This is a genomic window from Acetobacterium sp. K1/6, from assembly GCF_034438075.1.
Lineage (GTDB): Bacteria > Bacillota > Clostridia > Eubacteriales > Eubacteriaceae > Acetobacterium > Acetobacterium carbinolicum.
This window is the reverse complement of sequence record NZ_JAXQGA010000011.1, coordinates 57,672-115,342: the sequence shown is the minus strand read 5'-3', so window position 1 is coordinate 115,342 and position 57,671 is coordinate 57,672. Positions and strand designations below refer to the sequence as shown.

Sequence of the window (57,671 nt, the reverse complement as noted above, 5' to 3'; positions counted from 1 at the left end):
TCTTTTTTTGACAATAATTGTCGATCGATTTGACTGAGTTCAATCATACGATTCCTCCAGAATTTTTCTTTATTATAACATTTAAAATCAAAAATGCAATATAATTTTCAATAAATGCAGCATGAAAATAAATTAACATATTGTTAATTCGCATTTAACGGGTTGTTAATATAATTAAGATAGACTTGCTTTGAAATAGGAAAGGAGGTCGGTATGAAGAATCTCTATGTATCGTCGAATTTTTTCTTTAATACTGATTTAGAAACGATGATGAATAAGACGAAGCGCTATGGTTTTTCCGGCATTGAAGTTTGGGCCCAACAATTTGATTTGTCGCGATATTCACGAAAAGAATGCCGCACATTATCAGATCAATACGGATTAAAGAATTTTGTTCATGCCAAGAGTTGGGATCTTAACTTTGCTTCATTAAATCAGAACATCCGGAACACATCCATTGAAGAAATCAAACGATCGATTGATTTAGCGGATGCATTGGCGATATCAGAAGTCACGGTGCATCCGCCCCAAATGACCTTGGTGGGAGATCGTGATCGAAGTTTGCGATTGGGTAGAAATAGCTTGGCAGAAATTGTATCGTATGGTGAAAGCAAGAATATTGATGTTTCCATTGAGCTAATGGAAAAATTGCCCCATGAGCTGGTGACTTCTTATGAAGAATTTACTGAGCTTGCGGATGGTTTTATTGATCAGCTGAAAGTCACCATTGACATTGCACATTGTGACAGCCTGGAGGAGTTTGAGCACTACTTTGATGTATTTGATAATATCTCAAAAATTCATCTTAGCAATCGCAAAGGAAACGTCTTGCATACACCACTATATGAGGGTGATTATGATTTCAGTAGTTGCTTTGATACGATTTTAAAAAAGAACCTTCCAATTGTTCTGGAAGGGTTTGACGCTAGACCGGGTTTAATGCAGGTAAAGAAAGAAGTATCCTATATAAAAAAAATTATGGAGGAAAACAATGGTTTTTAAACGAAGAATAATGGTGATGGCACTGGTTTTAATTAGTTTGATGACTTTAACAGGGTGTCAGGAAAGTGTGGCAAAAACTGAGACGATCAAACAAGAGGGAAGCTTAACGATTTATACGTCGATGCCGGATGCCGATATTCAGGTATTATCCGAAGCCTTTAATAAAACGTATCCAGATGTCGAAGTCAGTGTTTTTAGAAGCGGAACGGAAGAAGTGGTCAGTAAAATAATGGCGGAAAAAGAAGTTGGTAACATCAGCGCCGATGTGCTTTTAATTGCCGATGCCGGAACCTTTGAAACCCTAAAAAATGAAGATCTTTTAATGAGCTATAAATCTAAAGAATTACAGGGCATCAGTAAGGAATACTATGATGAAGCGAACACCTACACCGGAACAAAGATTATTTCTACGGGTATTATTATCAATACGGATTTAGTTAAGCAAGAGGTGAAGGGATATCAGGATCTTTTAGCCCCATCATTTAAGGATCAGCTAATCATGCCGAGCCCATTGTATTCAGGCGCCGCGGCTAATAATCTGGGGGTTTTGACTCGGACAGATGGCATTGGCTGGGCATACTATGAAGGACTAAAAGATAATGGCGTGACTGTCGATAAAGGAAACGGAGCGGTTCAAAAGGCCGTCGTTGGGGGAGAGAAAAGTGCCGGTATTATTGTTGATTATATGGCCATTCGCTCCAAGGCTGATGGTGCACCGGTTGAATTTGTCTATCCCGAAGATGGATCACTTATTATTACCGAGCCAATCGGGATTTTAAAAGCGAGCAAAAATCCGGAAATAGCAAAGTTATTTGTCGACTATGCATTATCGGAGGCTGGCCAGGAAGTGGTATCACAAATTGGTTATACACCGATAAAAGAAGGTGTTTCAGCTCCGGAAGGATTTAAAACAGTGGGTGAATTGACCAATCTGACTTATGATTTGAGTGTGCTGGCAGAGAATCGAGATGCCGATAAAGAAAAATTTACAGCATTGTTTCAATAAAGCTTTTAACTTTAAAACTTCAACGTCGCGAATCCGGCGTTGAAGTTTTTATCAGAATGGAGTCAACATGCATACAAAAAAAATAACGTATCAAAGGATTGGGACGGCTCTTTTTTTTGGTGGGCTGGGCTTTTTATTGATACTACCCTTAATGCTGTTATTTTTACGCAGCTTTTCGACAGAAAGCAGTTCAATTTTTTTAAACTACGTGAGTCTGTTAGCTGAGCCGCGAACAGTAAGTGCGATCAAAAATACGATTATTATTGGGATCGGTGCCACGATTATTTCGGTAGGTTTAGGTGGTATACTCGCATTTTTGATGGCATATACAAATATTAAGCGTAAGAAATTGATCCAAACAATGATTATGGCCCAGTTTATCATTCCATCCTATGTGATTACTCTGGCTTGGAGCCAGCTCTTTCAAAAAACCGGAGTGATTAATCAATTTCTTGAAAAGATACGGCTTCCGATGGTTGATATTTATACCATTGGTGGAATTGTTTTTGTCTTGGGACTTTGCAATTTACCGCTTGTATATACTCTAACACTCAGTATGTTTCGAAAAGTACCAAGAGATTTGGAATGGGCCGGACGAATATCTGGATGTACCCAATGGCAGACAATGATAAAGATTAATCTGCCGCAGGTGTTGCCAGCATTAATTGGAGGAGGGATTTTAGCGTTTTTGGCCGCACTGGATAATTTTTCGGTGCCCGCTTTTCTGGGGATCTCCTCAGGAATTCCGGTTTTGAGTACCTATATTTATGAAAAAGCCATTAGCTTTGGTCCCAGTGCCTTTACACAAGCAGCAACCTTAGCCGTGATGCTGGCAATTATTTCAATGGTCGGCACCATTATTCAAGGAAGGTTGATTAAAAAAAGTTCAGGAATGGACAGCATTAAAGAAGATTTTAGTGAGCGAATCCTTTTTACTAAAACAAAGCGCCGCATTTTAGAATGGACAATTATTTCTGTTTTAGGGATGATCACAGTTATTCCGCTGGTTAGCATGATGATTTCGTCGGTGCAAAAATACTATGGGGCCAGTTTTGAAATCAAAAATTTTACCTTCAGCGCCTTTGAATTTGTGTTTACCAATGCGGCAGTGGCCTCAGCCGTAAAAAATAGTATTGTCTTTGCCGGTGTGGCCTGTTTGATCTGCGTTTTCCTGGGCACCGCCATCGGCTATTTAAAAGCCCGAAATAATGCTTTGTCAGTGAAACTAGTTGAGCTGGGAGCGACACTCAATTATGCGGTACCAGGTATCGTGTTGGCACTGGCTATGATCTTTTGCTTTGGTAAATTTCCAAATGTGTATAATACATCAAAAATTATTATTATTGCCTATGTATTTAGGTATCTGATTATCCAGATTAAAGGCAGTGCGACTGCTGTTCTGACAGTGGAGGCGTCCCTTGAGGAAGCGGCATTGATTTCCGGCACAGGAATTATAAGAAGATGGACGGACGTTTTGATCCCGCTGATTCGCCAACCGATTTTAATGAGTTCGTTTTTTATTTTTAACTCGGCTCTCACTGAATTGACGTTGTCCTCAATGCTGTCAGCAGCAGGGACGAAGACGATTGGCTTGACTATTTTTAATTTACAGCAGGCGGGGTCTTATAATCTGGCCGCAACAATGTCAACGGTTCTGGTTTTATTGATACTGGCAGGCTATTTATTGATTTGGATGATGCAGCGAGCCAGCCGTAAAAAGGCAGCAAAACAAGTCGCTGCTGAAAAAGTACTAACAAAGATAATTAACCCCTGTCTGGAGGAATAGAAGATGAGCTTGACTATACAAAATTTAAGTAAAACATACGGTAGAAATAAGGCCCTGGATAATATCAACCTTGACATCAATAAAGGCGAATTTATCGCCATACTCGGGCCATCAGGCTGTGGTAAAACCACATTACTTCGGATTATAGCCGGTTTTATTTCGCCGGATCAGGGAAAAATTTGCCTGGATCAAACCGTATTGACGGAAAATCAATGGAGTTTACCCGTTGAAAAAAGAAATTTGGGCATGGTGTTTCAGTCCTTTGCCTTATGGCCGCACTTGACGGTTCGGGAACATATTAAATTTCCCTTGCAAAGCCGGCGCAACAAGGCCCTTTCGGCGGACAAAAAAAAGGAATTATTCAAAAAAGCTGTACAGAGCACCGGGTTAGAGCCATATATTAATCGGCTTCCCGGCGAACTGTCAGGGGGACAGAAACAAAGAGTCGCGCTGGCCAGGGCGATTGTTGAATTACCGCCTGTATTACTGATGGATGAGCCGCTCAGTTCTTTAGATGCGGAATTAAAAATCAATATGCGCAGAGAAATAAAAGAAATCCATCAATTAACCGGTTCAACCATTGTCTATGTGACCCATGATCAAAACGAAGCCCTGGCGATGGCTGATCGGATTATTATTATGAAAGATGGAAAAATTGAGCAAATGGATACACCGGAAAAGATTTATAATCAGCCGAAAACAGAGTTTGTTGCGCGTTTTGTCAGTAAAAGCAATATCTTAAGTGGAAAATGGGATAGTGGTCGTTTTTATTGTACGGATCATGATTGTGAATTTGAAGGAGATGGGGTGGATCATTATTTTGTGACCCATAATATTTATCCGATTCGCCCTGAAGAAATGGAAATTAAACCCATCCATCAAAAAAACGAAGGCATCATCGGAACGATTCAGGATAAACAATATAATGGGCGCGAGATTCATTATATCGTAAAAAGCGTATCAGGATTTTTAAATGTTTACGCAAATAAGGATGAAGGTTTTAAAATAAATGATCAGGTATGTCTGATTAAGAAGGAAACGACTCAATGAAACTGCTAATGGATTTACATACCCATACAATTGCCAGCGGTCACGCTTACAGTACCTTAAAAGAAAATATTGATGAAGCGAAAAATAAAGGTCTAAAGATCCTTGGAACCAGTGATCATTCTTATACCATGCCGGGGGCTCCAGAACCTTTTTTTTTCGAAAATTATAAAACAATCAATCAAGAGATAAATGGTCTTCGAATTCTAAAAGGAGTTGAAGCGAATATCCTGGATTACGATGGAAAAATTGATGTCTCAGATAAAATGATACATAATGTGGATTATGTGATTGCCAGTCTTCACTCCCACTGTATAAAGTCAGGCTCAAAAGAAGAAAATACCGATGCGATAATTGGAGCAATGCATAATCCGGCGGTAAAAATCATTGGTCATCCTGATGATGGGCGGTTTCCGCTAAATTATTGGCGGCTAGTACAGGCGGCAAAAAAATCAGGTGTGATTCTGGAGCTGAACAATGCTTCGTTAATGAAAACGTCAGCTCGAACAAATACGGAGATCAATATGATAGCGTTAATAAAATTAATTAAAAAAAACAACATACCGGTGATTCTTGGTAGTGATAGTCATATTTATTATAATGTGGGACGTTTTAATGAAATAATAAAACTGATTCAGGAGCAGGGATTACCGGAAGAATTAATCATTAATTGCAGTATCAAACAACTCGAAGAAAAGCTGCAAAAATAACCGTTTGCAAAATAGAAAACCCGTAATAATGAAAGCCCGGCCGGATTTAACCCGGACCGGGCTTTCATTAAAAGGAGGGTGTGTTATCTACAGTGTCTTCCAAATATTTTTCTGATAGTCCAGAATCGCACGATCGCTGGAAAATAGACTGGAGTAGGCCACGTTGCTAAGGGACATTTCAAACCATTTGTTTTGGTCTTTAAATAGTTCATTGATACGGTCTTGTGCTTTTGTATACGCGTCAAAGTCTTTTAAGACGAAGTAGGTATCGTTATACAAAAGCAGCGCGTCATAGATACTTTGAAAATTGTCTAAATGGCCAAAGGTGCCATCGATGAGCTGACGCATTATTTTTTGTATGCGAGGATCGTTTTCATGAATCTGAACAGAACTGTAACCACCATATTTTTGGTAATGCGTGACCTCGTCAGCGGAGAGTCCAAAGGTAATAATATTGTGCTTGCCGACGGCTTCATGGATTTCAATGTTGGCGCCGTCCATGGTTCCCAAGGTAATGGCACCATTCATCATAAACTTCATATTACCAGTACCAGAAGCTTCTTTGCCGGCGGTTGAGATCTGCTCGGAAATATTGGCAGCAGGATAGATAATCTCACCCAGGGTTACGTTAAAGTTGGCCAGAAAGACCACTTTGATCTGATCACGGATACCGTTATCTTTATTGATGAGATCGGCAATATAATTAATCAGCTTAATAACTTCTTTGGCAAAATAGTATCCCGGAGCCGCTTTACCGGCAAAGATAAAGGTTCGCGGAACAATATCAATATGGGGGTTTGCTTTTAAGTAATTGTATAAGTGGAGAATCTGCAAGGCATTCAGGAGCTGCCGTTTGTATTCGTGGATTCGCTTAACTTGAATGTCGAAAATGGAATCCGGGTTGATCGTGATATGATTATGCTCCTTAATATAATTTGACAAATTGATTTTATTATCCAATTTGATTTGATTAAACTGATCGATAAACGGCGGATCATTCTGATAATCCATTAGCTTCTCAAGAGCAAAAAGGTTGTTGATCCAATCCGTGCCAATGGATTCAGTGATTAAGTCTCTTAAACCGGTGTTGTTATTAATCAGAAAGCGCCGGGGAGTGACCCCATTTGTGACGGAATGGAAACGTTCTGGGAATAATTGATAATAGCCATTGAAGGTTTCTTCTTTTAAAATTTTGCTATGGAGCTCGGCCACGCCATTAACCGAGTGGCTACAGATAATGGCCAGATTAGCCATGTTAACTTGGTTATCCTGAATGATTGATAAGGCATTTATTTGCAGTTCATTGAGTCCCGGTTCTAATCGCAAGTCTTCCTGAAATTGTCGGTTGATTTCTTCGATAATCATGTAGATTCGCGGCAACAGAAACTTCATCATATCCGCCGGCCATTTTTCCAGCGCTTCCGGAAGAACAGTATGGTTGGTAAAAGTCAGGGAGTTAATGGTGATTTTCCAGGCATCGCCCCAGCTTAAACCTTCTTCATCCATAAAAATACGCATCATCTCAGGGCCACACAGGGCGGGATGGGTATCGTTGATATGGATACATATCTTGTCGGCAAATTCATCCAGACAATCGTTGTTATAGCGCTTGAAGCGGGTAATCATTCGTTTTAAACCGGCACAGACAAAAAAATATTCCTGTTTCAGGCGCAGTTGCTTGCCATCGAATTGACTATCATTGGGATATAAAATCTGGGTAATCGCCTCGGCCTCGGATTTATGTCGAACGGCGTCGAGAAACTGGCCCTCATTGAAGCTGGGCAAATCAAATTCTTCGACGGGTTCGGCGCTCCATAGCCTTAGTGAATTCACGGTATTGTTGTGATAGCCTTTTACGGGAATATCATAGGGCACCGCTAAAATCGGTTCATAATCCTCAAGAACAAAGGTCAGTACGCCATCTATTCGCTCAGAACGAAGATGACCGTAAAACTTAACGACAACCGATTCGTGGGGTTTTTTAATTTCAAAGGGATAGCCATGGCGCAACCAGTTGTCGGCGACTTCAACCTGTTCGCCGTTAATAATTTTCTGTTCAAAAAGACCATGCTTATAATGGATACCATTGCCATGAAAGGGCAGTCCCAGGGTGGCAGAAGACTCTAAAAAACAGGCCATTAGCCGTCCCAAACCGCCATTGCCCAGGCCGGGATCAGCTTCCTGACTGAGAATAGTCTGATAATTCAAACCTAACTCAGCCATGGCAATTCTGACGGTTTCCTCCATCCCCAGACTATTGACATAGGATTTTAACAGCCGACCAATTAAAAATTCGATCGAGAACAGGTAGACCCGCTTGTGGGGAACCTCGTCGTATTGAGATCTTGTTTTAGCCCATTGGGAAGCTGTTTTATCCATAACGATTTCAGCGAGAGCCTGGTACTGATCGAGCACCGATGACTCAGCAAGATATTCACCAGAAACTTCCTGGATTTTTTTTATATATGAAGATTTGAAATCTTCAATTTCTTGTAGGCGTTGTGATGGTTTCATGAGGCTTCCTTTCAACAAACTTGTTTTAAAGAATCAGAAAATAAATTATAGTAGTGGTCACAACTTTTTTACCCCATATTTCCAAGATAAAACAAAAAAGATTGCGGATAACCGCAATCCTTTGAGATAGAGCGTCTAAACAGTTTGACAGGTGTCAGGAGTGATCATCACAATGGCGTAAGAAAGTGGTGGAAGAACAATGGGGTTTAGTGAGATCGCTTCCTCTGAGATTAAATCAAAACCCTTGCATCCGCTAAAATCCGGATGTTTAAACAGGTGAACCGCTCGGGCATTCCGGTTAAACAGGCAAAAACAGAGCGTGTCTTCATTCCGTCTTTCAAACACGAAAAGATCGTCACTGGCTTCGTAGGGTTGCCAGGAGCCGTTCTGAAAAACCGCATAATCAGCCCGAAGTTTTGTGATCTGGCGGTACCACGAAAGGAGATCCTGATCCTCATTGCCCCAGGGATAGGTACGTCGGTTGTAGGGATCTTCAAAACCCTGGACCCCAGCCTCATCGCCATAGTATAAGCAGGGGACACCTGGGAAGGTAAACTGAATCAGGCTGAGCAGTTTTAATCGTTTTACAGCGAGTGCGTAGTGGCTGTCATCCAGGCGATAGTTTTTTTGGCTATTCTTTCCCTGATGTTTATAGGCTTCCCCCAGGACGTTAAGAATCCGCCGCCGATCATGGCTGCCAATCAGGTTCATGTTTCCCATAAATTGGTCTTTGGGATAGTGCTCGTAAAGTGACATCATAATCCGGGCGGCCAGCCCGGAGCTTTTATCGCTAAGAACAAAATCGATAAAGGTTTCCCGGAACGGGTAGTTCATCACGGCATCCAGTTCATAACCGGAAAAATAGCTGCGCAGTTCCTCATAGGCTACTTTACGGGAGGCATCTTCCCAGACTTCGCCGATTAAGATACTGTCCGGGTTTTCTTCGATTATCGTCTCCTTAAGACCCATAATAAAAGGGTCTGGCAGTTCATCAGCGACATCCAGCCGCCAGCCGGAAGCCCCGGATTTCATCCAGTGACGAATGACACTATCCTTGCTTTTATAAATAAAGGCCTGAAAATTAGGATGCATTTCATTCGTGTTCGGCATGGCGTCAACCCCCCACCAACAGGTATAGGTTTTGGGATAGTCGGTGAAGGTGTACCAGGGATAGTATTTAGAATCTTTCGATTGATAGGCACCAACCTCCGGATAATTTCCATAACGATTAAAGTAAAGGCTATCGTCACCGGTATGGCTAAAAACCCCATCAAGTATAATCGAAATCCCTCGTTTTTGGCACTCTGAAGCCAGGGTTTCAAAACTTTCCTGGGTGCCCAGGGCCGGGTCGATGGTCATATAATCGCCAGTGTCATAGCGGTGGTTGCTTCGTGCCTTAAAAATAGGGTTCAGATAAAGAATGGTGACGTTTAAACTCTTCAGGTAGTCGAGCTTTTCGGTGATGCCTGCCAGGGTGCCGCCAAAAAAATCCCAGTATTTGATGCCACCATCCTTCTCACGGAAATAGTGGGGGTTATCATTCCAGTTGGGATGGAGGATGGCATTTTTATGAAAATTGGCAAGATCAAAGTCCGCACCCCGATTAAACCGGTCGGGAAAAATCTGGTACATAATTCCCTGGGAGTACCAGGCCGGTGACTGCCGTTTGGGATCATAAATTGTAATTTGGTAGGAGGGCGGTTTTGTTTCATAAATTCGGCCTTCGCCGCCCAAATGATCATGCCGGGTGCCATAGGCATAGGCGCGGCCCCGGGAGCAAAAACTAAAATCATACCAGAGGAGTCCAGGAATGACGGGCATCTCCAGGGTCACTTCCCAATAATCAGTTTCCCGGGATTTGATCATGGGATGCGAAGTTTCCTGGTTATTAAAATAAGTCCGCAACTTTAATTTGTCAATTTCAGTGGCATAAACGCGCAAGGTGACGGTACTGCCAATTGGTAATGCCCCAAAGGGCTTGCGATAGGCCAGCTCCCATGAATGATGACGAAATTTCATAATCTTATCACTCCATCAATTTATTATAATATGAAAGGTACGTATCAGCGGATTGCTTCCAGTCAAAATGGCTGTTGTAAGCATTTCTTACCAGCATTTTAAAAGATGCCGGCGCATCGTGGTAGAGGGCTACGGCATGCTGGATGGTAAAAAGCATATCGTGGGCATTGTAAGTTGCAAAACTTAAGCCATTGCCATTTTTGGTTTTGGGGTTAAAATAAGTGATGGTGTCTTTTAGGCCGCCGGTTTCCCGAACAATGGGGACCGCGCCGTAACGCATGGCAATCATCTGAGAAAGGCCACAGGGCTCAAATTTAGAAGGCATCAGGAAATAATCACTGGCCGCATAAATTTTTCTTGAGAGCGCTTCATCAAAATCGATGATGGCCACCATCTTATCCGGATAGTTGTAGGCAATGCTCCGGAAAAGATTTTCATAAACAGCATCGCCGGTCCCCAGAATAACGAGCTGCAGATTCTGCTGTAAAATCTCATGGATCACGTTGGACACCAGATCCAGACCTTTTTGTTCAACTAACCGGGTGATCATCGATACCATCGGAACATCCTCACGGACCGGCAGATCGAGATATTCCTGTAAGGCTTTTTTATTGTCGGCCTTCTTTTTTTCGGGACTGTCAAAGGGAACAAATAAGGCGGGGTCAGTCTCTGAATTATAAATGGACTCATCGATGCCATTGAGAATCCCCACTACCTGGTGACTGAGATGGCGGATTACCCCGTCCAGGCCTTCGCCATAGTAGGGGTCGGTTAGTTCATTTGCGTAGGTTGGACTGACCGTGGTGATTAGATCAGCCGTATAAAGAGCGCCTTTCATCAGATTAATCTTTCCGTAATACTCCAAGTCTGAGGGTAAGAAGCCCAGATGGAGGTAGGGGCTGATATCGTGAAAACCATAAACCCCCTGATAGCGGATATTATGAATGGTAAAAACCACCTTGGTGTCAGGAAAAGCCCGGCGATATTGATGCTTGATCAGATAGGGAACAGCGGCCGTCTGCCAGTCGTTGCAGTGAATAATGTCCGGAGAAAAATCCAGTAATGGTAGAGAATCCAATACGGCCCGGCAAAAAAAGCAAAACCGTTCGCCGTCATCGAAATAGCCATAAAGTGAGGGGCGCTTAAAAAAAGCTTCATTATCAATAAAATAAAAAGTGACACCTTCGTATTCACAGGTCAACAGGCCGCAATAATGCAGGGTATCCGACATCCATATCTGAAAGTGTTTGAGGGGTTTTATTTGTAGGCGTAATTCTTCTGGGATGGTGCTGTATAAGGGAAGGATAACCCGGGCATCGACATCTTCGGGAAATGATTTTGGCAGGGCGCCAAGGACGTCTCCCAAGCCACCACTTTTTGAAAAAGGGTAAGCTTCTGAAGCAACAAATAGGACATTCAACATTTAAATTACCGTGCCTTTCTTTAAAACAATGGGAGCGTGGGGTTTACCCACTAAGGTGGTATGGTCACTGATTTTAGTATCCTTATCCATGACCACATAGTTTAGATTAACATTTCTCCCAATTTCACACCGCTGCATAATGATACTGTTTTGGATGTGTGAGCCAACATTCATTTGGGTATCTCGAAAAATAATGCTGTGATTAATGGTTCCGTCAATGGTGCAGCCGCTACCGACAATGGAATTGTACACCTCGGCGGGATCGTTATAAAGGGTTGGGTGGTTGTCTTTTATTTTAGTATGAATGGAATTTTTACCCATAAAGAGTTCTTGCATAACGTCATATTCCAATAAATCCATACTGGTTTTCATATAGTTTTCCAGGCAGTTTACCCGTTTGATATAACCGCAATGCTGGGCACCGAAGACCCGGAGGGTGTCGATGTTGTATTTGATGATATCCATTAAGTCAAAGTCTCCGGTCCGCTCACTAAGATCCAGCAATTCCTCCAGAATGGATTTTTTAACAAAAAACATTTCAGCAAAAAAATGCCCAGTGGTATGTTCTCTTTTGTAGTGGAGACCGCTGACCCGATTTTTGGTAAACTCCAGGAAAAGATCATTGTCCCTGAGATGGTACAGGGGATCATCTTTTTTAAAGATCAAGGTAATATCACTGTCATTTTTTAAATGCAGATCATAAGCATTTTTAAAATCAAAGGTGGTAACCAGGTTAGGAGACGCAATCAACACATGTTCAGCAGTGGTGGCGTCCAAAAAGCCCCGGTTATTCTGAAGATTACGCAGATTAACCTTGATCAGACGCCCGATATGGTAATTATTAGAGCCTGAGAGAATCGAAAGATCCTGCGTTTTTCGACTTAGGGACCACTCCTTGCCGGTTCCCAGATGATCCACCAGGGAACTGTATTTATGGGAACCGATGACACCAATTTGAGATAAACCGGAATTAACCATATTGGAGAGGGTAAAGTCGATAAGACGATAACGTCCGCCGAAAGGCAGGGTGCTCAGGCTACGATGGGAAAGAAAATCTTTTAAGGAATCATCCTCACCATCCACATTTAAGATAAGTCCAACAGCATTTTTCATTTTTCCTTACTCCTTTTTAGTTATTGATGACATGTATTTCAGGAGTTGTATCGTCGGGGTCGGTAATGTAGCGGGCATCGCCTTTAATTCTGGCTCGGGCTCCAACGACACAATTTTCTAAAATGGCCCCATCTTCAATGATCGCTCCGGTGTGTACAATCACATTTTTCAAGCTGGTTTTTTTATGAATCACTACATCATGAGACAAAATGGAATTTTCGACGCGACCAAAGATAATGCATCCATCACAGATCAGACTGTTGATGATCCGGGCCTGGGGGCCGATGAATTGCGGATGTCGGCTGGTATTGTTCGAAAAGATGCGAAAGTTTCGATCACTGAGGTCAAAATCACAACTGGTGTCCAAAAGATCCATATTGGCATCATAGTAACTTTGAACCGTACCCACATCGCGCCAGTAGCCGGAGAAAGGATAGGCAAAAATTCGTTTGCCGCTTTCATGAAGCTCGGGAATCACATTATGTCCAAAGTCATGTTCAGATTCCCGGTTTCCGGCATCGTCTAGCAGGGCTTTTTTGAGTTCTTTCCAGGTAAAAATATAAATACCCATCGACGCCTTGTTACTTTTGGGATGTTCGGGTTTTTCCTGGAATTCTTTGATCGAGTGCTCTTCATCAGTGTTAACGATTCCAAACCGATGAGCATCTTCCCAAGGGACATCCATCACCGCAATGGTCAGATCAGCCTCTTTTTCTTTGTGAAAGGCCAACATTTGCGAATAATCCATCTTATAAATGTGATCCCCCGAAAGAATCAGCACATATTCGGGATCAAAACGGTCAATGAAGTCCAAGTTCTGATAAATGGCATCGGCAGTTCCCGAGTACCAGCGGCCCCCTTTTTGGCCCATATAGGGGGGCAGGATATGGACACCGCCCTGGACCTGATCCAGCGCCCAGGCCGATCCATCACCAATATAATTATTCAGGATATAGGGGCGGTATTGGGTCAGTACGCCCACCACATCAATATCCGAGTTCATACAATTGCTAAGCGGAAAATCAATGATCCGATATTTTCCCCCAAATAAAACCGCCGGTTTGGCGTTATTAAAGGTCAGGGAGCCCAAACGACTCCCCTGACCTCCCGCCAGGAGCATTGCGACACATTCAGTATTCAAAGTGATACCTCCTTAAATGATTTTCCAGATTTCCCGTTGATAGTCGGCAATCGAACGATCACTTGAGAAAATACCGGAATTTGCTACGTTGCTGATCGACATTTTGGTCCAAACGGTCGGATTGCGAAAGAGATGATCCACCTGATTTTGGGCATCGGTATAGGCATTAAAATCTTTTAAGACAAAATAGCCATCATTATACAAAAGCAGGGAATCATAGATGGCCTGGAAGCTGAGGCCATGTCCGAGGGTTCCATCAATCAGTTGGTGAAGGACCTGTTGTATTCGGGGGTCCTGCTCAAAAATATCGACCGATCGATAGCCGCCATATTTCTGATAGTGATGGACCTCGTCAGCAGACAGACCAAAGGTGACAATATTACTGGGACCAACGGCGTCCAGAATTTCGATATTGGCGCCGTCCATAGTGCCCAGGGTAATGGCCCCGTTCATCATAAATTTCATGTTTCCGGTTCCCGAAGCTTCTTTTCCGGCGGTTGAAATCTGTTCTGAGATATTGGCCGCCGGATAGATAATCTCGGCCAGTGAAACATTGAAATTGGCCAGAAAAACGACCTTTAGTTTGTCATGGAGGGACGGATCATTGTTAACCAGCTCAGCAATGGCGGTGATCAGCTTAATAACCTCTTTGGCATAGTAATACCCGGGTGCTGCTTTGCCGGCAAAGATAAAGGTACGAGGCGCCATTTCCAGATTGGGGTTTTCTTTAAGCCGATTATACAGATAAAGGACATGGAGAGCGTTTAGTAATTGTCGCTTATATTCATGGATTCGCTTGACCTGGATGTCAAAGATCGAGTCGGGATCAACCTTCACATTGTTATGGTGGGCCATATAATTGGCGAGTCGAACCTTATTGGATCGTTTGACCGCGTCAAACTTTTGATAAAAAACCGGATCATTGATGAAATTGAGCAGTTTTTTAAGATCAAACAGGTTGTGATCCCAATCCGGTCCGATCGACTCATTAATCAGTTCTTTCAGCTCGGGATTGCTGTTCATCAGAAAACGGCGTGGTGAAACCCCATTGGTTACCGAATAAAATCGCTTGGGGAAGACCTGGTAAAAACCATTAAAGGTTTCTTCCCGGAGGATTTTGCTGTGGAGGGTTGCCACACCATTGATGGAATGACTCGATATAATCGCCAGGCTGGCCATATGGACGTAGTTGTCTTTGATAATCGAAAGGCTGTGGTTGCGGTCCAGATCATGAGGAAATTCGTTATCCAGATCCAGTAGAAAACGGCGGTTGACTTCTTCGATGATCATATAAATCCGGGGCAGCAAATCCTTCATCATATCGACCGGCCACTTTTCCAGAGCTTCTGGTAGCACCGTGTGGTTGGTAAAGCTTAGCGCGGCAACGGTAATTTTCCAGGATTCCTCCCAACCCAAACCTTCTTCATCCATCAGCACCCGCATCAGTTCAGGGCCGCATAGGGCAGGATGGGTGTCATTAATATGAATACAAATTTTATCGCTGAAACCGTCCATGGAGTTATTGTTGGATCGTTTGTAATCCACAATGATCCGCTTAATGCCGGCACAGACAAAAAAGTACTCCTGTTTGAGACGCAAAAGTTTACCGTCAAAACCATTGTCATTGGGATAGAGGATCTGGCTAATCGCTTCGGCTTCGGATTTATGCCTTACCGCATTTAAGAAATGGCCCTGATTAAACGAGGGCAGATCAAAGGCTTCCAGCGGCTCGGCACTCCAAAGGCGCAAGGAATTAACGGTTTCGTTGTGATACCCCTTGATCGGAATATCGTAGGGAACGGCCATAATAGCTTCATAATTCTCGTGAACAAAGGTCAGATTGCCATTGATGTTCTCAGAATGAATCTGACCGTAGTATTTGATAATGACTGACTTATCGGGATTACAGATTTCAAAGGGATAGCCATTTTTAAGCCAGTTATCCGCGACTTCAATTTGTTCGCCATTGATAATCCGTTGTTCAAACAGGCCATATTTATAACGGATGCCGTTACCATGGGCAGGCATTCCCATCGCCGAAGAGGAATCCAGATAGCAGGCCATTAACCGACCCAGGCCGCCATTGCCCAAACCCGGGTCGGATTCCTGGGCGAGAATGGCCTCATAATCCAGCCCCATTTCGGCCGAACATTCCTGAACCAGATCTTCAACCCCCAGATTGCTGAGGTAGGACTTCATCAGGCGTCCGATTAGGAATTCAATGGAAAAAAAGTAGACCTGTTTCGATTCGTTTTTGTTATAGAGCGTGTTGGTTTTTGCCCATTGGGAGGTGATGCTTTCCATTACCATTTCGGCCAGGGCCTGGTATTGCTTAAGCAGTGAGGCATCCGCCAGGCAGTTTCCGGAGACCTCTTCAATTTTTTTGGTAAAGGTGGCCTTATAGGTGGCTTTTAATTTTTCTCGTTCTGAAGAATTCATCGTAGTTCCTTTCAACAAAGCTAGTTTTATAAAGCATTTTTATGGTTATTTAGCAGTGCAGGTTTTATTTTTTAGGTTTCTTAGTTGCCTCTACTTTGGTACTTGTCCGGGGAACAACGCCTTTTAAGACAATGACCGACGAGGGCGGAATATTGAGAGAAACCGAATAGTCCTGGCCATGGAGGGGGATTTTTTGAGCCTTCATGGTCTTTTTCATTTTAAAATCGCTACCGCCATAAAGAGGGGCATCTGAATTAAAGGCCAGACGGTAATTGCCGGGGGCAGGGACGCCAATCTGATAATCGTTATAGGTAAGCGGACAAAAGTTGATGATGGTAATCAGGGTATCCTTTTGTTCGGTACCCAGGCGTTTAAAAATGAGAATACTCTGTTTGCTGTTGTTTGGTTCCAGCCATTCAAAACCGCCCCAGCTATGGTCATCGACCCAGAGCGCTTTTTCTTTTAAATAAAACTTATTCAGGTCTTTAATATAGGTGTGAATCTCGCGATGCTTTTGGTAATCAAGCAAAAACCATTCCAGCGATTCATCTACCCGCCATTCTAGGAAGGGGGCAAATTCGTTGCCCATAAAGGACAGTTTCTTTCCCGGGTGAGTCATCAAATATCCGAAAAGGATGCGAAACTGGTCAAATTTTAGATTGTAATCGCCAAACATCTTGTCGAGGATGGTTCGTTTGCTGTGAACCACTTCGTCATGAGACAGGGGCAGGATGAAATTTTCATTAAAGGCATAGGCCATCGAAAAGGTTAAGAGATTGTGGAAGCGGTTTCGAAACATCGGATCGGTTTTCATATAATCCAGGGTATCGTGCATCCAGCCCATGTCCCATTTCAGATTAAAGCCAAGACCGCCCTTATCCACCGGCCAGGTGACCATCGGGTAGGAGGTGGAGTCTTCTGCTGACATGATCGCAAAGGGAAAATCTCTAAAAATAATGGTGTTCAGTTCCCGCAGGAATGACAGTGCTTCGAGTCGATCGGTACCGCCCTCAATATTTCGAAAGGGTTCACCGTCTAAACCATGGTTAAGTTCAATCATGCTGGCCACCCCATCGATGCGCAGGCCATCGATATGGTAGCGGTTAAACCAGAAGTGGGCATTGGAAATCAAAAAATCAAGGACTTCGGGTTTGCCGTAATCAAAGACCATTGTCCCCCATTGCTGGTGTTCTGAAAACTCGTATTGGCTGGTGCCGTCAAAATGCCGTAGGCCCGGATCGTCTTTACAGAAGTGACCAGGTACCCAATCCAGAATCACACCGATACCGGCCTGGTGGCAGCAATCGATCAGATACATCAGCCCCTGGGGATCGCCGTAGCGGCTGGTGGCAGCGTAATATCCGGTGAGCTGATATCCCCAGGAACCGTCAAAGGGATGTTCCATAATTGGCATCAGTTCAAGGTGGGTGTAATGCATCTCCGTCAGATAAGGAACGAGTTGATCAGCCAGTTCATGGTAGTTCAGATACTCGCCCTTTTCATTGCGCTTCCAACTACCCAGATGGGCTTCATAAATATTAATCGGCATTTTTAGCCAATTGGTGTCGTTTCTTTTTTTGCACCAGCTTTCATCCTGCCAGTCATAACCATCGAGTTCCCAGATAATGGAGGCGGTTTGAGGCTTAACCTCACTGTAAAAACCGTAAGGATCAGCCTTATACGCCAATTCGCCATCCTGTTGGCGAACGGCATACTTGTAAAGCTGGCCTTGGAACAGTTCCGGGATAAAGCGTTCCCAGACACCATGGGTGCCGGAAACGAGTTTCATGGGGTGAGCTTGAATGTTCCAGCCATTGAAATCGCCGACAACGGAAACACTTTGGGCATTGGGGGCCCAGACCCGAAAAGTGGTCCCTTTTTCATTAAGGTGGGCACCAAAATAGTGGTAACTGAGAAAACGCCTGTTACTGGCTAAATCTGCGTGGTCATCGATTTTATTCATGATAGTATACGTATCCTTTCAGTTTTGGTTGGAATCAAGTCGCCTTTGCATCTAACATTTTATCACAATCCCTTAATATTGATAGCGCATCTTTTTGAGCAAAGTAAAATCTTTTTAACAATTTCACTTAAAGTGCAACACCGGGCGCTTAAATAAAGAACGCTTTGTCCTGATATAAAGACCAGTACAGGTTGATCTTTCCGCCCAGATTCAGAATCACACAAATAAAGTAAATTGCTACCATCAGGGCAAAAAGTCCCCCCAGACTGCCATAGAGCGTGCTGTATTTGGTCGAATGATTGATAAACAAGGTGAAAATGCGAAAAGCAATATTAAGTCCCAGGGTTGCAAATAGGGCACCGGGAAGACCGCTTTTAAATTTTAGGTGCTGCGCTGGTGCCATGACGTAGATCATATTAAAAATAAAGGTTGATACAATCCATGAAAAAACAACAGCAAAAAAGCTCAGGACGGGATAATAATATGTATATAGCCCGATTTTCTCAAAAATAACAGCACCCACATCAGCACTAAAAAGATAAGCAAAAGCAATCAGTAAAATGGCCACAGTAAACAAAATGGTAAACAGAAATGAATAGAGCCAGATTACCTTTAGCGTCCGGGTTTCTTTCCGGCCATAGGTCTGATTGATACCAACCATGATGGCCCGGGCCGCCAGGGATGAAAAGAAAAAAGCGACCAGAATCAGGCTGTAATGAGAACCGGAAACTTGACTGATGATGCTGTCTAACAAGCTCGTCACGTAGTCATAAGAAAGATTGGGTAAAAAGGCTTCTAAAATTTCGTAAAGATAACTTTCAAAGGGTTTGATAAAACTCCCGATAAATGAAATCAAAAAGAGCAGCAAGGGAAAAAATGCCAGTAGCAGGTAAAATGACATCTGGGTGCAGATCCCTGAAAAATCGGTTTCCTCAAAATCTTCCATCAGAAAGAAAAGCAGCTTGACAATTTTTAGATCAAATAGTTGTTTAATCATTTTTAACCTCCAGGGATGCCTGTCTCAGTGATGATTGTTCAGCTCCGTAAAGATTAACGACGCCACCCAGGCTAAGGGTAAAACAGATCAGATAGACCATAAAAAACAATGAAAAGGGACCTTGAAGATTAAAGAAGAAGGCATTAACATCAAGGGGTGAGCTGGCGAACAGAGTATATAAAAAAATGATCACAAACCAGCTGATACTAACAAAAGCGCCGCCCGGGAGTGCTTCAAAAAAACCAAGATGGTTCTTGGGCGCATACATATAAATTAGGGTAAAAATAAACGTTGGTACGATGATCATATAAATCAGCGTAAAAAGAATGATGAAGACAGCAAAAAACTCAGATAAATTTAAGGTGCTAAAAATAAGGGCTAGCAGTTTCTCTCCGAAAAGATAGAAAAAAACCGTCAAAAAGATAATCAGTAGAAATAAGAATAAATAAAGAACTGCTTGAATCCAGAGCGCAACGATACCCCGGTTTTCTTCCTGTCCGAAGATTCGGTTTAAAGAGGAGATGAGCGAGTGCATGGCGGAAACAGAGACATACAAGATAAAAAAGCCCAGGATTAGGTTGGTTCCCCATGAAAAAGAAATGGTATTGGCGTTTTCCATCGCCAGATTAACATAATCCATAATCGATTGGGGCAATATTTTTGAAAGCACAAAAATAAAAGTTTCGTTCACACTTGCAGAAAACCAGTTGATGAAACTAGATAAAAGCATCAAAAAAGGAATAAAGGCGGCCAGGGTCCGGTAGGACATCTGAGCGGAAAGATTAATGATGTTGTTTTTTCTGCCCTGAACATATAAAAAGCGGCTGAAGCACTTAAGAAAAGTCATGATCCCCTCCAAATCCACTTATAGTAATGGTGTTGATTGAACCACAGTATAACATAGTTTAAATTCAAATTGAAGGGAAACTGCAAAAGTAAAAAAATGGAAAATTCGAAAAAAAAATGGTATAATAAACCAATCATGATTTATAAGGATAATAAAATCACACCGAGAGAATTAGAAAAATTGCAGTTCGGAAAGGAAATATTAAATGGGAAAAACATTAACAGAGAAAATTATTGCGGCACACCTGGTCGTGGGAGAAATGGTAAAAGGCGAGGAAATTGGGATTCGGATCGATCAGACTCTGACCCAGGACTCCACCGGAACGATGGCCTATTTGCAGTTTGAAGCGATGGAGGTACCGCGGGTTAAAACAAAAAAATCGCTGGCCTATATTGATCACAACATGCTCCAGGAAGGCCCGGAAAACATGGACGATCACCGCTATATCCAAAGTGTCGCTAAAAAACACGGTATATACTATTCAAAACCAGGTAATGGCATTTGTCACCAGGTTCAGATTGAGCGCTTTGGCGTGCCAGGCGACACCCTGCTGGGATCAGACAGCCATACCCCCACTGGCGGTGGTATCGGCATGCTGGCCATTGGCGCCGGTGGTTTGGACGTGGCCGTGGCGATGGCCGGAGACCCTTACTATATCACCATGCCTAAAGTCGTTAAGGTTTTATTAACCGGCAAGCTGCGTACCGGGGTATCCTCTAAGGATGTCATTCTGGAAGTGCTGCGTCAATGTACTGTAAAAGGTGGCGTTAACAAGGTCTTTGAATACACTGGCGAAGGGGTCAAAACGCTGACAGTTCCGGAACGGGCTACCATTACGAACATGGGTGCCGAGTTGGGAGCAACTACCTCAATTTTCCCATCGGATGAAATGACCAGGTTATTTTTGGAAGCCCAGGGCCGCGGCGGGGATTATATAGCACTGTCCGCTGATGCTGATGCCGTTTATGATGAAGTAGTCAAGGTTGATATGGATGTGTTAGAACCCTTAACCGCCTGTCCCCATAGTCCTGATAAGGTCGTAAAAATCTCCGAGATCGAAGGCCTGGTGGTCAATCAGGTCGCGATTGGCAGCTGTACCAATTCATCTTGGCTTGATCTGATGAAGGTTGCCGCCATTGTTAAAGGTAAAACCGTGGCTGAAAATGTCTCCCTGGTGATTGCCCCGGGATCAAAGCAGGTTTTAACGATGCTGGCTGAAAATGGCGCTCTGGCCGATCTATTAAACGCTGGTGCCCGGGTGCTGGAATGCGGTTGCGGCCCCTGTATTGGGATGGGGCAGGCGCCTTCTACCGATGCGGTTTCGTTGCGAACCTTTAACCGGAACTTCTTTGGTCGATCAGGAACCCCCTCTGCCGATGTCTATCTGTTAAGCCCGGAAGCAGCGGCGATATCCGCCCTGGAAGGGGTTCTTACCAATCCCTTAGGCAAAATCAGTCTGCCGCAAATTGCGATGCCGGACAGTTTTTTACAAAACGATACCATGGTGATGGCACCAGCCCCGGAAGGTACCGAAGTGGAAGTTATCAAAGGACCAAACATCAAACCGTTTCCGGCCACCAAACCGCTTGAAAACACGGTCGCCGGCAAAGCGCTGATTGTGGTCGAAGATAATATCACCACCGATCATATCATGCCTTCTAATGCAAAACTGTTGCCCTACCGTTCTAATATTCCCTACCTGTCAAACTACTGTCTGGCCCCCTGTGATGCCGAGTTTCCCAAGCGGGCACTGGATAACGGCGGCGGCTTTATTGTCGGCGGCTCCAACTATGGTCAGGGTTCCAGCCGGGAGCATGCGGCGCTGGCGCCGGTTTATCTGGGCATTAAAGGGGTTGCGGTTAAATCCTTTGCCCGGATTCATAAAAACAATTTGATCAATAATGGCATTCTGCCACTGGTATTTGAAAATGAAGCCGATTATGATACCATTGCCTTAAATGATGAACTGATCATTGAAAATGCCCTGGATGCGGTTAAATCGGGCAGGGCCAAGCTGGTGAATAAAACCAAAGGGTTAACCTATGTGATGCTTCTGGAAGTTTCGCAGCGGCAAAAAGAAATGCTACTGGCTGGCGGACTGATCAACCTGATCAAATTAAAAAAATAGTCAAAAAAAAAATAAATCGTCAATTTTGGGATAACTATCCACTAATTGGCGATTTTTTTGCATAATCATAAAATCAGGAGGAAGAAAATGAAGTATGAAATCAAGGGAGGTAATCTCCCGGTGGTAACAGTAAGTTTAAACAGTGGCGAATCGATGTTTACCGAATCCGGGGGGATGTCCTGGATGACTGAAAACATCCGCATGGAAACCAACACCAAAGGTGGCTTAATGAAGGGGCTGCGCCGAACGCTGGCCGGCGATTCGCTGTTTATGACCACCTATACGGCGGAACAGAATAATTGTCAAATTTCTTTTTGTTCCAGCTATCCGGGTGAGATCAAAGCCTTGACTCTACAAAAAGGGCAATCCATTATCTGCCAAAAAAGCAGTTTTCTGGCTGGCGAATCAACCCTGGATGTTGATTTGTACTTTAAAAAGAATATCGGGGTTGGTTTTTTTGGTGGCGAAGGCTTTATCCTGCAAAAACTTTCAGGGCCGGGAACGGCCTTTGTGGAGATGGATGGGGCGATGATTGAGTATGATCTGGCTCCCGGCGAAGTGATGAAAATCGATCAGGGTCATATTGGTATGTTTGAAGAATCGGTAAGCTTTGATATCCAGGCTGTAAAAGGCATGAAGAATATCTTTTTAAGCGGAGAAGGATTATTCCTGGCGACCTTAAAAGGACCGGGAAAGGTCTGGCTGCAAACCATGCCGCTGAGCCGACTGGTGCAACTGGTGGCCTCAAGCCTGCCACCAAGAGGGTAGAATTTTATTAATCTTAAAATAACGGGATTTCATGGGATCACATTGACATAGTTTTCCGGCAGTTCATCAAAAAACATGATTCCCAGACAATGGGTGCCAATATGAACCGTTAAGGTTGAACCGGCTTTTTCAGGCAGTAAGAAGTTTTTAATCCCCAGTTCTTTTTCAAAATATTTTTTGGCCTTGTCCTGAAGATCCGGTGCGGTGCTCTGGATCATCCCGAGGACCTGTTCCCGGTTTGTCATTTTTTCTTCAATAATAGCAAAGAGCGTCTTTAAGGCTTTTTTCTGACCGCGAATTTTTTCATAAACCAGAATCTCACCATCTTTAAAGTATAAAATCGGGACGATTTTTAGCATATCCCCAAGCATCGCCGCATTACGGCTGATCCGGCCGCCCTGGGCCAGCCATTTGATGTCTCCCACCAGAAAAAAGATCTGGGCGTGATGGGCTAGAAAAGTCATCGTCTCAACGATTTCTTCATAAGGACGGTTAAGCTTGTTGAGTTTTAGACCCTGATAAAGAATCAAGGCCGAACCAGTGGTGGCAGAAAGGGAATCGACGATCGATACTTTCCGATCCGGATACTTTTCCAGTAAATCCTGAGCCAGCAGTCGGGCGGTCTGGTAGGTTCCCGAAAGCTTTGAAGATAGCACCAGATAAATGACATCATCACCGTTTTTAAGATGTTTTTCAATGGTGTTGGTAATATCCAGAGGTTGGATCTGGGCTGTTTTGGGAAAGAGTTTGCTGTTATTACTGACAAAATCGACCACCATCTCGGGGGTGATATTGATGCCATCAAAATAAGTTTTATCGTCAAGGGTTACCGGAAAGGGTAATATATCAAAATCATAGCGATTTAGGGTGTCGCTGTTGGTATCACACATGGAATCCACAATAAATTTTATAGCCATTAAAGTGACGCTCCTTTTTATTTTAGTAAAAAATATTCTACCATGAACCACATCTTATTACAATCATTCGAGGCGTCGGCCTTAAGCATAATAGTGGTTTTGCGGGAATGTTTGTGATTATATCAAAAAAATGTTAAACTAATCTTTGGAAAATAAAAACCAAAGCGATCAATTTAAAAGTGTAAGAAATGGAGAAGTTTGTGGAACAGATAATCAAGCAACTTGCAAAAGAATTTTCAATACGCCCTGAGCAGGTGGAAGATACCATCAATCTAATTGATGGGGGGAATACCATTCCCTTTATCGCCCGTTATCGAAAAGAGGTTACCGGGAACTTAAGTGATGCCCTGCTGCGGGATCTGGATGTGCGTTTAACATATTTACGAAAACTGGAGAAACGGAAAGAAGAGGTTACTGGTAACATTGAGGAACAGGGAAAACTGACCCCAGAACTTAAAAGCGCCATTTTAAAAAGCCAAACCCTTCAGGAAGTGGAAGATCTCTACTTACCCTATAAACAAAAAAAGAAAACCCGGGCATCGGTGGCCCGGGAAAAGGGGTTAGAACCATTGGCATTGCAAATCCTTGCACAAAAACTAACCGAAGTCGAGCTTGGCAAAGCAGCCCTTAATTATATCAACGCCGAAAAAGAAATCAATACCGCCCAGGAAGCCCTGCAATTGGCGATGGATATTATTGCCGAGATCATTTCGGACAATGGAACCTATCGGGGGGTGATCCGGAAATGTACCTACGATAAAGGGCAGATTAAGTCCACGGTGGTCAAGGGTAAAGAAGAGGAAAACCCGGAACTGGAAATGTACTTTGATCACACCGAAACCATTAAGGCCATCAAGGACCACCGGATTTTGGCACTTAACCGGGGCGAGAAGAAAAAGGCCCTGTCGGTTAAATTATTAGCACCTACCGAAGAAATTGAAGCTTACCTAGAAAAAGAGCTGGTAAAAGCCGAGCCCTCCAGCTATTTATTAAGAGCTCTTGGGGACAGTTATACCCGGCTGATTGCACCGGCCATTGAGCGGGAAATCCGGACTGCCTTAAAAGAGCGGGCTGAAGAAGGAGCAATTAAGATGTTTGCTCTTAATCTAAAAAAACTGTTGTTGCAGCCGCCGTTTAAAGAAAAGGTTACGATGGGCTTTGACCCGGCATTTCGAACCGGATGCAAGATTGCTATCCTGGACAAGGTCGGAAAGGTGCTTGATTATACCACCATCTATCCAACCTTTGGCAAGGGTCAGGCGGAGAAAGCGGAAAAAGAATTCCTCCAACTGATTGAACGCCATCAGGTCGATATCATTGCCATCGGCAACGGCACCGCTTCTCGGGAGTCGGAACAGTTTGTGGCTGAAACGATTAAAAAAACCACGGTACCAGTGCAATATATTGTCGTGAATGAGGCTGGCGCTTCGGTTTATTCGGCATCTGAATTGGGGACCGAAGAATACCCGGATATCAATGTTTCGATTCGCGGTGCCATTTCTATTGGCGGGCGGCTTCAGGATCCCCTGTCCGAATTGGTAAAAATTGATCCCAAACACATTGGGGTCGGTCAGTATCAGCATGATGTCAATCAGAAAGAACTGGAACGGGTGCTCGAAGCAACCGTTGAGGATGCGGTTAATAACGTCGGCGTCAATGTTAATCGGGCTTCGGTAGCGCTACTTAAATACGTAGCCGGGGTAAACAAAACCATTGCCAACAATATTTTAGATTACCGCAACAGTGCGGGCGCGATTAAGAGCAGAAAAGAACTCATGAAGGTCAAAGGTTTGGGCGCCAAAGCCTATGAGCAATGTGCCGGTTTTTTACGGATTGATGACGGCGATAACATCCTGGATAATACCGGGGTTCACCCGGAGGCTTACAAAAGTGTGGAAAAGCTCTTAAAACTTAAAAACATCAAAAAGGAACAATTGGGAAACCGCGAACAGCAGGACTTGTTTAACGACATGAACTATGGAGAAATGGCGACGCAGCTGGAAATCGGAATTCCAACCCTTTATGATATTGTCAAAGAACTACAAAAACCGGGCCGTGATCCCCGGGAGAATGCCCCCAAGCCGCATCTGCGCTCTGATGTGCTCTCGATGAGTGATCTGGAAGTGGGGATGGAGCTGATTGGCACCGTCCGAAATGTCATCGATTTTGGCGCTTTTGTGGATATTGGTGTCCATCAGGATGGGCTTGTGCATATCTCACAAATCACCGATCGTTATATCAAACACCCGTCAGAGGCGGTCTCTCTGGGGGATGTGGTAACCGTTAGGGTATTGGCTGTGGATTTGAAACGAAAACGGATCAGTTTGACCATGATTATCTAAATAAATATTGACAGCGGGATAAGTTTTTTATAAAATAAAAGGCTTATTCTTTTTTTATATGTTATAATGGGAAGAGAATCGATGATAGGAGTGGTTGAAATGTATAAAATTGGGGATAAAATTGTTTATCCGATGCACGGAGCAGGTATCATTGAAGCAATCGAAGAACGAGAAATATTTGAAGAAATAAAACCTTACTACATCATGCAGATAGTATCCGAGGGTTTGCAAATTTTAATTCCCGTTGATAAAGTTGATGATATTGGGGTAAGAACCATTGTGACCCAGCCAGTAATTGATGAGATGATCGAAACACTGAAATTACCAATGGACGAGATGGAAAAAAACTGGAATAGGCGCTATCGGGAACACCTGGAACGATTAAAAACCGGCGATATTTTTGAAGTAGCCAAGGTTGTTAAAAACCTTATCTTATTGGATCGCTTAAAAGGTCTCTCAACCGGAGAAAAGAAAATGTTAAATAATGCCCGAAATTTCATCGTCAGTGAAATGGTTTTAATTCAAGATAAGGACAAACAAGAAATATTAGATTTGATCAATAGTTCGGTACACAGTGAGGCGTGAATTTCACGCCTTTTGTTGTATTTAATAGTTTAATCTTAAGAATCAAGTGCTATAATTACATGGTAATATTATGAAAGGAGGTGAAGATAATGATACAAAAGATACTTCGCGTGTCGTTCGGAATTGTTGGAGTTCTGGTTGGGATGGCTTCAGCCAATGTATTGGTAACCAATACATGGATTTTAAAAACGCTAAGAATTAACCTGACTCCGGAATTGGAAGTTGCCCTTTATGCAGCTCTGATTGTTCTATTTGGACTTATATTTTTCATTCTATTCCCGCTGATGCTCAAGGGCGTAAAAAAACTCTCAAAAGTTGTTGAGACCAGCATGGAAAATGTCCGGCTCATTGACATTGGCCTGGGCATCGGTGGCTTGGTGATTGGCCTGGTGATTGCGATGCTAATCAGCTTTGCATTTTCGCAGATTCCGATTCCCTGGATCGGTGGACTTTTAACCATCACGATTTATATAATATTAGGCTATATTGGTTTTTCCTTACCGATTAAAAAACGGGAAGACATTCTCCAGTCGCTTCAGAGTGTTAAGCGGGAAAAGGATGGCAATGTGCCAGTTGGTCAAAAGCGACCCACCAAAAAGAAGGGCGCGGCCATTCCCAAGCTACTCGATACCAGCGTGATCATTGATGGACGGATTTTTGATATCTGTAAAACAGGTTTTATTGAAGGTCCCTTAGTGATTCCGGTATTTGTGCTGAATGAACTCCAGTTGATTTCGGACTCAGCCGATGAATTAAAGCGGAATCGGGGTCGTCGCGGTTTGGATATTTTAAATAAAATTCAGACTGATCTGGACATTGAAGTGCAAATTACGGAAGAAGATTTTGAAGATACCCATGAGGTGGATTCAAAATTGGTAAAACTGGGAAAATCAACCAAAGGTAAGATTTTAACCAACGATTATAATCTTAACAAGGTTGCCACGGTTCAAGGGGTGGACGTGCTCAATATTAACGAGTTGGCCAACGCCGTGAAACCAATTGTTCTGCCGGGTGAAGAAATGAAAGTTCTGCTGGTAAAAGGCGGAAAAGAAAACGGCCAGGCCGTTGCCTATCTGGATGATGGAACCATGATTGTTGTTGAAAATGGCAAAAAATATATCGGAACCACCACCACGGTTATTGTTACCAGTATTCTGCAAACAGCAGCTGGACGGATGATTTTTGCAAAACCAAAGAAATAACGAACCAGCAATTATAAGTTCTCGACAAAAACACCAGCGCTTGCGCTGGTGTTTCTATTTCGGCGTTTTTTGACAAATTTATTGTAATTAACAGGGGCTTTACGTATAATGAAATAAGTATTGTTAACAATCGGCGCAGGGTCAGAGATGGCTTTGCAGAAAAATTTGCAGGAAAATGGGGATCATCATGGAACTACCTGAAGCGTTTAAAGAAAAAATGAAAAATCTGATGGGTGAAGCCTATGAGAGCCTGCTGGATTCTTATGATCAACCCGAAAGCAAAGGCATCCGAACCAATACCCTAAAGCTGGAACCTGAGGAATTAGCCAATAAATTACCCTTTAAAACCCAGGGTGTGAACTGGTGCAGAGAAGGATTTTATATTGATCATACGGTGCGGCCGGGTAAAAATCCCCACTATTACGCCGGGCTCTATTATGTCCAGGAACCGACGGCAATGGCGGCAGTTGAAGTACTTGATCCGAAACCCGGGGATTGGGTGCTTGATCTCTGTGCGGCCCCAGGCGGTAAGTCCACCCAAATTGGTGCCCGGCTTCAGGGTACGGGGGTGTTAGTTGCCAATGAGCTGGTTAATACCCGGGCTGGAATCCTGTCCACTAATATCGAACGGATGGGGTTAACCAACGCCATTGTCACCAATGAATTTCCCGAGCGATTGGTGGACTCTTTTTATCAAAGCTTTGATAAGATTCTAGTCGATGCGCCCTGCTCCGGCGAGGGCATGTTTCGTAAAGACCCGGGAGCTCTGGCCGATTGGAGTCTGGAACGGGTTGACCGCTGTATGGGTAAGCAGGAAAAAATATTAGAAAGTGCCCATCGGCTGTTAAAACCCGGCGGGGTGCTGGTCTATTCAACCTGTACCTTTTCGCCGGAAGAAAATGAACAGATGATTGAAGCTTTTATTGAGAAATACCCCTACACCCTGGAAACCATCGAGTTACCCGGGATTATCGATCATGGCCGGGTCGAATGGACCCACAAGCAGCAGCAGGAGATCGCTAAAACACTACGGATTATGCCGATGACGGTTAAAGGCGAAGGACATTTTATTGCCAAACTGATAAAATCAACCGTCGTTACTGATACCATTGAGATTAAACCGGGATACGCTAAATCACGGTTGAAAAAGGCCACCCGCATCGAGCTACAAGACTATAACGATTTTGCCAAAAATAATCTGGCAGCGGAATTTTCTAAAGCATTCGAAGACCGTCTTTATCTGCTGGGTGAACATCTCTATGCCATCCCGGAGGGGGTGGTGCTGGAGCGGATTGCCAATTTAAAACTCTTGCGGACTGGTCTTCATCTGGGAACCTTTAAAAAGAATCGCTTTGAACCTGGCTATGCACTGGCAATGGCGCTTAAGTTGTCGCAGGCTAAAAATGTCTGCGACTTAACCGATGAAGAGCTGGCTTATCAGTATCTAAAGGGTGAGGCATTAAACCTGGAAGCAACCAAAGGCTGGGTTTTGGTTGGCTATGAGGGCTATTCGTTGGGATTTGGAAAAGCCAGTGAGGGTTTGATTAAAAATCACTATCCCAAGGGGCTAAGAATCAGGAAAAAATAGGAGAACAACGGATGGGTAACCAGGCGAATAAAAAGCAGATTCACCCCAGTGCGGTAATTTCTAACGATGCCCTGATTGGAAGTCGAACCATCATTGGTGCCGGGGCAATCATCGGAGCGGGTGTAGTTATTGGTGAAGATTGCCAGATTGGCACCGGCGTAATCATCGAGTCAGACAGCAGGATTGAAAACAAGTGTGTATTGGAGCCCGGTGTGATAATCGGTAAGGCGGTAACGCTCAGTAAAAATACCAAAATTGGGATTGGTGCCCGGATTACCAATGGGGTAAGCGTTGGACCTGATTCGGTCATAAAAATTGGTGAAATCGTCTTAAAAGACATGATTTATAAAATGGTTTTTAAACGGGGTGCCTGGATTTACCGGGAAGACAGTTTAAATGATAAAAACGATGAGTGAGGGAAAAAATGAATCAAAAAGATTTTACTTGTTTAAAAGAAGCTTTGGAAAAGAAAAAGAAGATTTTAGTATCCAGTTGTTTATTGGGAATGAAGATAAACTATGAAGGAAAGGCCCATCCGGTGGATGAGCTGCGACAACTTTTTCTTCAGGGACAGGCGATTCCAATTTGTCCGGAAGTGCTGGCATCAATGCCGATTCCCCGAGATCCGGCTGAAATAGTCATAGTCAATGGAGAACGGAAAGTGTATAATAATAAAGAAGTTGACGTAACCGAAGGATTTCGTCTGGGGGCCCAGCGAAGCCTGGATACTGCCCGGACATCCGGGGCAAAAATTGCAATTATGAAAAGCAGAAGTCCGTCCTGTGGTTGTGGGGAAATTTATAATGGAACCTTTAGTGGAAATTTGGTTGCTGGGGACGGTATCGCCGTAGCCTTATTAAAAGAAAACGGCATTCGCGTCATCACCGAAGATGATTTTTTGGAGTGTTTGAAATAATTAGGCCTTTGCGAAGCAATTGGCAAAGCCGGCGTCAGTTTGTTATCGGTTTTACAAAATCATAACAAGGCGATCTCAAAAGAAAAGTGAGGAATAGTATGAAAAACAAACTCAACATTGGAGTGGTTTTTGGAGGACAGTCGGGCGAGCATGAGGTTTCAAGGGTTTCTGCATACAATGTTTTGGGTGTCATCGATCGGGATAAGTATAATATTGTCACCATCGGGATCTCAAAACAGGGGAAATGGTTTTTATATGCTGGCGATGCCGAGAAGATTAAAGATGGTTCATGGGAACAGGATCAGAAAAACCTTACCGCAGACTTTTCAATCTTTGACCATCCGGAAATATCCAAGATTGACGTTTTTTTTCCGGTTCTTCACGGTCCGATGGGCGAAGATGGGACGATTCAAGGGGTTTTTGAAATGCTGAATAAACCCTATGTCGGGTGTGGTGTGCTAAGCTCAGCAGTGGGAATGGATAAAGTTTTTTCTAAGATTATGTTTCAAAGTGTGGGAATCCCCACCGGGAAGTACATTTATTTCCGGGAAAATGACTGGAAGTGCGATCCCGATGCGAAAATTGCAGAGATTGAAAAGGCATTGGGGTATCCTATTTTTGTTAAGCCAGCGAACATGGGCTCCAGCGTTGGCATCACCAAAGCCCACGACCGAACTGAACTCGTCGCTGCGATTAAAGAAGCCTTTGTTTATGATAATAAACTGATTTTGGAAGACTTTGTCAAAGGGAGAGAAATTGAATGTGCGGTCCTTGAAGTTGGCGACGCTATTCGGGCCTCGATTCCCGGGGAGGTTATCCCTTCTAAAGAGTTTTATGATTATGAGGCCAAATACTCAGCCACAGAAGACTCCAAGGTGGTCATACCGGCAGATCTATCTCCGGAAATCACACAAAAGGTGAGGGATTATGCGATCAAAGCGTTTGAAGCCATTGAAGGCTCTGGGTTAACCCGGGTGGATTTCTTTGTTACCGAAGATGAGCGCATTTTAATTAATGAAGTCAACACGCTGCCAGGATTTACAAATATCAGTATGTACCCAAAAATGTGGGAAGCCACCGGAATTGGGTATATAGAACTTGTAGACCTGATTATTGCGTCAGCAAAGCGGAAACGCACTACTGTAAGCTAAGTCGTCCGGTTTCTTTATGATGCGTAATCCTAATAAAAACTTAAGAGGATAATTTTTCTTGATAAAAGAACCCATCAATGGTTTAATAGTGGAAGAAATTATACCTCTAGGAGGAGACCAATGACTGAAGAAAGAAAAAAAGTATGGTTATCCATTTCGGGAACCGTCAAAGATGAAGATGAAAAGGATAGCCTCGAGTTCCTGACCGAAGGAGACTTATATAAAGAAGCCAATCGATCCTGCGTCACGTATAATGAATCGGAAGTTTCCGGTATGGAAGGAACAATCACCACCGTCTGTGTTGATGCACAAAAAGTGTCAGTCATTCGTTTGGGAACAACCAACTCGATTATGGAGTTTGAACGTGGAAAGAGAAACCTGACCTGGTATTCTACCCCTTACGGGGATGTGACCATGGGGATTTTAACCAAGGATGTATTTGTAAACTATAATGAGGATGAAGAGCCGACCAAGGTCTCGATCGACTATAACATCGAAATTGAAGGCGTTACAAATTCTCAAAATATCCTGAATATAAAAATTACCCAATAGAAAATGGCAGCAATGTCAATCACTGGAGAAGCGCCAAGAGCGCTTCTCCTTTAAATTTCACTTGAGCGGGAATGACAAAAATGCGCAATGATCTGAATATAATCTAAACATAAATAAAAAGAGTGAGAGGAAATTAAGGATGTACATACGCGAAAAGATCACCGAACAACTTAAAAAGATCATCGGAGAAGCCCTTAATCAAACAATTGAATCGGGAGCATTGGCGATAGAAATCAAACCGGATCTTTTTCTGGAAATGCCCAGAGAAAAAGACCATGGTGATTATTCCACCAATATCGCCATGCAGCTTCCCAAACAGACGAAGAAAGCCCCGCGTTTTATTGCTGAAACCCTGGTGGCCAATATGAAAATTGCAGACTCTTATGTTGAGTCAATTGAAATAGCCGGGCCGGGTTTTATTAACTTTAAACTAAAACCCTACTGGCAGTATGCGGTTTTAGCAGAGGTAGCCGAGTTGAAAGCGGATTATGGCCGGAGTCAGAAAAATGCCGGGAAAAAATTCAATCTGGAGTTTATTTCAGCCAATCCCACCGGACCAATGCATATGGGAAACGCCCGAGGTGGGGCCATTGGCGATATTTTAGCGGCGGTGGCCGACTGGACTGGCTATTCTGTTACCCGGGAATTCTATATTAATGACGCTGGAAACCAGATTGTCAAATTTGGCGATTCCCTGGATGCCCGTTACCGACAATTAATGGGCGAAGAGTTCCCCTTTCCTGAGGATGGTTATCAGGGTGAAGACATTACCGAACATATGAAAGTTTTTATTGAAGTAAATGGTGATGTTCACCGAACCATGACCCCGGAAGAACGTAAACCGATATTGATTGATTATGCACTAAATAAAAATCTTACCCAAATGCGAAGTGATCTGGAAGCCTATGGGATCCACTATGATGTCTGGTTTTCAGAACAAAGCCTTTATGACAGCGGTGCTATTGAGAAGACGATTGAGCTGTTGGGAAAAGGCGGATTTACCTACGAACAGGAAGGTGCCTTATGGTTCAAGGCCACCGAATTCGGTTCTGATAAGGACGATGTTTTAATCCGCGCCAACGGACTGCCCACCTATTTTATGGCCGATATTGCCTACCATATGGATAAGTTTATTAACCGGGGCTTCAATCGCTGCATTAACGTCTGGGGCGCCGATCACCACGGCCATGTGGCCCGGCTTAAAGGGGCATTATCGGCGGTCGGTATTGATGCCGCTAATTTTGATGTGGTCATCATGCAACTGGTGCGACTGCTCCGTAATGGCGAAGTGGCAAGAATGTCTAAGCGTCAGGGAAAAGCCATTGCACTGACGGATCTCATCGACGAAGTAGGCGTCGATGCCACCCGCTTCTTCTTTAATCTGCGCTCGCCAGACAGTCATTTTGACTTTGATTTGGATCTGGCCATTGAGCAATCTAATGATAATCCAGTGTTTTATGTGCAGTATGCCCACGCCCGAATTTGCAGCATCATCCGTCAGATGAAAGAAGAATTGGATAATACGATTCCCCTGGATTACGGTCGACTGATCGCAAAAGAAGAATTAAACCTGATGGAAATCCTTTCAAATTTCCCAGATGAAATTGTGACGGCCGAAGATAAATTGGACCCCAGCCGAATTACCCGATATGCCATCGATTTGGCGGCGGCATTCCACAGTTTTTATAATGCCTGCCATGTCCGGGTTTCCGACAAGGCCTTGATGAAAGCTCGCGTTGCACTGATTGAAGCAACTAAGCAGGTGATTCAAAATGCTCTGAGTATTTTGGGCGTATCTGCTCCAGAAAGAATGTAAAATGAAAACAGAAGCAGGTATTTTTGATCGAACTGAGAAACTAATTGGACAATCTGGTTTGGATAGTTTAAAAAACTCACGCGTTATCCTGTTTGGTGTTGGCGGGGTTGGCTCATTTGTCGCTGAGGCGCTAATTCGTAGCGGAGTTGGTTTTTTAACCATTGTCGATAAGGACATCGTCGAGTCCAGCAATCTCAATCGTCAGATCATGGCCAATGTTAAAACCATCGGCAAGAAAAAAGTCGATGTGATGGCCAGAAGGCTGATTGCCATCAATCCGCTGTCCATTGTTCATCCCATGCATCGATGCTATACCCCGGAAAGTTCTCCGGAATTTCATCTCCAGGATTACGACTATGTCATTGACGCAGTGGATATGGTAACCGCAAAAATTGATCTGGTCATCAAAAGTCAGCAAAACAAGGTGCCGATTATCAGTTGCATGGGAACCGGAAACAAGATGGATGCCAGTCGTTTTATTATTACCGATATCTATGAAACCTCAATTTGTCCGCTGGCCAAAGTGATGCGTAAAGAATTGCGGGAACGGGGCGTAAAATCCCTAAAGGTTCTTTATTCCACTGAAGAACCATTAACCAGAGAAAACCCGCCGGGCAGTATTGCCTTTGTTCCCTCGGTGGCCGGACTGCTGATTGCCGGTGAAGTGGTACGGGATCTGCTGAGAAATGGAAATATAGAAGAAAATTAACAACAGATATTTGCTGCCAGATTAAATAGCTTAAAAACCTTTTGAGTTATTTATTTGGTGGCATTTTTTTTGGTTATTTATGTTATAATTCTAATGTAAATTGAAGCGCCCGGAAAATTCAAATCATCAGGGTTTAAGAATACAGCAGCGCAAACGACTAGAGCCTTAGAAAGCGTAAGTAACGTTCCAAAAGGTTTCATGATTTTTCTATTTGTAAAAATAAAATCAGTTGTCAACTGAATTGTTTTTTTGGATCGGAGCAGCTAAATATAAACATGCGCGAACGAAATAATCCTGTACAAATGGCTAAAAATATGGTTAAATCTACTTGTGAAAGGTGGTTGGAGAGGAGCAAGATGATACGGATTGGAAGCGGTTATGACGTCCATCGTTTAGTAAAAAATCGACCACTCATTTTAGGTGGTGTAAAAATAAAACATTCCTTGGGTCTGCTGGGACATTCAGATGCGGATGTGCTTGTGCATGCCATTATGGATGCGCTTTTGGGAGCGTTGGCGCTGGGTGATCTCGGCAAGCACTTTCCGGACACTGATAGCGCCTATAAAGATAGTGACAGTTTATTGCTGCTTGAGAAAGTGGGGCAACTGGTGGCCGAAAAAGGGTATCGGATCAATAACATTGATTCAACCATCATCGCCCAGGCGCCAAAGCTGGCACCTTATATTGACAGCATGGTGGAAAACATAAGCAGAACCCTGGGCTTATCTGGGAATTGTATCAGTGTAAAAGCCACGACCGAAGAAGGCCTGGGCTTTACCGGGAGCGAGCAGGGAATTGCTGCCAACGCAGTAGTGAGTCTTTTGAAAGGAGAAATAAGCAGATGATTGGTATTATTGCAGCCATGGACAGTGAGGTTCGTGACATCAAGTCGGCAATGGAAGATAGCATCAAGATCCACCACGGAGGGATGACTTTTTTTAAGGGAAAACTCAACAAAAAAGAAGTTGTAGCAGTTAAAAGCGGAGTTGGAAAAGTCAATGCTGCTATGTGCACCCAGATTTTGATTGATCTCTTCAAGGTAACAACCATTATCCATGTGGGTGTGGCTGGTGCGGTTCATCCCGATCTGGAAATTGGTGACATCGTCATCTCAGAAGATAGTTGTCAATATGATATGGATGCCCGGGCCTTTGGTCATCCCCGGGGTGAAATACCAAACATGGATATAACCTTTTTTAAAGCAGATCCGACTTTGATCAAGCTAGCTGAGGCCGCCGCCGAAGCGCTCCAGGTTTCCTACCAGACGGGTCGGATTATGACTGCAGATTTGGGGGTAGACTCCAATAAGCTTAAAAAAGAACTGCGGGAAGAATTCGGTGGTTTGTGTGTCGAAATGGAAGGTGCGGCAGTGGGCCAGGTGGCGATGCAAAACCAGGTTCCTTATCTGGTGATTCGCTCCATGTCGGATAAGGCCGATTCCAATTTGACCGATGATTACAAGAAAAACCTGGAAGCGTCGATTAAGAATGGGGTCGCAATGGTGCTTAATATGATTCCGGGAGTCGCGTAACGATGAAAGAATTGGCACTCCGCCCGACCTGGGCAGAAATAGACTTAGATGCACTGATTAGCAATTATGAAGAAATTCGCCGAATCGTCGGGCCTGACGTAAAAATCCTGGGGGTTGTCAAAGCCGATGCCTACGGACATGGTAGTTTGGAATGTGCTAAAACCCTTTGTGAAGCCGGGGTGGACATGCTGGCCGTAGCTTTTATTGATGAAGCCATTGCGCTTCGACAGGGGGGCATCACCGAACCGATTTTACTGCTGGGATATACCTCAAAAGAACATATTCCTGATTTGATCCGCTGGGATGTGATTCCCGGAACCTATCAGTTTGACTTTGCCAAAGCCTTATCAGAACATTGTCAGGAAAGCGGCATTTCTCATCCCGTCCATATTAAAATTGATACCGGTATGGGGCGAATTGGGATTGGCTGGCGCGAGGCCTCACAAGTAATTGACGCGATGAATCAATTGGAGGGCATTGAACTTCAGGGGTTGTATACGCATTTTTCGACCGCAGATGCTGCTGATAAAACCCACACCAAGGAGCAGATCAGGCGTTATCAACAGGTTCTTTCGGAACTGGAAAAGAAGAATATTGTCATTCCCATCAAGCATATGGCAAACAGTGCCGGAATATTTGATGTCGAAGGGGTTCATTTTGATATGGTACGGCCGGGGATTATTCTTTATGGGCTTTATCCATCAGCTGAGGTTGATCGGTCAAAAATTGATTTAAAACCAGTCATGACCTTAAAGTCAACCATTGTACACTTAAAAACCCTTCATCCGGGAGAAACGGTAAGCTACGGCAACCGTTTTGTTGCCTATGACGATCGGATTATCGGTACCTTGCCAATTGGCTATGCCGATGGCTACACGCGGATGTTAAACGGTCTGGCCAAGGTCTTTATTTCCGGCCAGCTCGTACCCGTGGTCGGTAGTATCTGCATGGACCAATGCATGATCGATTTAACCGATGTGGAAGCGGTTTCCCTTTATGATGAGGTGGAGCTTTTTGGTAACAACATTTCAGCCGATGTACTGGCTAATGCATTGGGAACCATCAATTATGAAATTACCTGTATGGTAAACAAACGGGTGCCCCGGGTGTTCATTAAGGACGGGGCTCTTCAGTCCATCAGACGTGACATTTTAGATCGACAAATCAACACAAACAGTGATATTTATTAAAGAGGAGAATTAAATGGCATTTTTAGAAGAAACCGTTAGGGGTATTCGCAAGGATATTGTAAAAATGATTGGTAAGGCCGCTTCAGGTCATCCTGGAGGCTCATTGTCGTCAGCAGAAATTCTGACCCTGCTTTATTTTGAACAAATGAATGTGGATGTAAACAATCCCCGCAAAGAAGATCGGGATCGTTTTGTGTTGTCAAAAGGACACGCTGCTCCGGTGCTTTATGCAACGCTGGCAGCAAAAGGCTTCTTCCCCAGAGCCGAGCTGGAAAACCTGCGACAACTGGGGTCGATCCTTCAGGGACATCCGGATATGAACAAGGTACCCGGGGTTGATATGTCAACCGGCTCTTTGGGACAGGGAATTTCGGTGGCTGCCGGGATGGCATTGGCCGGAAAAATGGACAATAAGGATCATAAGATCTATGCTTTACTGGGTGACGGCGAATTACAAGAAGGTCTGGTTTGGGAAGCTGCTATGGCAGCCAGCCATTACCAGCTTAATAATCTGATTGCCTTTGTGGATAACAATAATCTTCAGATTGATGGCGCTATTTGTGAGGTGATGTCACCATTTCCCATCGATGGCAAGTTTGAGGCCTTTGGTTGGAACGTGATTACAGTGGAAGACGGCCACGATTTTGATGAGTTGCGAACGGCTGTGGAAGTTGCAAAAAAATCAGAGGACAAACCAACCGTGATTATTTGTAAAACGGTCAAGGGTAAATGCGTTTCATTTATGGAAAACAATGCGGGATGGCATGGAAAAGGGCCGAATGCAGATGAAGTGAAACAAGCATTGGCAGAATTGGAGGCTTAATCATGGCAGATAAAAAATCAACACGACAGGCATATGGCGAATATTTAGTGAAGCTGGGCGAAAAAAACAAAAATTTGGTGGTTTTGGATGCCGATCTCTCAGGAGCAACAAAGACCAACGTCTTTAAAAAGGCCTGTCCCGAACGGCATTTCAATGTCGGGATTGCGGAAGCAAACCTGATGGGAATGTCCGCCGGTTTGGCAACCGCAGGAAAGATTCCTTTCGCCAGCACCTTCGCTATTTTTGGCGCTGGACGAGCCTATGAAATTATTCGTAACAGTATCTGTTACCCGAAGCTGAATGTAAAAATTGCCTTAACTCATTCGGGGATCTCAGTAGGTGAAGATGGCGGTTCACACCAGTCGATTGAAGATATTGCGCTGATGCGGGTAATCCCCAATATGACGGTTTTATCACCGGCAGATGCGATCGAAACAGAAAAGATGATGGATGCCGCAATGGAAATTGACGGACCTGTTTATATTCGTTTGGGCCGCAGTGACGTACCCGTTCTTTTCGATGAAAATTATAAATTTGAAGTAGGAAAAGCCGGCTTATTAAAAAGCGGTGATGATGTAACCATTATTGCCACCGGTCTGATGGTGGGACCAGCTCTGGAAGCGGCACAGCTTTTAAAAGCAGAGGATATTTCGGCCAGAGTATTAAATATGGGTTCCATTAAACCCATCGACGTAAATGCCATAAAAGACGCTGCCGTTGTTACCGGTGCTGTTGTTACGGCTGAAGAACACAGCATTATCGGCGGCCTGGGCAGTGCTGTTGCTGAAGTATTATGCGATGTCGCCCCAGTACCTCTGGAACGGGTTGGTGTTAAGGATCTCTTTGGACAATCCGGTAAGGTTACGCCATTGATGGAAAAATACGGTTTAACGGCGAAAGATATTGTAGCGGCTGCTAAAAAAGCCATCGGCCGAAAATAATAGCAAAAACCTAAGCAAAGAAGCAAAAAAACAGGGTCATCAAGACGCTGTTTTTTAGCGTTTTGCAGAAAAATTTGAATTTGTGGGTAATTAAGGTATAATGATTAGTATGAGGTCATACGAACAAATATTTTTTAAATAGAAAAGGAGTACTTACATGCCATTGGATTTTAAAGAAGCAATAGAGCAAAGGCGCTCGATATATGGAATTAGCGATGAAAGTACCATTACTGCGGAAGAAATAATGGAGATCGTCGACCATTCAACGAAGCACGTACCTTCGGCATTTAATTGCCAAAGTCAGCGGGTAGCAGTATTATTTGGAGAGAAACATCTGGAATTCTGGAGTATCGTGATGGAAACACTCAGAAAAAAAATTCTGGCTGATGAATTTCGGTCTACTGAAAATCGGATCAGCAGCTTTGCCGCAGGATGTGGAACATTGCTGTTTTATGATGATACGTCTGTTACTAAAAGTTTGATGGAAAGGTTTTCACCCTACCGGGATCGGATTCCGGATTGGGCTGAGCAGGGCAATGGGATGTTGCAGTTTGCCATTTGGACGCAATTGTCAGCAGCAGGTCTGGGTGCAAGCCTGCAACATTATAATCCGATCATCGATAATGATGTAAAGACTGCTTTTCTGATTCCGTCGGATTGGCGACTGATTGCCCAGATGCCCTTTGGTGTGCCTACCGAAGACCCTATTGAAAAAGTTTTCGAGCCCATTGAACGGCGCGTCATTGTCATTGAATAATCAAAAAAATGGGTTATCCGTGGTTTGAGGTTGTCGATAAACGACCGTACCGACCAATTGTTAATTTGTTGTTCGCTGCGGAATCGGACAGGCGAAGCAGTGTCCGCTCCGATGCGTACAACATGATGTAACAATTGTCGGTACGGGGTTATCTTTTTTGATAGTCTGAAAGCACCGGTTATCCGTGCTTTTTTTTGAGGGTAAGGCGATTATTCAAGCAGTAATAAACCATAGTATTTAACAAACTCATTCTTAGAAGCCAGTGTCTTTAAGGTTTCGCCGTTGTTTCTTACGGTTTCGAAGACATCAATGCCGGACCCTTCCATTGAGGGACGGCGATTTTTCGTGTTAAGACACGGTTTATCCAAATCACAGGCGGGGCAGATGTGACAGGGTCCGGACCAGAAGGCAAAGGCCTTGTGAAAACCGCCAATAAAGGCTAAGCGTTCTGCTTCTAAGATCTTTCGTTGAAATTCTCCGGTTCCCGGGGTTCCTTTAATTAGAAAAGCCCTGGTGTAGCGGGAGATTAATCGGCCGGTTTCTTCAAAGGGGATCTCGTTGGCCTGACAATGTTTGAGATTGGCCGATGAGCAACCAAAGGCACATTTGTTTTTGGCAAATTCGGTAACCACCACCGAATCGGTGGTAATTTCTAAGACATCATCAAAGCCGATGTTAAGGATTGGATGCTTGAGGCGTTGCATCGGTGTCAAAGCCAGAGCTTCCACAAATGATGGCGATTTTCCGGAAAAAATGACAGCAGTATCGGTTTCAAGCGGAATCAGAGCAGTGGTGGTGAGACCGGCTGCCTCAAATTTGTGGATGACTTCATTTGCGGAACAAACCTGGCCCTCAAAATGGATCATCCGATTGATTCCAGATAACCTGGCCATCAGGGTTGCATGCTCGTCAAAGGCGTCGTGAAGCATCAGGATACCATCTGGCTTAAGCATCGGTAAACAGGCGAGTACTTGATTTAGAAACAGCGGCTGATCCTTACTGATTGACAAACGGGTGAAGATAATCAGAGCATAGGCCTCATGATTTTTGGCAGAGGCAGCGCGCAGTTTATCAAAGGAACTGGTATCGATCGGCTGTGCTTGGGGATCATTAAAAACAGCAACGTCAATCGGAAAGGGATCATCGTCGCAAAGCAGGGTGATCTCCAGATCGGGAAAGGCATGGAGAAAACAATCTGCCATTGTTTGAGCTCCGGGACCGCCGATTAGAATTTTCCCGGACAAGGCGGGGAAGAATTTAACGCATTCAAGCGCTTTCATGCGAGTCAATTCATGGATTGCCTTAATCTTTAGTTGATTAAGCTGTTTATTGGCTAAATACTCCGGCCCACTATTTTGTTCAGTTGGTGTGTTTTTTAGTAGTGAAGATTTCAACTGACGCCATTTTTGAGATTGTAATTGCCGCAGTTTGATGGTGTCGCCCAGATAATCTGGACTGGATGAAAGCAGATAGCACTTGGTTATGATGGCATTGCTGTAACTGCCCTGATAACAAAAAAGAAGCCCCAGACTTTCCAGTAGCGGCAGAAATGACGACAATGCCGTGGCATCAGTTTCGATTTTTTCTGAAAGTGCTTGGGCATCGGCGCCATTATCTCCGAAGGAATTAAGAATTTCAAAAAGATCCAGTTCCAGGGCGGTAAATAAAGCTTCAGATGCCCAGTTGGCGGTTGAAAGGTTTGCCAGATACTGGCCGCCATGGGTATGGGGGTCATAGCTTTTTAAAGAGAAGTAATGATTTTTTTCTAAATTTTTCATCAGGATTTCCTATTCTTGAAATTTTTAGGGGGTAGAAATAACGAACAATTTTTATGCACATAAATTCCCGACTAAAATGCGGGCGCAGGACCAAAATGTTGATTGTTATTTTGATACTAATGTCATGATGTACATATTTGTAACAGCAACTTGTTTATTTTCAACTAGTGGTTAATGATTCATGCGTTATGATCATAGCAGGGCTTCTATTTGTTTTTTTGACCTTTTATCCAATATCTCTCCTAGTAATGCGTTTTGGATAAAGTTTTCTATTTTATCTGTTCGATGCTCTTTCCTGATAACAAGAAGTACCTTCAAGAGATCAAGCAGTATTGATTTTCGCATGGTTTCCTTAATGGACATGAGATTAAAGGTAATAAGTCTAGAAGCTATTTTATCATGTAAGTCAGGCTTAGATGAAGCTATTTCGCCCAATGACTGAATACATTGGCGTATCGTGATGGGTTTTTCATCGTTTTGGAGTTGTAGATATTTATCAATGGTATCGTCTATTTTGTTTTCGGTATCCCACTTTACATTGTTGGCAATCAAATTCAGTCCGATATTTCTTTGATAAGAATTTTCACTTTTTAGTTTGCTTTTGAAGGTATCCCAATACGGATAAACATCGTCAAAAAAGAATGATCTGTTTTGCAGAATGAGAAATACCTGATATCTAATGGTGTTATCTTTTAAGGAGAGCCATTCTACAAGCTGCGGAATATCATCTTTGTTTAATGTCTTTGACGCTTCTTGTAAGTCGCTTTTTGAAATCGACATAATTTGCTCTAGCGTAATCAATCTTTATCCCTCCAATTGAATATTAAATAAGCTGTTATATTTTTTATTAGCCTTATGATGCAAGAAGTTTTGTGTTAACTATAGCATATTTTACCATATAAAAAAAGATCGAGTACCCGCGGAGGGTACAAAAACAGATAAACCACAGTCAGGAGACCTTCATGCGCGGCTTTATGCTTAAAGAGTTCATTTAGAAATACAATCACGAGGCCATGCAATGAAACCGATCATCCAACTGGATATCAAAGAGCGATCCTTCGCTTTGGAGGATTGCTCTTTTTAGCGGAACTTAGAACAACCGGCTTTATATGAATTACCGGTATTTGGCGGTTTAAGATAAGAGTCTTAAAAAAGGATAAATTTTTGTGCTTTTGCATTTTTTCTAACTATTCCGCTGGGTTTTGTGTTATATTCAAATCATTCTAAATAAACTGACAAAATCGATGCATGGCATTGACAGAAAGGAAAACGAATGAGATTAACACAGGAATTACTAAAACAGGGAATCAGCGAAAAGCTGCTTGACGATATAAAATATTTCAAACATTTTTATAAACTGGAGGAGCGTCTTCAGGATCGGGTCCCCAGTACCGAAACTGTTTTTTATGGCAAGGACATCTGGTCGATGTGTATTACTGCCATTCTAGAGGGCGAAAACATTTTACTCTCCGGTCCCAAGGCCACCGGAAAAAATGTCCTGGCCGATAATATTTGCGAGCTTTTTAACCGTCCTCAATGGAACACCTCCTTCCATGTCAACACCGACAGCTCCAGCCTGATTGGTACCGATACATTTATTGACAATGAGGTACGACTGCGACGAGGATCGGTTTATGAGTGTGCCATAAACGGCGGCTTTGGCGTTTTTGACGAAATCAATATGGCAAAAAACGATGCCCTGGTGGTACTCCACTCGGCTCTGGATTATCGAAAGGTGATCGATGTGCCGGGCTATGAGAAAATCAAGCTCCACGACGCCACCCGGTTTATCGGCACCATGAATTATGAATATGCCGGGACTAAGGAGCTAAATGAAGCCCTGGTATCTCGTTTTATGACCATTGATATTCCCCAAATTGAGGAAGAAACCCTGATGCTGATTTTAAAGGATTATTTTCCGGATGCCAACCCGGAAATTCTGGCCCAGTTTGCCGGTGTTTTTTTGGATCTTCAAGCCAAGGCCAGAAATTCGGAAATCTCCACCAAGTCTGTCGATCTGCGGGGGATTATCGGGAGTCTGCGCACCATCCGCCGAGGCTTAAAACCGATGCTGGCGGTCGATATGGGGGTGGTCGGAAAAACCTTCGATCAGTTTGAAAAAGAAATCGTTCTGGATGTCATCAAAACCCGGATCCGGGAAAGCTGGGATTGTGCCGATGTTTTTTCCGGCTAAGGCCAGAATCGGCCCAACACCTGAAGAAGGGAGGAACAGGCCATGAAGGATGCAAAATGGATCTATCAGGACTATGAATTTGACAACCGGGTATCCAATCTGATGTGGACGGTTTCCGGTGATTACGATGAAAACATGGACGTCGGAGAAAAGAGCTTTATTTCAAAAAATGTGGCCCTTTACCATGCCGTAACTGCCGGGGGAAGGCGAAAGTTCATTAACTGGCCCAGTGTCAAGAAATACGTCATCAGTCGTTATCGGGCGGGTTTTAATAAGGATATTCTCCTGAGTCTTATTGCTATGGGGAGTGATGTGGTAGTGGAAGAAAAAATTATTGCCGAACGCCCCGGAGTTTATGATATCCGCAAAGATGCCTACGATGATATTCTTCGCAATTATTATAAGCTTCACACCGACGATCTGATGGAAAAGGTACGTCACGCGATGATCCTAAAAAAGATTGGTAAAGCGCCGATGATGGACACCGAAACCCGAAACATCGCCAGCGATCTGGAAAACCTACAGGATCGGGAGGATACCATTGAGTTATTAAAAGGCATTGAAGAAATCTATGTGAAATATTTTCCGATGTTTGTGGAGGGCGATAGCGGTGATTCCAGTGAATCGGGCCACAATAAAAATCATCTCCGCGGCGATTTTTCTGATTTTATGTTAGAAGAGATGTTTGACGAGCCCGAAGACCTGGACATTGAAGCCTCCATTGAAGACATTGCCGAGGCTCTGCTGGGAGAATCCCAAGGAGATCAGTCCAACGTATCCAATGATGCTGACAACCGGATTTTGCGGGTGCAGGAAGAGGATATCGAAAAAATCTATGAAAAAGTGGCTTACTATTACGGAAAATCGTTTTTGGATATCAGTGAAGTCAAAAAGCTTCAGAACCGGGTATGCAAAGACGCCCATGGCAGCTGCCGGATTCATATGACCGATGGCGTCGTCCGGAGTGACAGTGATAATGAATTTCAACAGAAATATGTGCAACGGCACCAGATTAAAAATACCGATGTGTTTCGCGCTAATTACAAGGTGTTCAAGCGCAACATTAATAAGCTTCGGGAAAGCATGTCCCGAACCCTGGTTCAGGAAGAAATTATCGACGCCATCCCTTCTGATGCCGGGAGGCTGATTCCCAGCAAACTCTGGCGGATTGGTCGTAGCAGTAATAACAAGGTTTTTGTAAAAAATATTGATAATAACAAGGGGAGCTTTGTGGTGGATATCCTTATCGATTCCAGTGGCTCCCAGCGACGTAACCAGTCCAATGTTGCGATTCAAGCCTATATTCTGGCGATGGCATTAACCCAACTGGGGATTCCTAATCGGGTGCTGGGTTTTTCCAGTTTTCTTGACTATACAGTCATCAAACGCTTCCGTGATTACGAATCGCCCCTTTCAGCCAATGACAACATCTTTGAATATTATTGCTCCGGCAACAACCGCGACGGTTTGGCAATTAAGACCACCTGTGAAGATCTCATTAAGCGAGGGGAAGATAATAAGATTTTAATTGTCCTCAGCGACGGCCGCCCCAACGACATTAAGGTGGGAAAGGGTCAGGTTAATAGTTTAACCCAGGCCTATCGGGGTCGGGTGGCTATTTCTGACACCGCCCGGGAAGTTCGAACGGCCCGCCAACAGGGTATTATGGTACTGGGGGTCTTCACCGGAAAAGAGCAGGATCTGATGGCTGAAAAGCTGATCTATGGCAAGGATTTTGCCTATATTAAAGACATTAACCGCTTTGCTGATTTGGTTATTAAGTATTTAAAGCAAATTATTGTAAGTTAAAAAATAAAACCGCTAAGCATCAACTGCTTGATGTCTTAGCGGTTTTTTTGGTACTATTTTGTTATCCTATAATTGTTATCCTCCGCCATAAAAAGATCAAACCGTTTTGTAATAAGATCGATTGACGCTCCTGATTGATAAAACGATGGGAAACGCTTATAGCGTATAGGAAATAATAATATTTTCGTCCAACGCGCGGAAGGTAAAGCTTTCGGTGATAAACAGTTTGACATTTTCTTTATCATAAGATTCAAAACCGATGGCAAAATCCTGTCCGATGGTCAGTTCAAAGTTTGGATTATCATAAGGGATCAGAAAAGCGCCATCAAGAACGGTGCTTAATAGTATTTTTCCACCAATGAGGGCTTCGATCTGTTTAATCAGCGGATACCCATGAGAGCTTATATTGAGACGATTATAAGCCACCTCACCAACAATTAATACAAAGGGACCGGCTTCAAATTTTTCTCTTAGTGTAACCAGGCCTTTTGAGATTGCTTCCATAATTTGGGAGTCTGTTTTACCAAAGGGTATTTTTTCATTAACGGTTACCGATTCCAGACCTTTAATCTGACCAGCTTCAAAGCCTTTATACACGACCGTTTCTTCAAACTCGGCAATTCTTTGGACAGCTTCTTCCAGATTAGTTAAATCAATATCCTTGGCACCACGCGTCAGGTTATCCATCTCCCAACGGTTTAAGGTGAAGCTTATTCTTGCTTCAACAAGTGGTTTGATCTTGAAAACACCGGTTTTAACAAGGTTTTCATCGTCATTAATTAATTCGAGTCGACCTTCCGATACGCTAGTAAAATCAAGACCTTTCGGTCCATTTACCGTGACGGCCTTTCTTGCTGTTAATCGACTTTTTAACACGGCTTCCGCTCGGCCATCAATTTCGCTCCAGGCGAGTTGAGTTAAGGGTGCGATTTCTCTTTTTAACATTTTTTCCTCCTTGATTAATGCGCGTTATTTTTTTAAATCACCGATATGGATACCGGATATATTTACAGACTCGGGTGCCGCTTCATTTTCTTCGGCTTCCAGAATTGAACCATCGACAAACAGGTACGTTCGCAGTTCTTCATCCCATTTGTCCATATTTCGTCTTAACCATTCAATGGCCATGCAGGCGTGTTCAATTTCTTCGTCCCGGTTATGCGCCATAATTCCTTTTAATTCAGGATCACTCGTTGCTGCCACGCGTTGGTTATACCAATCAACAGCTTCTAATTCTTCTTTTAAACTATTGATGGCCCGAGTGATGTTCATCGTTTTTTCATCTAATAATTCAATTGGTTCATGATACTGTGCCATAAAATTTCCTCCTACCTTCTAAATATTGGATATATAATAATTATACCCAAATGATTGTAGACTAACAGGATTTATGTTATCTTTGCAAAAAATTGTTAGTTTAAGTGAAAGCGATTAAGATTTTTAAAGAATCAATGTGTATTGTATCAATGGGTAGATAGCAGGCGCTAATGCTAAAAAAGATCATCCTGATTACGCTCAGGAAATTACTATGATCGGTCAGAATAAACCCTTGCCAAAAAATACGTTTTAGATTAGTATAGAGTCAAACCATGACAGAAGGAATGCGGTGGGAATCCGCAACAGTTTCTTTGCTACTGTAAGGCGATCATGGGTGCAGGTGGTCATTGGGTTATCCGAGAAGGCCGTTTGCAACAAGCCCCGCCAAGTCAGGATATTTCCAAATGGTTAAGATGTTTGAAGCTTCAAAGAAGGCTACAACGTGTGAGACCATTTAGAAATACAGGATTTGGAGAAATTTTTTCCCTTATCTGGACAAAAATATGGCACACATTTTGTAAACCTTTTAAAAAGGTTTTTTTAGCTTTTTGTAGATGTCGAGAAAGAGGAAGAGATGGAAAAAATTAGGATAATAGAGTTACCGGTTGATGTCAATATGCCGATGCTGATGAAAAAAATGAAATTAACATGTGATTCACCAGTTTATGATGAATACCAAAATGCGGTGGAGCTTTTAAGAAACCAGATAAAACCGATGGCGATCATTAAAGCCTGTCCGGTTGAGACGTTTTCGAAGCATTTAGTTGTGATGGATGGGATTAAGTACAAGAGCAAAACCCTTCATTATTTGTTAAAAGACCACGAACAGGTGTTTTTGTATTTGTTGACAATCGGTGAAATGCCAACAAAGCTTCACCAGATTGAACATTATTTTTTGCAGTCGCTTAAGTTGCCAATTATGTATGGTGCCATGAAGCACTTGAAAGCGGCAGTTCGGGAAGACAATCATCTTAAGCAGGTGGGAATAGCGAATCCCGGTCTGATCCAGGATTGGGCAATTCAGGATAGCAAAGCTATTTTTGACAGCTTTGGCAGTGCCTCCCTGCAGATCGGACTAAAGATGGGTAAAGGCTACATTATGCGTCCTGTCTACAGTTCTTCCGGGATTCTCTTTGATGATTTTCAAAATTATTGCGATTGTGCAGCGTGCAGCATCGATGGCTGCATTGCCAGAGAGGAAAAGATGACGGACGACGAAAAAAAGATGGCAAGTGTTGGGTGAAGGCAAACAGCGCGCGATCTTTTATAGAAGTGCCATTTGCGACAAAATTGTGATAAAATAGAAGACAAAACGACAAAGGATAATGACAATGCAAATCAATCGATTGCTAGAAATGGTCTATATTTTATTTGAAAAGAAAAAGATAACGGCGAGCGAATTAGCCGACTACTTTGAAGTGTCTCAGCGTACCATTTACCGGGATGTGGAGTCTCTAAGTGCGGCTGGGATTCCTGTTTATGCTGAAAAAGGTAAGGGTGGAGGAATTCGGCTGCTGGATAACTACGTGATTAAAAAATCACTGCTTTCAGAAAAGGAACAGGTCAATCTGCTGGCATCGCTACAGGGGATGAATGTGCTAAACGGACCGGAGGTCGATCCGGTGCTGAGAAAACTGGCGACCCTGTTTGAAAAAAAAGATGCCGACTGGATTGAAGTCGACTTTTCCCATTGGGGCGGTGATAGCGATGAACGGGAAAAATTTAATGTGCTGAAAAACGCCATCCTTGAAAAAAACAGAATTGCTTTTGACTACTTTAGTGCGACCGGAGAAAAGACCGGGCGCACTATTGAACCGCTAAAGCTCTTGTTTAAGGGGCAGTCCTGGTATGTTTATGGATTCTGTTTAAGTAAAGAGGCGTTGCGCTTTTTCAAGGTCAGTCGGATCAGGCAGCTCCGGCAGTTATCGGAGGCTTTTTCCCGGACCCTGCCGGAGGGCCCTGTTTTTGAAAAACCGGAGATAAGCGCTTCCCAAATCAGGTTGATCCTGAGAATTGACGCGAGCATGGCGTTTCGGATCTATGATGAATTTGATCCGGCCGCGATCACAAAAAATCAGGATGGGTCCTTTGTGGTAGCGAGCCGCTTGCCCGAGGATGGCTGGGTGTATGGCTATATTCTTTCTTATGGTGATGCTGCTGAGGTGTTAGAACCCCAGTGGTTGCGGGAGGCAATTAAGAAAAAATTGGAAGATGGTCTTAAAAAATATCTTTAATATGACATTAGGTGTCAGGTTAAAGGGTGTATACTGAATTTATTAATAAGTTAGAAAGAGGTATACACAAATGGATTATGAATTGGTACAACTAACAGAAAAGCAAGTGGCGGGGCTGAAAATACGCACCAGTAATACCGATCCCCAGATGGTTGAAAAAATTGGTGCCACCTGGCAGCGTTTTTATGGGGAAGGAATTGAAGCCTCCCTGACCGGCAGAAAAAATGAGAAATGTATTGGTCTTTATACCAATTATGAAAATGGTGTGGCCGGCACTTATGACGTGGTGGTTGGTTGTGAAGTTGATGCTGCAGCTTCGCAATCAGAGCGGGTTGAAACCGTAAGCATTGCACCTGGTAACTATGCAAAATTTGTTGTCCATGGTGATGTGCAGCAGGCCGTTGGCGACTTATGGGTGAAGCTTTGGGATATGAAGCTCGACCGGAAATTTAGTAGCGATTTTGAGGAATATCAACCCGGGGAAGACATGGCCAACGCCGAGATCCATGTCTATATTTCACTGAATTAAGGGAGACGCAAACGATGGACAAAGTCGATTATAAAAAGCAATTTAAAGCCTTGTATTTACCAAAGTCTCAGCCGTCAATCATTGCGGTTCCGGCGATGCACTTTGCTATGTTAGACGGTAATGGCGATCCCAATGGGGAAGCGTTTGCGGAGGTGGTGGGGGCGCTGTACAGCTTCAGCTACGCAGTAAAAATGTCCTATAAGAGCAAGACCATTCCGGAGGGCTATTACGACTATACCGTTTTCCCCCTGGAAGGGGTCTGGGATCTGGTCGACACGACCAGAACCAGTGCGGATAAAAGTAACTATGCCTATACGATGATGATCCGCCAGCCGGATTTTCTGACCGCTGAACTGGCTGCCCGGTTTATCACGGAAGTCAAAAAGAAAAAGCCCAATGACTTCCTCGATCGTATCCGGCTTGGGGAACTAGAGGAAGGCACCTGCTGCCAAATGCTGCATTTGGGCAGCTATGATGATGAGCCGGCCAGCTTTGCGCAGATGGAAGCTTTTTGCAGTGAGCATGGCTATCGGCGCAGTGATAAAACCCATCGGGAGATTTATGATCCCCGCCGGACCGAGACGAATAAGTTAAAGACGGTGTTGCGGTTTAAGGTAAAAGCTGATCAGTAAGGCTGATCGGTGATCTGATTAAGTATCGTGGTAAGTCGTATAAGTGCCTAAAGAGGCCCCTGATTCAGGATGAATCAGGGGCCTCTGAGTTTTTTTGCAGCCGGGGCAAGCCACGACCGGGCTGGCTATAGGAGTTTTAGTAAGCGTAGAGCATCAGGGTGCTGCCGTCATAGACCAACAGGGAGTTTTTAAAGCCGCCTGGGAGGGTGGGGCCTGAGCTAGCATCGATTGTCTCTTGGTCTGAACCAGAAATAACGCGTTTAATCGCTTTGTTGTTATTGTCTTGGTCCTGACAGATCAGATAGACGCCGGTGTTGTCAGAATAATAGGTGGAATTGATCGGAATGATGTTGCTTATTTCCGGATTGTTGGGATCAATATCAACCCATCCGCCTGACCAGGAGTAAATCTGGTAGTATTTATTGGTGTTTACGTCTTCGGTGTAGTTTCTGTCAATCGCCAGCAGACCATAGCTATCATCGATACCAATCAACTGTTTGCTGCCGTCCAAAGTAACCTGAGCACCGCTTGTCCAGGTACTTAAGTTGGTTGAGCTGTAGATCTGACCAGTACTGTCATAGCCGTAAAAAGTCGTCGCACCCGCTTGCTTGGCGTAAAAGAGTTTAAAACCATCAGCTGGTGCGGTCAGGCTGCCGGCCGGAGTCCAGGCGGTGTTATTGTAAGGGGTGGAGATAACCGCATTGGCATCAAGAATTTGGCCATTACTTGAATAAACATAATCAGCCATAAGGTAATTACTGGCATGGTTGCCGGTTAAGGTGCCGCTTAGTTTGATGGTGTAATTGTTGCCCACGTTACTGGTTTTGTTGTTACTGCTATCGTAATAGTCAGCGCTGTAGGTTGCCAGATGCACATCTTCCTGCTCTACACTACCAGCAATATGGGCAATAGCGTCCGTACCGTTAGCTGGATTTTTAGACGGATTAACTCCAGCATATGTGACCGTGATGCTGCTGCTGCCATCGGCTTTTTTTACGGTGGCCAGATTGACATTGACATAACCCAGGATTCTTGGTGTAATCGCCGCCGTTTTTGAGGTATCTGGATTCGGGGCCAGGTAGTTTTTGGCGGCCTCGCCGTCAAGGGTAAAGTGGATGGTCACGGGTTTGGCACTGCCGTCACTGGTGACATTTTTAGTATCGTAGCTGGCAGTGGCTTTGACCGTCACGGCATCGTTATTGATTAAGCCGCTAACGGCATCAGCAGCAAGGGGATATTCCGATAATTTAGTTGTGTTATCGGCCAGATAAACATCGGTAGTGGCGTCATACTTATGGGTCGCTGCGATGGCCGGCAGCTTGGTGCTGACGACGGTCAGCGGCAGCGGGGTAATGGTAACTGTGGTGGTCTGATTGGTAATCAGATAGTTACCGCTAGTGTCACTGGTGGAGTAGCTGATAGTGACAGTTTGCTCGCCGGCATCTTTATCGTTGGATGAAAGATTAGCTGTCACAGCTATGCTTTCACCTACAGCAAGCCCGCTGATTTGCGAAGCAGCGACCGTATATGATGATATTTCCTTACCATCCGAATCATAAACCTTACTGGTGCCGTCATAGGGGCGGGAGGTCTTGATAGCCGGTGGGGCGATGGTCAAGGTTTTTGGGGTAATACTGCCGCCGGAGATCGTACCGGTAATGCTGCCATCGGATGCGGCATCCGCCAGGCTGAAATTGTGGGCTGCCGTGCCACTGAGTTTATAGGTATAGGCGATCGTATAACCGCTACCGACGTTACTGGTTTCGCTATTATTGTCTTTATAGACAGCAGTGGTATCAAATGTCAGCGTCCCGTTTTGGATCGCTTCCTGAACGATCGGTATTTGATTAGTATCGGTAACTCTGACGGTGACGAGGGCATTGCTGGTACCGTCATATTCCTTAGTCTTATCACTATCTTTGACAATGGGAGTGGTGGCAATCGACAGTGGGGTAATATCAGCAGTTTTGCTTTGATCATCCGGCAGGGGCTGATAATTTCCTGCGGCCTCGCCGGCAAGGGTGTAGTGAATGGTAATGTTTTTATTGGGATCGACGTCTTTACCGTCATCATAGGTGGCGGTCGCAGTGACCGTCACTTTACCGGCGTCAGCAGCGGCAATATTGCCGGGTGTGACCGGCATATTATAGATTTTCTCGGTATTATTGGCCGCCGTAAAGACATCGGCGGTGCCGTCATAAGCTTTGGCCACCGGGGTGGGAGCTACTATCGTCAATGGTCGCGCGGTAATGCTGGCCCCGATTGTTTCGGTCGCTGCGATCTGGTAGCGTTTATTAGCAGGGCTACTATCAATTGTATAGCTAACTGTAATGGTCCGGTTGCTACCGGCGTTTTGATTATCATAGACTGCGGTGGCTGTGACATTAATATTGGGGTCGGCTGCTACACCGGTTGCCACACTAATCACGTTATTGCCGGCGGCAATTTTTCCCTTGTTATTAAACACATCGGTGGTGCCATCATAGGTTTTGTTTTTATTGATATTCAGGCTGGCGGCGGAGACCATCAGATTTTTCTTCGTAATGATCCCGATTTCCGCGTGTTCCGCCGGTGCGCTGTAATTACCGGCGTCGGTTCCCGACAGGTTATAGCTGCATAGCACTGGTTTATTCGTACCCACTTCAATCGCATCCGTTTTACCGCTACTGTTCTGATAGGTAGCGGTCCGGGTGATCGTCAGTGTATCGGCGTTAAACTGGCCAAGGGCTTCGGTAATCACGGTGTTAAGCGTCGCTGTTCCGTCAAATTCCTTTGCGATGGCGGTTGTCGTCGCATTACTCAGAGGTTTTTGCGTAATCTCACCCTTTATGGTCGTGGCGGCTGGCGGATTGTACTTATTGGCATTGGTACCGGAGAGGCTGTAGGTGACGGTAATATCTTTGTTGTTGCCGACGTTTTTATTGTCATAAGTGGCGGTAGCACTTACGGTCACGTTATCGCCAGAGATAATTCCGGTAACCGCCGTAGCATCAAGAACCTTGTTAGTCACATCGGTATCCGTGGTACCGTCATAGGTTTTAGACAAGATAATGGTTGGTGCAGTGACCACGCTCAGACTGATTTTGCTTGGTGGTGTATAACCGCCACCACTATCGCCGCCGGGTTGTGGTTGCGGTGTTGGGATTACTGGGGGAATAACGACTTCGGGATCGACAGTATAGTTCCCGGGTGCTTTTTCAAAGCTGACATTGTCCGAGGCAATTTCAGCTTTGCTGACGGTGCCCGTCCCGGTTACTTTGACGGGAGCCTTTACAGAAAGGTCGGTAACGGTTGTCTGGCTGCCCAGATTCACCGTGCTGTTTTTGGCTTCCGGCGCGATAATAAGCTGCTTGATGCTTGTCTGTTTGTCGGTTTTAACCACGGCATCCGGGGCATTTACGGTTACCGAATCAAAATTGCCTTCTAGAATCACTTCTTGACCAGCGGCGACTTCGCTTAAAACAAATGGAGTCCCATCGAGTCCAGTGACCACAATCCGCACGACGCCGGTGGGGGTTTTCTCCACCAGGATGTTCTGATAATCGCCACCGTTAATATGAATACTGTTTTTACCGCCGCCGCGAACCCGCAGCTCGCCGGAGACGGTGACATTATTCAAGGTGACATCGCCGTCACCAACGGCTTCATCAATAATCAGGTTGCCATCAATGGTCAGGTTCTGCAGGATTACTTCGGTAGCGGTGATGATCACATCCTGGTTGATCGGTTCTGATCCGTTAGTTGGGCCATAGGTGCCGGCTTTATCGTAGACTGTGGATGTGCTTAATTTTTCAAGCTGTTGGATCGCTGTTTCAATGGCTTTAACGGCATCAGCCACTTCTTCCGCTGTACTTTTATCGGTAACGACGTGATTCTTTATAACCGTCTGCAGATTAGCCCAGGAGGTTTGGGTATAATCAGACTCACTCAAGTCATCAATTTGTTCAAGAAGGCTATAGTAGGTGCTTAATTCACTGTTTACATCGGTGTCTTTAACAATTTCCAACTTCAACGCTTCCAGGCGCAAAGAACTGCCAACAGTCCCAAGCTGTTCACCATCGGCAAACCATTGTTCTGAATCTGCAGGCAGATCACCAATGTTCTGGACATGGCCCTGGTAGCGGATATGATAGCCGATGGCCTTATTACCGGTGGCATCAAGCAGGATAATTTTAATCGCCTCAATTCGCAACCCACCGCCCCGGGTTCCGGCATACTCGCCGTTTTTGGCCCAGGTGGATGGTTGGCTCTCATCATAGAGCCAGCCGATGTTCTGGACATGGACGTTGTAGCACAGCGAAAGATCTGCCGGCAGCTCGCTGTCAGGCTTTAATTCAAAGCCTTCAATTCGTTTGCTTTGGCCAACGGTACCAATCCGATTAGGGCTCGCAACGAAAGAACCATCGGTTGGGTAATCGCCCAGATCTTGAATGTGGCCCCGGGAAAGAACCGGGATCGTTTCGGTATCGACTTGGGCAAACACAGAAGGAATCGGAATAATCAGGCAAAACGCCAGTAAGACGAATATAAATTTTTTCACTTTTTCTCCTTTTTTAATGGTTTGAATGCGGATTAATTTAATCCAGTAATTTCTGGTGAATGAATAGGCAAATTTGGTGACTCTTAAATGTAGTTTATTCTAACAGTTTATCAGCTTTAATAAAACATCAATTGACGAGTAAAAAGTGCTGTTCGCGAATGGAGCGCTTTCTATAGGAGCAGTAATAAAAAGATTTTAGCGAATGAAAATTATTAGCAAGAATAAAATCCGCTTGACAAAGTTTACTAGCCAGGATAACATAACGGTGTTATCTAATGAGCGGTGGTGATTGAACGTATCAGTGCCTTCAGGTAACGCAACTACGGTTATCGATAGTGCAAATGAAATGATAAAGCGGGGAAGTTAAGTGAAAGACAATAAAGAAACCAAAGAAAAGCTGCTGATGAGTGCCAAAAAAGAATTTATTGAAAAAGGCTACCTCTCGGCATCGCTGCGCAATATCTGTAAGAATGCCGGGGTTACCACCGGGGCCTTGTATTTTTTCTTTGAAGATAAGCAAGACCTGTATGGCGCATTGGTTGCCGAACCGATAAAAAAACTTCATGCAGTAATGAATCGTCACTACGCCGAGGAACAGGCTCAGATTAATGCCGGACTCCTGATGGAAACGGACCGGGATGATGATGTCGAAGCGGCCATCGCAATCTTGCGTTGTCTCTATTTGCATCGGGATGAATTCATGATGTTGCTGACAAAAAGCCAGGGTTCCTGCTATGAGAAAATCACCGATGATTTTGTGATGATCACTGAAAAACACTTTAGACAGATCGCCGACAATATGGAAAAATGTTATGGTGCTCCGCGGGTGGCTGATTATCTGATCCATTGGATCGCCCATATGTTAATTGATGCCTTTATTCATATTTTGACCCATGAGGTATCAGAAGAAGCGGCAGTGGTGCATGTGCAACAGGTCATTAAATATATGATCGGTGGTTGGTTCGGTCTATTTGCACCTGAGATGAAGGATTAATTATAGTAGCTAAGCCCCTGCTTCCTTTGGTGAGGATCTTAATCAGGAGCAATTTGGGAATTGCTAAAGTGAGCAGGAGTAAGAAACAAAAAATTTTAGGCTTAACATAACGGCGTTATGTTAAGCCGAGGAAGAAAGAGGGAAATAAGATGTTTCTGGAAATAAAAAATTTAAAGAAGAGCTTTGGTAAAAACGGCAGTTATGTGGAGGTACTTAAGGGAATTACCACAACGGTAGAAAAAGGCGAAATGTGTGTGATTCAGGGGGCCAGTGGTTCAGGTAAATCGACTCTGCTTAATTGTATCGGGGGCTTGGATACACCCGACAGTGGTGGTGTAACGGTTGACGGCAAAGAAATTGTGGGACTAAAACCTGAGGCCTTGTCTGATTATCGTCGGGATTATTTGGGGTTTATCTTTCAATTTTATAACCTGGTACCGAATCTAACCGTTAAGGAAAACGTCGAGGTCTGCGGCTACTTATCCCCAGAACCGATGGCAATGGCAATGCTTTTTGAGGTCTTGGGTTTAACCGAACATCAGAACAAGTTTCCTTCCCAGTTGTCTGGTGGCCAGCAACAGCGTTGTGCGATTGCCAGAGCTCTGGTTAAAAACCCAAAACTCTTGTTGTGCGATGAGCCTACCGGAGCACTGGATTCCAAGACGGCAAAAGACATTTTAATTCTGATGGAAAAAATCAATCAGACCTTTGGTACCACCATGATCATCATCACCCATAATAATGCCATTAAGGACATGGTCCATCGGGTCATTACCATTAAAGATGGCACTATTTCTAATACTTATCAAAACGAACAACGGATTCCGGCGGCGGATCTGGAGGAATTGTAAGATGCAGAAGATACTGAGAAAGCGGATACTTCGCGACTTAAAGGCAAATCTTTTTTACTATCTGGCACCGGGGTTTTTGATTGTGTTGGGAATGTATCTGGTTGTCAGTTTTGTCGGGGCAGCCGATACCGTGATTACCGGGGTAGCCGAAAAAAACCAGCTTCTTCAAGTCGAAGATGGCCAGTTTTCAGTGTTTGTTCCGTTGACAGAAAAAGAAGAAAATGACTTGGTGGCGGCGGGGATCACCCTGGAAGAGCAGTTTTATCTTGATTATCATGGAAGAAATAATAGCGTAGTCCGGCTTTTTAAGAACCGCAAGGCGGTTAATTTGGCCTCAGTTGATGAGGGCCGAATGCCGGTAACAGCGGGCGAAATCTTTCTGGAAAAACACTATGCGAGAAAGAATCAGCTGACAACGGGTAGCCAAATCACAATTGCCGGACGCCTTTTTAAGGTCACCGGAATTGGCACCCTACCAGATTATGACGCCGTTTATCAGGAGCTGGCCGATAGCATCGTTGAAAGCGAAACCTTTGGATTTGGACTTGTGGTACCCGCGGATTATGAAATGATGAAGACTGCAGGACAGGCCATCAAATCAGAAAGTTTTACCTATGCATATCACTTAAACGGTACCATGGATGATAGCGATCTAAAAAAGAAGCTAAAGGATACTTATTATGATCATAATAAGCTGACGGCGTTTATAACTGCGGCAAATAACCCCCGTATTGCGGCTTCAGCAGATGATCAGGTGATCACTAAAATTGCCGGGCTGATTGCTGGAGTCGTTGTGATGATTTTATTTACGTATATTATTTCTGTTTTTGTAATTCATACGATTGATCGGGAGCGACCCGTTATCGGAGC

The 57,671-nt window shown here is 44.0% G+C and carries 48 protein-coding genes and 1 riboswitch (2 of these 49 cut by a window edge); of the genes, 32 read left to right on the top strand and 16 right to left on the bottom strand.

Annotation, left to right across the window (positions count from 1 at the left end; genetic code table 11):
* Positions 1 to 47, bottom strand: the start of a protein-coding gene (locus U2P91_RS11435; protein WP_111888235.1) for a MurR/RpiR family transcriptional regulator. 787 nt of this gene lie to the left of the window's left edge; 47 of the gene's 834 nt are visible here — the first part of the coding sequence; the start codon lies at positions 45 to 47; its stop codon lies off the left edge, out of view.
* Between the two features lie 166 nt (positions 48 to 213).
* On the opposite strand from U2P91_RS11435, the gene U2P91_RS11430 reads away from it, so the two are divergent.
* The 5 genes from U2P91_RS11430 to U2P91_RS11410 all read left to right on the top strand — a co-directional run bounded on the left by U2P91_RS11430 (position 214) and on the right by U2P91_RS11410 (position 5,551).
* Entirely contained in the window at positions 214 to 1,002 is a 789-nt protein-coding gene (locus U2P91_RS11430) for a sugar phosphate isomerase/epimerase family protein (RefSeq protein ID WP_111888234.1), read from the top strand.
* Positions 992 to 2,008 carry an ABC transporter substrate-binding protein gene (locus tag U2P91_RS11425; protein WP_322519651.1) on the top strand — a complete coding sequence of 339 codons (1,017 nt, stop codon included), beginning with the start codon at positions 992 to 994 and terminating at the stop codon, positions 2,006 to 2,008. The genes U2P91_RS11430 and U2P91_RS11425 overlap by 11 nt, the downstream gene beginning before the upstream one ends.
* Before the next feature lie 67 nt (positions 2,009 to 2,075).
* Positions 2,076 to 3,794, top strand: coding sequence for an iron ABC transporter permease (locus U2P91_RS11420; RefSeq protein ID WP_322519650.1), 1,719 nt, complete (start codon positions 2,076 to 2,078; stop codon positions 3,792 to 3,794).
* Between the two features lie 3 nt (positions 3,795 to 3,797).
* Positions 3,798 to 4,844: an ABC transporter ATP-binding protein gene (locus tag U2P91_RS11415; protein WP_322519649.1), complete on the top strand. Its 1,047-nt coding sequence runs from the start codon at positions 3,798 to 3,800 to the stop codon at positions 4,842 to 4,844.
* A complete protein-coding gene (locus U2P91_RS11410; protein ID WP_111888230.1) occupies positions 4,841 to 5,551 on the top strand; it encodes a phosphatase in 711 nt (236 codons plus the stop codon). Before U2P91_RS11415 ends, U2P91_RS11410 begins: the two co-directional genes overlap by 4 nt.
* 87 nt (positions 5,552 to 5,638) lie before the next feature.
* Here U2P91_RS11410 and U2P91_RS11405 read toward each other — a convergent pair whose 3' ends face one another.
* The 9 genes from U2P91_RS11405 to U2P91_RS11365 all read right to left on the bottom strand — a co-directional run bounded on the left by U2P91_RS11405 (position 5,639) and on the right by U2P91_RS11365 (position 20,007).
* A complete protein-coding gene (locus U2P91_RS11405) occupies positions 5,639 to 8,065 on the bottom strand; it encodes a glycogen/starch/alpha-glucan phosphorylase (protein WP_322519648.1) in 2,427 nt (808 codons plus the stop codon).
* Positions 8,066 to 8,200: 135 nt separating this feature from the next.
* Positions 8,201 to 10,084, bottom strand: a complete 1,884-nt coding sequence (locus U2P91_RS11400) for a glycoside hydrolase family 13 protein (RefSeq protein ID WP_322519647.1) — start codon at positions 10,082 to 10,084, stop codon at positions 8,201 to 8,203.
* 7 nt (positions 10,085 to 10,091) lie between these two features.
* Complete coding sequence (gene glgA, locus U2P91_RS11395; protein WP_204355513.1) at positions 10,092 to 11,504, bottom strand: glycogen synthase GlgA; 1,413 nt, start codon at positions 11,502 to 11,504, stop codon at positions 10,092 to 10,094.
* 3 nt (positions 11,505 to 11,507) lie between these two features.
* Complete coding sequence (gene glgD, locus U2P91_RS11390) at positions 11,508 to 12,620, bottom strand: glucose-1-phosphate adenylyltransferase subunit GlgD (protein ID WP_111888226.1); 1,113 nt, start codon at positions 12,618 to 12,620, stop codon at positions 11,508 to 11,510.
* A 16-nt stretch (positions 12,621 to 12,636) separates the two neighbouring features.
* Positions 12,637 to 13,761 carry a glucose-1-phosphate adenylyltransferase gene (locus U2P91_RS11385; RefSeq protein ID WP_322519646.1) on the bottom strand — a complete coding sequence of 375 codons (1,125 nt, stop codon included), beginning with the start codon at positions 13,759 to 13,761 and terminating at the stop codon, positions 12,637 to 12,639.
* Between the two features lie 12 nt (positions 13,762 to 13,773).
* Positions 13,774 to 16,200: a glycogen/starch/alpha-glucan phosphorylase gene (locus U2P91_RS11380; protein WP_322519645.1), complete on the bottom strand. Its 2,427-nt coding sequence runs from the start codon at positions 16,198 to 16,200 to the stop codon at positions 13,774 to 13,776.
* A gap of 64 nt (positions 16,201 to 16,264) precedes the next feature.
* A complete protein-coding gene (gene glgB, locus U2P91_RS11375) occupies positions 16,265 to 18,163 on the bottom strand; it encodes a 1,4-alpha-glucan branching protein GlgB (RefSeq protein WP_322519644.1) in 1,899 nt (632 codons plus the stop codon).
* A gap of 148 nt (positions 18,164 to 18,311) precedes the next feature.
* The gene (locus U2P91_RS11370; RefSeq protein WP_111888223.1) at positions 18,312 to 19,160 is read right to left on the bottom strand and encodes a YihY/virulence factor BrkB family protein; all 849 of its coding nucleotides are present in this window, start codon (positions 19,158 to 19,160) and stop codon (positions 18,312 to 18,314) included.
* Complete coding sequence (locus tag U2P91_RS11365; protein ID WP_111888222.1) at positions 19,153 to 20,007, bottom strand: YihY/virulence factor BrkB family protein; 855 nt, start codon at positions 20,005 to 20,007, stop codon at positions 19,153 to 19,155. The genes U2P91_RS11370 and U2P91_RS11365 overlap by 8 nt, the downstream gene beginning before the upstream one ends.
* 205 nt (positions 20,008 to 20,212) lie before the next feature.
* On the opposite strand from U2P91_RS11365, the gene U2P91_RS11360 reads away from it, so the two are divergent.
* On the top strand, positions 20,213 to 22,135 hold the full coding sequence (locus U2P91_RS11360; protein WP_322519643.1) for an aconitate hydratase: 1,923 nt from the start codon (positions 20,213 to 20,215) through the stop codon (positions 22,133 to 22,135).
* A gap of 87 nt (positions 22,136 to 22,222) precedes the next feature.
* Positions 22,223 to 22,903 carry a TIGR00266 family protein gene (locus U2P91_RS11355; RefSeq protein ID WP_111888220.1) on the top strand — a complete coding sequence of 227 codons (681 nt, stop codon included), beginning with the start codon at positions 22,223 to 22,225 and terminating at the stop codon, positions 22,901 to 22,903.
* Between the two features lie 29 nt (positions 22,904 to 22,932).
* Here the strand turns inward: U2P91_RS11355 and U2P91_RS11350 are convergent, their stop codons facing one another.
* Positions 22,933 to 23,820 carry a DegV family protein gene (locus U2P91_RS11350; protein WP_111888219.1) on the bottom strand — a complete coding sequence of 296 codons (888 nt, stop codon included), beginning with the start codon at positions 23,818 to 23,820 and terminating at the stop codon, positions 22,933 to 22,935.
* A 200-nt stretch (positions 23,821 to 24,020) separates the two neighbouring features.
* Here U2P91_RS11350 and U2P91_RS11345 point away from each other — a divergent pair, with 200 nt between their 5' ends.
* From U2P91_RS11345 to U2P91_RS11270, 16 genes are all read left to right on the top strand, one after another.
* The gene (locus U2P91_RS11345; protein WP_322519642.1) at positions 24,021 to 26,162 is read left to right on the top strand and encodes a Tex family protein; all 2,142 of its coding nucleotides are present in this window, start codon (positions 24,021 to 24,023) and stop codon (positions 26,160 to 26,162) included.
* A gap of 99 nt (positions 26,163 to 26,261) precedes the next feature.
* Positions 26,262 to 26,747 carry a CarD family transcriptional regulator gene (locus U2P91_RS11340; protein ID WP_111888207.1) on the top strand — a complete coding sequence of 162 codons (486 nt, stop codon included), beginning with the start codon at positions 26,262 to 26,264 and terminating at the stop codon, positions 26,745 to 26,747.
* A gap of 89 nt (positions 26,748 to 26,836) precedes the next feature.
* Positions 26,837 to 27,949, top strand: coding sequence for a PIN/TRAM domain-containing protein (locus U2P91_RS11335; protein WP_322519641.1), 1,113 nt, complete (start codon positions 26,837 to 26,839; stop codon positions 27,947 to 27,949).
* 187 nt (positions 27,950 to 28,136) lie between these two features.
* Positions 28,137 to 29,537, top strand: coding sequence for an RsmF rRNA methyltransferase first C-terminal domain-containing protein (locus U2P91_RS11330; RefSeq protein ID WP_111888205.1), 1,401 nt, complete (start codon positions 28,137 to 28,139; stop codon positions 29,535 to 29,537).
* A gap of 11 nt (positions 29,538 to 29,548) precedes the next feature.
* Complete coding sequence (locus U2P91_RS11325; RefSeq protein WP_111888204.1) at positions 29,549 to 29,953, top strand: DapH/DapD/GlmU-related protein; 405 nt, start codon at positions 29,549 to 29,551, stop codon at positions 29,951 to 29,953.
* 8 nt (positions 29,954 to 29,961) lie between these two features.
* Positions 29,962 to 30,453 (top strand): DUF523 domain-containing protein, encoded by a 492-nt coding sequence (locus U2P91_RS11320; protein ID WP_111888203.1) that lies wholly within the window; start codon positions 29,962 to 29,964, stop codon positions 30,451 to 30,453.
* Positions 30,454 to 30,551: 98 nt separating this feature from the next.
* On the top strand, positions 30,552 to 31,604 hold the full coding sequence (locus tag U2P91_RS11315) for a D-alanine--D-alanine ligase family protein (RefSeq protein WP_111888202.1): 1,053 nt from the start codon (positions 30,552 to 30,554) through the stop codon (positions 31,602 to 31,604).
* 120 nt (positions 31,605 to 31,724) lie between these two features.
* The gene (locus tag U2P91_RS11310; RefSeq protein ID WP_111888201.1) at positions 31,725 to 32,156 is read left to right on the top strand and encodes a DUF1934 domain-containing protein; all 432 of its coding nucleotides are present in this window, start codon (positions 31,725 to 31,727) and stop codon (positions 32,154 to 32,156) included.
* A gap of 139 nt (positions 32,157 to 32,295) precedes the next feature.
* Positions 32,296 to 33,972, top strand: a complete 1,677-nt coding sequence (gene argS, locus U2P91_RS11305; RefSeq protein ID WP_111888200.1) for an arginine--tRNA ligase — start codon at positions 32,296 to 32,298, stop codon at positions 33,970 to 33,972.
* A gap of 1 nt (position 33,973) precedes the next feature.
* Positions 33,974 to 34,681 (top strand): ThiF family adenylyltransferase, encoded by a 708-nt coding sequence (locus U2P91_RS11300; RefSeq protein WP_111888199.1) that lies wholly within the window; start codon positions 33,974 to 33,976, stop codon positions 34,679 to 34,681.
* A gap of 359 nt (positions 34,682 to 35,040) precedes the next feature.
* Entirely contained in the window at positions 35,041 to 35,526 is a 486-nt protein-coding gene (gene ispF / locus U2P91_RS11295; protein ID WP_111889742.1) for a 2-C-methyl-D-erythritol 2,4-cyclodiphosphate synthase, read from the top strand.
* Entirely contained in the window at positions 35,523 to 36,212 is a 690-nt protein-coding gene (locus tag U2P91_RS11290) for a 5'-methylthioadenosine/adenosylhomocysteine nucleosidase (RefSeq protein WP_111888198.1), read from the top strand. The genes ispF and U2P91_RS11290 overlap by 4 nt, the downstream gene beginning before the upstream one ends.
* Before the next feature lie 2 nt (positions 36,213 to 36,214).
* Positions 36,215 to 37,402, top strand: coding sequence for an alanine racemase (gene alr / locus U2P91_RS11285; RefSeq protein ID WP_322519640.1), 1,188 nt, complete (start codon positions 36,215 to 36,217; stop codon positions 37,400 to 37,402).
* 13 nt (positions 37,403 to 37,415) lie between these two features.
* On the top strand, positions 37,416 to 38,225 hold the full coding sequence (locus U2P91_RS11280) for a transketolase (RefSeq protein ID WP_111888196.1): 810 nt from the start codon (positions 37,416 to 37,418) through the stop codon (positions 38,223 to 38,225).
* Positions 38,226 to 38,227: 2 nt separating this feature from the next.
* Positions 38,228 to 39,166: a transketolase family protein gene (locus U2P91_RS11275; protein WP_111888195.1), complete on the top strand. Its 939-nt coding sequence runs from the start codon at positions 38,228 to 38,230 to the stop codon at positions 39,164 to 39,166.
* A 157-nt stretch (positions 39,167 to 39,323) separates the two neighbouring features.
* Positions 39,324 to 39,923 carry a nitroreductase family protein gene (locus U2P91_RS11270; RefSeq protein WP_111888194.1) on the top strand — a complete coding sequence of 200 codons (600 nt, stop codon included), beginning with the start codon at positions 39,324 to 39,326 and terminating at the stop codon, positions 39,921 to 39,923.
* Between the two features lie 209 nt (positions 39,924 to 40,132).
* Here the strand turns inward: U2P91_RS11270 and U2P91_RS11265 are convergent, their stop codons facing one another.
* Together U2P91_RS11265 and U2P91_RS11260 are read right to left on the bottom strand one after the other, a co-directional pair.
* Positions 40,133 to 41,701, bottom strand: a complete 1,569-nt coding sequence (locus U2P91_RS11265; protein WP_111888193.1) for a DUF2284 domain-containing protein — start codon at positions 41,699 to 41,701, stop codon at positions 40,133 to 40,135.
* A 192-nt stretch (positions 41,702 to 41,893) separates the two neighbouring features.
* Entirely contained in the window at positions 41,894 to 42,502 is a 609-nt protein-coding gene (locus U2P91_RS11260; RefSeq protein WP_111888192.1) for a hypothetical protein, read from the bottom strand.
* Between the two features lie 472 nt (positions 42,503 to 42,974).
* Here U2P91_RS11260 and U2P91_RS11255 point away from each other — a divergent pair, with 472 nt between their 5' ends.
* Together U2P91_RS11255 and U2P91_RS11250 are read left to right on the top strand one after the other, a co-directional pair.
* A complete protein-coding gene (locus tag U2P91_RS11255; protein ID WP_111888191.1) occupies positions 42,975 to 43,895 on the top strand; it encodes an AAA family ATPase in 921 nt (306 codons plus the stop codon).
* Between the two features lie 42 nt (positions 43,896 to 43,937).
* Positions 43,938 to 45,704, top strand: coding sequence for a cobaltochelatase CobT-related protein (locus tag U2P91_RS11250; protein ID WP_111888190.1), 1,767 nt, complete (start codon positions 43,938 to 43,940; stop codon positions 45,702 to 45,704).
* A gap of 156 nt (positions 45,705 to 45,860) precedes the next feature.
* On the opposite strand, the gene U2P91_RS11245 is transcribed toward U2P91_RS11250, so the two are convergent.
* Positions 45,861 to 46,649: a family 1 encapsulin nanocompartment shell protein gene (locus U2P91_RS11245; RefSeq protein WP_111888189.1), complete on the bottom strand. Its 789-nt coding sequence runs from the start codon at positions 46,647 to 46,649 to the stop codon at positions 45,861 to 45,863.
* Positions 46,650 to 46,673: 24 nt separating this feature from the next.
* Positions 46,674 to 47,021, bottom strand: coding sequence for an encapsulin-associated ferritin-like protein (locus U2P91_RS11240; RefSeq protein WP_111888188.1), 348 nt, complete (start codon positions 47,019 to 47,021; stop codon positions 46,674 to 46,676).
* Between the two features lie 233 nt (positions 47,022 to 47,254).
* Positions 47,255 to 47,441, top strand: a riboswitch (cobalamin riboswitch).
* 154 nt (positions 47,442 to 47,595) lie between these two features.
* Here U2P91_RS11240 and U2P91_RS11235 point away from each other — a divergent pair.
* From U2P91_RS11235 to U2P91_RS11220, 4 genes are all read left to right on the top strand, one after another.
* Positions 47,596 to 48,264, top strand: a complete 669-nt coding sequence (locus U2P91_RS11235; protein WP_111888187.1) for a hypothetical protein — start codon at positions 47,596 to 47,598, stop codon at positions 48,262 to 48,264.
* An 88-nt stretch (positions 48,265 to 48,352) separates the two neighbouring features.
* Entirely contained in the window at positions 48,353 to 49,255 is a 903-nt protein-coding gene (locus U2P91_RS11230; protein ID WP_111888186.1) for a helix-turn-helix transcriptional regulator, read from the top strand.
* 70 nt (positions 49,256 to 49,325) lie between these two features.
* A complete protein-coding gene (locus U2P91_RS11225) occupies positions 49,326 to 49,784 on the top strand; it encodes a GyrI-like domain-containing protein (RefSeq protein ID WP_111888185.1) in 459 nt (152 codons plus the stop codon).
* 14 nt (positions 49,785 to 49,798) lie between these two features.
* A complete protein-coding gene (locus U2P91_RS11220) occupies positions 49,799 to 50,416 on the top strand; it encodes a GyrI-like domain-containing protein (protein ID WP_322519639.1) in 618 nt (205 codons plus the stop codon).
* 136 nt (positions 50,417 to 50,552) lie between these two features.
* Here U2P91_RS11220 and U2P91_RS11215 read toward each other — a convergent pair whose 3' ends face one another.
* Complete coding sequence (locus tag U2P91_RS11215) at positions 50,553 to 54,956, bottom strand: YDG domain-containing protein (protein ID WP_322519638.1); 4,404 nt, start codon at positions 54,954 to 54,956, stop codon at positions 50,553 to 50,555.
* 367 nt (positions 54,957 to 55,323) lie between these two features.
* On the opposite strand from U2P91_RS11215, the gene U2P91_RS11210 reads away from it, so the two are divergent.
* From U2P91_RS11210 to U2P91_RS11200, 3 genes are all read left to right on the top strand, one after another.
* On the top strand, positions 55,324 to 55,950 hold the full coding sequence (locus U2P91_RS11210) for a TetR/AcrR family transcriptional regulator (RefSeq protein ID WP_322519637.1): 627 nt from the start codon (positions 55,324 to 55,326) through the stop codon (positions 55,948 to 55,950).
* Between the two features lie 149 nt (positions 55,951 to 56,099).
* On the top strand, positions 56,100 to 56,801 hold the full coding sequence (locus tag U2P91_RS11205) for an ABC transporter ATP-binding protein (RefSeq protein WP_322519636.1): 702 nt from the start codon (positions 56,100 to 56,102) through the stop codon (positions 56,799 to 56,801).
* Position 56,802: 1 nt separating this feature from the next.
* A protein-coding gene (locus U2P91_RS11200; protein WP_322519635.1) for an FtsX-like permease family protein crosses the window boundary here: on the top strand, positions 56,803 to 57,671 show its 5' portion. 853 nt of this gene lie beyond the right edge of the window; only the first 869 of its 1,722 coding nucleotides appear in the window; its start codon is at positions 56,803 to 56,805; its stop codon lies off the right edge, out of view.

Coding starts and splice junctions, on each gene's coding strand:
- U2P91_RS11430 (WP_111888234.1), top strand. CDS start 214: ATGAAGAATCTCTATGTATCGTCGAATTTTTTCTTTAATACTGATTTA.
- U2P91_RS11425 (WP_322519651.1), top strand. CDS start 992: ATGGTTTTTAAACGAAGAATAATGGTGATGGCACTGGTTTTAATTAGT.
- U2P91_RS11420 (WP_322519650.1), top strand. CDS start 2,076: ATGCATACAAAAAAAATAACGTATCAAAGGATTGGGACGGCTCTTTTT.
- U2P91_RS11415 (WP_322519649.1), top strand. CDS start 3,798: ATGAGCTTGACTATACAAAATTTAAGTAAAACATACGGTAGAAATAAG.
- U2P91_RS11410 (WP_111888230.1), top strand. CDS start 4,841: ATGAAACTGCTAATGGATTTACATACCCATACAATTGCCAGCGGTCAC.
- U2P91_RS11405 (WP_322519648.1), bottom strand. CDS start 8,065: ATGAAACCATCACAACGCCTACAAGAAATTGAAGATTTCAAATCTTCA.
- U2P91_RS11400 (WP_322519647.1), bottom strand. CDS start 10,084: ATGAAATTTCGTCATCATTCATGGGAGCTGGCCTATCGCAAGCCCTTT.
- glgD (WP_111888226.1), bottom strand. CDS start 12,620: ATGAAAAATGCTGTTGGACTTATCTTAAATGTGGATGGTGAGGATGAT.
- U2P91_RS11380 (WP_322519645.1), bottom strand. CDS start 16,200: ATGAATTCTTCAGAACGAGAAAAATTAAAAGCCACCTATAAGGCCACC.
- glgB (WP_322519644.1), bottom strand. CDS start 18,163: ATGAATAAAATCGATGACCACGCAGATTTAGCCAGTAACAGGCGTTTT.
- U2P91_RS11370 (WP_111888223.1), bottom strand. CDS start 19,160: ATGATTAAACAACTATTTGATCTAAAAATTGTCAAGCTGCTTTTCTTT.
- U2P91_RS11365 (WP_111888222.1), bottom strand. CDS start 20,007: ATGACTTTTCTTAAGTGCTTCAGCCGCTTTTTATATGTTCAGGGCAGA.
- U2P91_RS11360 (WP_322519643.1), top strand. CDS start 20,213: ATGGGAAAAACATTAACAGAGAAAATTATTGCGGCACACCTGGTCGTG.
- U2P91_RS11355 (WP_111888220.1), top strand. CDS start 22,223: ATGAAGTATGAAATCAAGGGAGGTAATCTCCCGGTGGTAACAGTAAGT.
- U2P91_RS11350 (WP_111888219.1), bottom strand. CDS start 23,820: ATGGCTATAAAATTTATTGTGGATTCCATGTGTGATACCAACAGCGAC.
- U2P91_RS11340 (WP_111888207.1), top strand. CDS start 26,262: ATGTATAAAATTGGGGATAAAATTGTTTATCCGATGCACGGAGCAGGT.
- U2P91_RS11335 (WP_322519641.1), top strand. CDS start 26,837: ATGATACAAAAGATACTTCGCGTGTCGTTCGGAATTGTTGGAGTTCTG.
- U2P91_RS11330 (WP_111888205.1), top strand. CDS start 28,137: ATGGAACTACCTGAAGCGTTTAAAGAAAAAATGAAAAATCTGATGGGT.
- U2P91_RS11325 (WP_111888204.1), top strand. CDS start 29,549: ATGGGTAACCAGGCGAATAAAAAGCAGATTCACCCCAGTGCGGTAATT.
- U2P91_RS11320 (WP_111888203.1), top strand. CDS start 29,962: ATGAATCAAAAAGATTTTACTTGTTTAAAAGAAGCTTTGGAAAAGAAA.
- U2P91_RS11315 (WP_111888202.1), top strand. CDS start 30,552: ATGAAAAACAAACTCAACATTGGAGTGGTTTTTGGAGGACAGTCGGGC.
- U2P91_RS11310 (WP_111888201.1), top strand. CDS start 31,725: ATGACTGAAGAAAGAAAAAAAGTATGGTTATCCATTTCGGGAACCGTC.
- argS (WP_111888200.1), top strand. CDS start 32,296: ATGTACATACGCGAAAAGATCACCGAACAACTTAAAAAGATCATCGGA.
- U2P91_RS11300 (WP_111888199.1), top strand. CDS start 33,974: ATGAAAACAGAAGCAGGTATTTTTGATCGAACTGAGAAACTAATTGGA.
- U2P91_RS11290 (WP_111888198.1), top strand. CDS start 35,523: ATGATTGGTATTATTGCAGCCATGGACAGTGAGGTTCGTGACATCAAG.
- alr (WP_322519640.1), top strand. CDS start 36,215: ATGAAAGAATTGGCACTCCGCCCGACCTGGGCAGAAATAGACTTAGAT.
- U2P91_RS11280 (WP_111888196.1), top strand. CDS start 37,416: ATGGCATTTTTAGAAGAAACCGTTAGGGGTATTCGCAAGGATATTGTA.
- U2P91_RS11275 (WP_111888195.1), top strand. CDS start 38,228: ATGGCAGATAAAAAATCAACACGACAGGCATATGGCGAATATTTAGTG.
- U2P91_RS11270 (WP_111888194.1), top strand. CDS start 39,324: ATGCCATTGGATTTTAAAGAAGCAATAGAGCAAAGGCGCTCGATATAT.
- U2P91_RS11265 (WP_111888193.1), bottom strand. CDS start 41,701: ATGAAAAATTTAGAAAAAAATCATTACTTCTCTTTAAAAAGCTATGAC.
- U2P91_RS11255 (WP_111888191.1), top strand. CDS start 42,975: ATGAGATTAACACAGGAATTACTAAAACAGGGAATCAGCGAAAAGCTG.
- U2P91_RS11250 (WP_111888190.1), top strand. CDS start 43,938: ATGAAGGATGCAAAATGGATCTATCAGGACTATGAATTTGACAACCGG.
- U2P91_RS11245 (WP_111888189.1), bottom strand. CDS start 46,649: ATGTTAAAAAGAGAAATCGCACCCTTAACTCAACTCGCCTGGAGCGAA.
- U2P91_RS11240 (WP_111888188.1), bottom strand. CDS start 47,021: ATGGCACAGTATCATGAACCAATTGAATTATTAGATGAAAAAACGATG.
- U2P91_RS11235 (WP_111888187.1), top strand. CDS start 47,596: ATGGAAAAAATTAGGATAATAGAGTTACCGGTTGATGTCAATATGCCG.
- U2P91_RS11230 (WP_111888186.1), top strand. CDS start 48,353: ATGCAAATCAATCGATTGCTAGAAATGGTCTATATTTTATTTGAAAAG.
- U2P91_RS11225 (WP_111888185.1), top strand. CDS start 49,326: ATGGATTATGAATTGGTACAACTAACAGAAAAGCAAGTGGCGGGGCTG.
- U2P91_RS11220 (WP_322519639.1), top strand. CDS start 49,799: ATGGACAAAGTCGATTATAAAAAGCAATTTAAAGCCTTGTATTTACCA.
- U2P91_RS11205 (WP_322519636.1), top strand. CDS start 56,100: ATGTTTCTGGAAATAAAAAATTTAAAGAAGAGCTTTGGTAAAAACGGC.